The organism is Leucobacter sp. NPDC077196, assembly GCF_040687075.1.
In the GTDB taxonomy this organism is placed as follows: Bacteria; Actinomycetota; Actinomycetes; order Actinomycetales; family Microbacteriaceae; genus Leucobacter.
The window spans coordinates 1-56171 of the sequence record NZ_JBFBML010000012.1 but is presented as its reverse complement, the minus strand read 5'-3'; the positions used below and the strand labels follow the sequence as shown (position 1 = coordinate 56171).

General features: G+C 66.8%; 53 protein-coding genes and 1 tRNA gene (1 of these 54 running past the window's edge). 25 read left to right on the top strand and 29 right to left on the bottom strand.

Going from position 1 to position 56171, the window contains the following annotated elements:
* The 11 genes from AB0O71_RS11845 to AB0O71_RS11795 all read right to left on the bottom strand — a co-directional run.
* On the bottom strand, positions 1-863 hold the 5' portion of the coding sequence (locus tag AB0O71_RS11845) for a tyrosine-type recombinase/integrase (protein ID WP_363745530.1). Its footprint begins 154 nt before the window's first position; 863 of the gene's 1017 nt are visible here — the first part of the coding sequence; the start codon lies at positions 861-863; the stop codon falls past the left edge of the window.
* 169 nt (positions 864-1032) lie between these two features.
* Positions 1033-1260 (bottom strand): helix-turn-helix domain-containing protein, encoded by a 228-nt coding sequence (locus tag AB0O71_RS11840; RefSeq protein WP_363745528.1) that lies wholly within the window; start codon positions 1258-1260, stop codon positions 1033-1035.
* Between the two features lie 179 nt (positions 1261-1439).
* Positions 1440-1513: transfer RNA gene (locus AB0O71_RS11835), tRNA-Pro, on the bottom strand.
* A 224-nt stretch (positions 1514-1737) separates the two neighbouring features.
* On the bottom strand, positions 1738-2373 hold the full coding sequence (locus AB0O71_RS11830) for a hypothetical protein (RefSeq protein WP_363745526.1): 636 nt from the start codon (positions 2371-2373) through the stop codon (positions 1738-1740).
* A 106-nt stretch (positions 2374-2479) separates the two neighbouring features.
* Positions 2480-4384, bottom strand: a complete 1905-nt coding sequence (typA, locus tag AB0O71_RS11825; protein ID WP_363745524.1) for a translational GTPase TypA — start codon at positions 4382-4384, stop codon at positions 2480-2482.
* A gap of 206 nt (positions 4385-4590) precedes the next feature.
* Positions 4591-5826, bottom strand: coding sequence for an amidohydrolase family protein (locus AB0O71_RS11820; RefSeq protein WP_363745522.1), 1236 nt, complete (start codon positions 5824-5826; stop codon positions 4591-4593).
* A 4-nt stretch (positions 5827-5830) separates the two neighbouring features.
* Entirely contained in the window at positions 5831-7528 is a 1698-nt protein-coding gene (gene hutU / locus AB0O71_RS11815) for a urocanate hydratase (protein WP_363745520.1), read from the bottom strand.
* 152 nt (positions 7529-7680) lie between these two features.
* Positions 7681-9396 carry an ABC transporter ATP-binding protein gene (locus AB0O71_RS11810; protein ID WP_363745518.1) on the bottom strand — a complete coding sequence of 572 codons (1716 nt, stop codon included), beginning with the start codon at positions 9394-9396 and terminating at the stop codon, positions 7681-7683.
* 11 nt (positions 9397-9407) lie between these two features.
* On the bottom strand, positions 9408-10391 hold the full coding sequence (locus AB0O71_RS11805; protein WP_363745516.1) for an ABC transporter permease: 984 nt from the start codon (positions 10389-10391) through the stop codon (positions 9408-9410).
* Entirely contained in the window at positions 10384-11310 is a 927-nt protein-coding gene (locus AB0O71_RS11800; RefSeq protein WP_363745514.1) for an ABC transporter permease, read from the bottom strand. Before AB0O71_RS11800 ends, AB0O71_RS11805 begins: the two co-directional genes overlap by 8 nt.
* 178 nt (positions 11311-11488) lie before the next feature.
* Positions 11489-13102, bottom strand: coding sequence for an ABC transporter substrate-binding protein (locus AB0O71_RS11795; protein WP_363745512.1), 1614 nt, complete (start codon positions 13100-13102; stop codon positions 11489-11491).
* Between the two features lie 239 nt (positions 13103-13341).
* Here AB0O71_RS11795 and AB0O71_RS11790 point away from each other — a divergent pair, with 239 nt between their 5' ends.
* Positions 13342-14145: a type II CAAX endopeptidase family protein gene (locus AB0O71_RS11790; protein ID WP_363745510.1), complete on the top strand. Its 804-nt coding sequence runs from the start codon at positions 13342-13344 to the stop codon at positions 14143-14145.
* Positions 14146-14158: 13 nt separating this feature from the next.
* Here the strand turns inward: AB0O71_RS11790 and AB0O71_RS11785 are convergent, their stop codons facing one another.
* From AB0O71_RS11785 to AB0O71_RS11770, 4 genes are read right to left on the bottom strand one after another with little or no spacing between them, the layout of a single operon-like run.
* Complete coding sequence (locus tag AB0O71_RS11785) at positions 14159-14878, bottom strand: hypothetical protein (RefSeq protein ID WP_363745508.1); 720 nt, start codon at positions 14876-14878, stop codon at positions 14159-14161.
* A gap of 9 nt (positions 14879-14887) precedes the next feature.
* Complete coding sequence (locus tag AB0O71_RS11780) at positions 14888-15823, bottom strand: homocysteine S-methyltransferase family protein (protein ID WP_363745506.1); 936 nt, start codon at positions 15821-15823, stop codon at positions 14888-14890.
* Complete coding sequence (locus tag AB0O71_RS11775; protein WP_363745504.1) at positions 15820-16614, bottom strand: phosphotransferase; 795 nt, start codon at positions 16612-16614, stop codon at positions 15820-15822. Before AB0O71_RS11775 ends, AB0O71_RS11780 begins: the two co-directional genes overlap by 4 nt.
* A 5-nt stretch (positions 16615-16619) precedes the next feature.
* Complete coding sequence (locus AB0O71_RS11770) at positions 16620-17111, bottom strand: MarR family transcriptional regulator (protein ID WP_363745502.1); 492 nt, start codon at positions 17109-17111, stop codon at positions 16620-16622.
* Between the two features lie 33 nt (positions 17112-17144).
* Here AB0O71_RS11770 and AB0O71_RS11765 point away from each other — a divergent pair, with 33 nt between their 5' ends.
* Positions 17145-18401: a multidrug effflux MFS transporter gene (locus AB0O71_RS11765; RefSeq protein WP_363745500.1), complete on the top strand. Its 1257-nt coding sequence runs from the start codon at positions 17145-17147 to the stop codon at positions 18399-18401.
* 54 nt (positions 18402-18455) lie between these two features.
* Here the strand turns inward: AB0O71_RS11765 and AB0O71_RS11760 are convergent, their stop codons facing one another.
* Together AB0O71_RS11760 and AB0O71_RS11755 are read right to left on the bottom strand one after the other, a co-directional pair.
* Positions 18456-19208: a GTP pyrophosphokinase family protein gene (locus AB0O71_RS11760; protein WP_363745498.1), complete on the bottom strand. Its 753-nt coding sequence runs from the start codon at positions 19206-19208 to the stop codon at positions 18456-18458.
* Between the two features lie 56 nt (positions 19209-19264).
* Positions 19265-19474, bottom strand: coding sequence for a DUF4287 domain-containing protein (locus AB0O71_RS11755; RefSeq protein ID WP_363745496.1), 210 nt, complete (start codon positions 19472-19474; stop codon positions 19265-19267).
* Between the two features lie 156 nt (positions 19475-19630).
* On the opposite strand from AB0O71_RS11755, the gene AB0O71_RS11750 reads away from it, so the two are divergent.
* Positions 19631-21109: an oligopeptide:H+ symporter gene (locus AB0O71_RS11750; RefSeq protein WP_363745494.1), complete on the top strand. Its 1479-nt coding sequence runs from the start codon at positions 19631-19633 to the stop codon at positions 21107-21109.
* Positions 21110-21171: 62 nt separating this feature from the next.
* Here the strand turns inward: AB0O71_RS11750 and AB0O71_RS11745 are convergent, their stop codons facing one another.
* From AB0O71_RS11745 to AB0O71_RS11735, 3 genes are all read right to left on the bottom strand, one after another.
* On the bottom strand, positions 21172-21369 hold the full coding sequence (locus AB0O71_RS11745) for a PIN domain-containing protein (protein WP_363745492.1): 198 nt from the start codon (positions 21367-21369) through the stop codon (positions 21172-21174).
* Positions 21370-21435: 66 nt separating this feature from the next.
* Positions 21436-22509: a redox-regulated ATPase YchF gene (ychF, locus tag AB0O71_RS11740; protein ID WP_363745489.1), complete on the bottom strand. Its 1074-nt coding sequence runs from the start codon at positions 22507-22509 to the stop codon at positions 21436-21438.
* A 51-nt stretch (positions 22510-22560) separates the two neighbouring features.
* Positions 22561-22920, bottom strand: coding sequence for a DUF2200 domain-containing protein (locus tag AB0O71_RS11735; RefSeq protein WP_363745487.1), 360 nt, complete (start codon positions 22918-22920; stop codon positions 22561-22563).
* Between the two features lie 129 nt (positions 22921-23049).
* On the opposite strand from AB0O71_RS11735, the gene AB0O71_RS11730 reads away from it, so the two are divergent.
* From AB0O71_RS11730 to AB0O71_RS11720, 3 genes are all read left to right on the top strand, one after another.
* Positions 23050-23634: a 3'-5' exonuclease gene (locus AB0O71_RS11730; protein ID WP_363745485.1), complete on the top strand. Its 585-nt coding sequence runs from the start codon at positions 23050-23052 to the stop codon at positions 23632-23634.
* 70 nt (positions 23635-23704) lie between these two features.
* Positions 23705-25129 carry a DNA recombination protein RmuC gene (gene rmuC / locus AB0O71_RS11725; protein WP_363745483.1) on the top strand — a complete coding sequence of 475 codons (1425 nt, stop codon included), beginning with the start codon at positions 23705-23707 and terminating at the stop codon, positions 25127-25129.
* A gap of 49 nt (positions 25130-25178) precedes the next feature.
* On the top strand, positions 25179-26057 hold the full coding sequence (locus tag AB0O71_RS11720; RefSeq protein WP_363745481.1) for an HAD hydrolase family protein: 879 nt from the start codon (positions 25179-25181) through the stop codon (positions 26055-26057).
* A 75-nt stretch (positions 26058-26132) separates the two neighbouring features.
* On the opposite strand, the gene glpX is transcribed toward AB0O71_RS11720, so the two are convergent.
* Positions 26133-27116 (bottom strand): class II fructose-bisphosphatase, encoded by a 984-nt coding sequence (gene glpX, locus AB0O71_RS11715; protein ID WP_363745479.1) that lies wholly within the window; start codon positions 27114-27116, stop codon positions 26133-26135.
* Between the two features lie 64 nt (positions 27117-27180).
* Between glpX and fbaA the strand changes: the two genes are divergently transcribed.
* Positions 27181-28209 carry a class II fructose-bisphosphate aldolase gene (fbaA, locus tag AB0O71_RS11710; RefSeq protein ID WP_363745477.1) on the top strand — a complete coding sequence of 343 codons (1029 nt, stop codon included), beginning with the start codon at positions 27181-27183 and terminating at the stop codon, positions 28207-28209.
* Positions 28209-29000, top strand: coding sequence for a DUF6264 family protein (locus AB0O71_RS11705; protein WP_363745475.1), 792 nt, complete (start codon positions 28209-28211; stop codon positions 28998-29000). The genes fbaA and AB0O71_RS11705 overlap by 1 nt, the downstream gene beginning before the upstream one ends.
* Before the next feature lie 48 nt (positions 29001-29048).
* On the opposite strand, the gene AB0O71_RS11700 is transcribed toward AB0O71_RS11705, so the two are convergent.
* Positions 29049-30080, bottom strand: a complete 1032-nt coding sequence (locus tag AB0O71_RS11700) for a 4-hydroxy-3-methylbut-2-enyl diphosphate reductase (RefSeq protein ID WP_363745577.1) — start codon at positions 30078-30080, stop codon at positions 29049-29051.
* A 116-nt stretch (positions 30081-30196) separates the two neighbouring features.
* On the opposite strand from AB0O71_RS11700, the gene xseA reads away from it, so the two are divergent.
* A complete protein-coding gene (xseA, locus tag AB0O71_RS11695) occupies positions 30197-31432 on the top strand; it encodes an exodeoxyribonuclease VII large subunit (protein WP_363745472.1) in 1236 nt (411 codons plus the stop codon).
* A gap of 42 nt (positions 31433-31474) precedes the next feature.
* Complete coding sequence (locus tag AB0O71_RS11690) at positions 31475-31996, top strand: Lrp/AsnC family transcriptional regulator (protein ID WP_363745470.1); 522 nt, start codon at positions 31475-31477, stop codon at positions 31994-31996.
* Positions 31997-32060: 64 nt separating this feature from the next.
* On the opposite strand, the gene AB0O71_RS11685 is transcribed toward AB0O71_RS11690, so the two are convergent.
* Positions 32061-33194, bottom strand: coding sequence for a class II histone deacetylase (locus AB0O71_RS11685; RefSeq protein WP_363745468.1), 1134 nt, complete (start codon positions 33192-33194; stop codon positions 32061-32063).
* Positions 33195-33445: 251 nt separating this feature from the next.
* On the opposite strand from AB0O71_RS11685, the gene AB0O71_RS11680 reads away from it, so the two are divergent.
* The 8 genes from AB0O71_RS11680 to AB0O71_RS11645 all read left to right on the top strand — a co-directional run bounded on the left by AB0O71_RS11680 (position 33446) and on the right by AB0O71_RS11645 (position 41110).
* On the top strand, positions 33446-34432 hold the full coding sequence (locus AB0O71_RS11680; RefSeq protein WP_363745466.1) for a substrate-binding domain-containing protein: 987 nt from the start codon (positions 33446-33448) through the stop codon (positions 34430-34432).
* Between the two features lie 75 nt (positions 34433-34507).
* On the top strand, positions 34508-35980 hold the full coding sequence (locus AB0O71_RS11675; RefSeq protein WP_363745464.1) for an ATP-binding cassette domain-containing protein: 1473 nt from the start codon (positions 34508-34510) through the stop codon (positions 35978-35980).
* 13 nt (positions 35981-35993) lie between these two features.
* Entirely contained in the window at positions 35994-37028 is a 1035-nt protein-coding gene (locus AB0O71_RS11670) for an ABC transporter permease (protein WP_363745462.1), read from the top strand.
* Between the two features lie 96 nt (positions 37029-37124).
* Positions 37125-37364, top strand: coding sequence for an exodeoxyribonuclease VII small subunit (locus AB0O71_RS11665; RefSeq protein WP_363745460.1), 240 nt, complete (start codon positions 37125-37127; stop codon positions 37362-37364).
* A 3-nt stretch (positions 37365-37367) separates the two neighbouring features.
* A complete protein-coding gene (locus AB0O71_RS11660; protein WP_363745458.1) occupies positions 37368-38048 on the top strand; it encodes a DUF4245 family protein in 681 nt (226 codons plus the stop codon).
* Positions 38045-38728, top strand: a complete 684-nt coding sequence (locus tag AB0O71_RS11655; RefSeq protein WP_363745456.1) for a carbonic anhydrase — start codon at positions 38045-38047, stop codon at positions 38726-38728. Before AB0O71_RS11660 ends, AB0O71_RS11655 begins: the two co-directional genes overlap by 4 nt.
* A 65-nt stretch (positions 38729-38793) precedes the next feature.
* Positions 38794-40221, top strand: a complete 1428-nt coding sequence (locus AB0O71_RS11650) for a class II fumarate hydratase (protein WP_363745454.1) — start codon at positions 38794-38796, stop codon at positions 40219-40221.
* Between the two features lie 130 nt (positions 40222-40351).
* On the top strand, positions 40352-41110 hold the full coding sequence (locus AB0O71_RS11645; RefSeq protein WP_363745452.1) for an SGNH/GDSL hydrolase family protein: 759 nt from the start codon (positions 40352-40354) through the stop codon (positions 41108-41110).
* Between the two features lie 144 nt (positions 41111-41254).
* On the opposite strand, the gene AB0O71_RS11640 is transcribed toward AB0O71_RS11645, so the two are convergent.
* A complete protein-coding gene (locus tag AB0O71_RS11640; RefSeq protein WP_363745575.1) occupies positions 41255-42562 on the bottom strand; it encodes a PhoH family protein in 1308 nt (435 codons plus the stop codon).
* A gap of 474 nt (positions 42563-43036) precedes the next feature.
* Between AB0O71_RS11640 and mtnA the strand changes: the two genes are divergently transcribed.
* From mtnA to AB0O71_RS11610, 6 genes are all read left to right on the top strand, one after another.
* Positions 43037-44080, top strand: coding sequence for an S-methyl-5-thioribose-1-phosphate isomerase (mtnA, locus tag AB0O71_RS11635; RefSeq protein ID WP_363745450.1), 1044 nt, complete (start codon positions 43037-43039; stop codon positions 44078-44080).
* 36 nt (positions 44081-44116) lie between these two features.
* On the top strand, positions 44117-45169 hold the full coding sequence (locus AB0O71_RS11630; RefSeq protein WP_363745448.1) for a BMP family ABC transporter substrate-binding protein: 1053 nt from the start codon (positions 44117-44119) through the stop codon (positions 45167-45169).
* Positions 45170-45292: 123 nt separating this feature from the next.
* Positions 45293-46888: an ABC transporter ATP-binding protein gene (locus AB0O71_RS11625; protein WP_363745445.1), complete on the top strand. Its 1596-nt coding sequence runs from the start codon at positions 45293-45295 to the stop codon at positions 46886-46888.
* Positions 46885-48156: an ABC transporter permease gene (locus AB0O71_RS11620; RefSeq protein WP_363745443.1), complete on the top strand. Its 1272-nt coding sequence runs from the start codon at positions 46885-46887 to the stop codon at positions 48154-48156. The genes AB0O71_RS11625 and AB0O71_RS11620 overlap by 4 nt, the downstream gene beginning before the upstream one ends.
* Entirely contained in the window at positions 48153-49067 is a 915-nt protein-coding gene (locus AB0O71_RS11615) for an ABC transporter permease (RefSeq protein ID WP_363745441.1), read from the top strand. Before AB0O71_RS11620 ends, AB0O71_RS11615 begins: the two co-directional genes overlap by 4 nt.
* On the top strand, positions 49064-49534 hold the full coding sequence (locus AB0O71_RS11610; protein WP_363745439.1) for a cupin domain-containing protein: 471 nt from the start codon (positions 49064-49066) through the stop codon (positions 49532-49534). Before AB0O71_RS11615 ends, AB0O71_RS11610 begins: the two co-directional genes overlap by 4 nt.
* Here AB0O71_RS11610 and AB0O71_RS11605 read toward each other — a convergent pair.
* From AB0O71_RS11605 to AB0O71_RS11595, 3 genes are all read right to left on the bottom strand, one after another.
* Positions 49525-50607 (bottom strand): CPBP family intramembrane glutamic endopeptidase, encoded by a 1083-nt coding sequence (locus tag AB0O71_RS11605; protein WP_363745437.1) that lies wholly within the window; start codon positions 50605-50607, stop codon positions 49525-49527. The genes AB0O71_RS11610 and AB0O71_RS11605 overlap by 10 nt on opposite strands.
* Before the next feature lie 64 nt (positions 50608-50671).
* Positions 50672-51835 (bottom strand): acyl-CoA dehydrogenase family protein, encoded by a 1164-nt coding sequence (locus AB0O71_RS11600; RefSeq protein WP_363745435.1) that lies wholly within the window; start codon positions 51833-51835, stop codon positions 50672-50674.
* Positions 51836-51882: 47 nt separating this feature from the next.
* Positions 51883-53106: a CoA transferase gene (locus AB0O71_RS11595; protein ID WP_363745433.1), complete on the bottom strand. Its 1224-nt coding sequence runs from the start codon at positions 53104-53106 to the stop codon at positions 51883-51885.
* Positions 53107-53268: 162 nt separating this feature from the next.
* Here AB0O71_RS11595 and AB0O71_RS11590 point away from each other — a divergent pair, with 162 nt between their 5' ends.
* The gene (locus AB0O71_RS11590; RefSeq protein ID WP_363745431.1) at positions 53269-54804 is read left to right on the top strand and encodes a PucR family transcriptional regulator; all 1536 of its coding nucleotides are present in this window, start codon (positions 53269-53271) and stop codon (positions 54802-54804) included.
* On the opposite strand, the gene AB0O71_RS11585 is transcribed toward AB0O71_RS11590, so the two are convergent.
* Entirely contained in the window at positions 54798-55439 is a 642-nt protein-coding gene (locus AB0O71_RS11585) for a hypothetical protein (protein WP_363745429.1), read from the bottom strand. The two genes, AB0O71_RS11590 and AB0O71_RS11585, sit on opposite strands and share 7 nt — an antisense overlap.
* 26 nt (positions 55440-55465) lie before the next feature.
* Positions 55466-55984 (bottom strand): amino-acid N-acetyltransferase, encoded by a 519-nt coding sequence (locus AB0O71_RS11580; RefSeq protein WP_363745427.1) that lies wholly within the window; start codon positions 55982-55984, stop codon positions 55466-55468.
* Between the last annotated feature and the right edge of the window lie 187 nt (positions 55985-56171).

The window sequence follows — 56171 nt, the reverse complement described above, 5'->3', positions numbered from 1 at the left end:
GTGGCGACGGTTCGGCGGAACATATGCGGGGTGATGCCCGAGAGTCCTGCCAGCTTCAACGCTTGACGAAGTTGACGGCGCACATTCGCCGGAGACAACGGAGTGCCCTCGCGGGAGCAGAACAGCAGCGCCTCGGGTGATGGATCGGTGAGCTTGCTCAGGCGGCTGCGTACTGCTTCGGCAGTGAACGAAGGGATCGCTGCCGTGCGCTTTGATTTCGAGGTCTTCGGATGATCCTGGCGCTGCACCGGCTCGCCCTTCAGGCAGACGATCGTGCCTGCGATCTCCATCGTCGGCACTGCCGAAGCCACGTCTACATCCATCCGTCGGAATGCGAGGGCTTCACCGATGCGACTGGACGTGCCGAGTAGCACCTCGACGATCTGGCCAAGCTGACCGTCTGGCTTCGGGCCGGATGACGAGAGTCCGGTCTCCCAGTGGGCAATGGCCGCGCGCACCGCGTTTACTTCGACCGGTGTCAGCGCGTCTGGCGTGCGTTGGGGTTTCCGTAGCTTCGCAATTCCGTCCATTGGATTGCGAGGGAGCACCTCGTGCCGGACGGCAAGCCCGAAAGCGAGGCGCATGACATTCCTGGCCTGCTTCGCCCGATTGTAGCTCTGGCGAGCGAGCAGCTTGATATGGCGATCACAGCGCGCAACACCAATCTCTCGCAGGGTGAAGTCCTTGAACGCCGGGAGCACGAGAGTTCGCATGTTTCGCTCGTAGAGCTCCTTTGTCGCCTTTGCGAGATGATCTTCCAGACCGAGATCTTCGAGCCAATAGGTCACCAACTCAGGAAAGGCGCTGTCCGGGGTCAGAATCAGATTCGATGGCTGGAACTGCGTGCGCTCGGAGAGCTTCACTTTCAAAGCTGCCTCGGCAGCCTTCCGCGTAGCTCCCGTTGCTTGCACGGGCCTGGTGACACCATCCCAGTCACGGATGCTGGCGCGTGCCTGTACGCGGTTGTTCGGCTTGGAGACGAACCAGATTTCGCCGAAGGTACCGATGGGGAGACGTGGCCTGCTCATCAGTTCACCCCCGATCCGATTCGAGGGTGTCGGGTTCGCGCTGTGTTTCCATCCAGGTTTGCACATCGGAGAGTGCGAACTTCAGCCGTTTGCCGAACCGGTAGGCGCGTGGGCCGAGGCCGCGCGCCCTCCAGTCGTAGAGCGTCGAGATTGGCACGCCGAGATAGTCGGCTAGTTCGGTGATGTCGAGCAGTGGCTCGAGGGTCTGGTGAGGGGTGTGCTTCGTGTCCATGCCAGCGAGGTGCGCTGAGTAGACAGAAAACAGGATGATCCTGGGTCAACCGTTCTGCGTCAGAGAGCAGAGCCGCAGGATGTGTGTCGGGAGGGGGTTTTACGTGACTTTTTCGTGCCCGGTACATTTTCTAGAGACTCCAAAGGCCCCGGAAATCAGTGATTTCCGGGGCCTTCCGGTCGGGATGACAGGATTTGAACCTGCGACCCCGTCGTCCCGAACGACGTGCGCTACCAAGCTGCGCCACATCCCGATTGCGTGTTTCACGCAAGGAATACTCTAGCGGTTTCCCAGCGAATCACGAAAACGGGGCCGCCCCGGACGTGTCGCCCCCTCCCCTGCCTCTCCCACTCCCCCTCCCCACTGCGAGCGGGGTCACTCTTCGTGGGTGTCGCGACGGCAACACGCACGAAGAGTGACCCCGCTCCGAGAAGTGGGTGGGCGGGCGGGCGGGGCGGGGTGGGTGGGTGGGCGGCGTCAGATGTTGAAGGACGCCAGGAGCGCGCCTACCGCGCCAGGCCACTCGCCCCGCAGACTCAGCGTGCCGGCCGGGTCATCGCCTGCATCGACCACCACGACGCGGTGCACGGCGAGCAGCGCGAACTCCGTTTCGGCGATCGACGCGGTGCCTTCGGCTGACACGCGCACGGCGGCGAGCTCGGGCACCAGTTCGGCCGCCGCACCGGCGCCGCGCACGCGCACCGAGGGTTCGCGCTCGGCGGTGTTCCCCTCCGCGTCCTGCGAGTACTCCCGGCTGCCGGTTTCTCCCCGCGCAATCGCGCCGGCGAGCACCGCGCGGAAGACCGGATCGCCGATGGCGTCGTACGCCCATCGCGTGCCGAGCACCCCGTGCTCCATGGTGCCGACGACGAAGTCGTCACCGTCTTCGAGCGGCGCCCCGCGGTACGACAGCGGCACGTGATAGACGGTGTCGTCACCCGCCGTGAACACGTGCCCCTCGAGGCCGACCTCTCCCTCGGTGTCGTCGAAACGGTAGGCTCCAATCGGCTCGAGCCGACCGGCATCGCCCGTGAACCACGGCTGCGCCGGCAGCCACGCGGCGAGGAGGTCGTACTTCGACGGGCTCAGTGTGGTGCGGTGAATGATCGACATGCTCCGATCCTACGACCGGCCTTCGGAGCCCGTCGAGCATTCCGAACAGCAGGAAGGCCCCGGCCCGCGCACCTGCGCGAGTCGGGGCCCTCCGGACGAACCCGTGCTACTTCTGGTTCTTGAGACGCGACGCCGAGCGTGCGCGCAGGGTCGCTGCGAGCTCGACCTTGCGAATGCGCACGTTCTCGGGCGTGACCTCGACGCACTCGTCCTCGCGAGCGAACTCCAGGCACTCCTCGAGCGTGAGCTTGCGGGGCGGCGTCATCGACTCGAAGGTGTCAGCCGCGGCCGAACGCATGTTCGTCAGCTTCTTCTCCTTGGTGATGTTCACATCCATGTCTTCGGAGCGCGAGTTCTCGCCGATGACCATGCCCTCGTAGACCTCTTCGGTGGGCTGCACGAAGAAGCTCATGCGCTCCTGCAGGTTGATGATCGCGAACGGCGTCACCACACCCGAGCGGTCTGAGACGATCGAGCCGTTGTTGCGCGTCGTGATCGTTCCGGCCCACTCGCCGTAGCCGTGCGAGATGGCGTTGGCGATACCCGTGCCGCGGGTGATGGTCATGAACTCCGAGCGGAAGCCGATGAGACCGCGGGCCGGCACGATGAACTCCATGCGCACCCAACCGGTGCCGTTGTTCACCATGTTCTCCATGCGGCCCTTGCGCGCTGCGAGCAGCTGCGTGATCGCACCGAGGTGCTCTTCGGGCGTATCGATGGTGAGGTGCTCGTACGGCTCGTGCTTCTTGCCGTCGATCTCCTTGGTGACCACCTGGGGCTTGCCGACGGTGAGCTCGAAGCCTTCGCGGCGCATGTTCTCGACGAGGATCGCGAGCGCGAGCTCGCCTCGGCCCTGCACCTCCCACGCGTCGGGACGGCCCACGTCGAGCACGCGCAGCGACACGTTGCCGATGAGCTCGCGGTCGAGGCGATCCTTGATCATGCGGGCGGTGAGCTTGTGGCCCTTCACCTTGCCGACGAGCGGCGAGGTGTTTGCGCCGATGGTCATCGAGATCGCGGGCTCGTCGACGGTGATGACGGGCAGGGGACGCACGTCTTCAGCGTCGGCGATCGTCTCGCCGATGGTGATCTCGGGAATACCCGCAATGGCGACGATATCGCCGGGGCCGGCCTTCTCGGCCGGGTAGCGGGTGAGTGCCTTGGTGAGCATGAGCTCGGTGACGCGCACGTTCTGCACATCGCCGTCGTGGCGCACCCAGGCGACGGTCTCGCCCTTCTTGATCCAGCCGTGGTGCACGCGCAGCAGCGCGATGCGACCGAGGAACGGCGACGAGTCGAGGTTCGTGACGTGCGCCTGGAGCGGGAAGGTGTCGTCGAACTGCGGTGCGGGCACGCGCTCCAGGATCGTCTGGAAGAGGGGCTCGAGATCCGGGTTGTTCGGCAGTTCGCCGTCACCGGGGCGCTCGTGCGATGCCGCACCGGCGCGACCCGAGAGGTACACCGTCGGCACATCGAGCACGGCGTCGACGTCGATATCCGGGTGATCCTCCGAGAGGTCGGATGCGAGACCGAGCAGGAGATCCTGCGCCTCGCCCTCGACCTCTTCGATGCGCGCATCGGGGCGGTCGGTCTTGTTGACCGCGAGGATCACGGGAAGCTTCGACTCGAGCGCCTTGCGCAGCACGAAGCGCGTCTGAGGCAGCGGGCCCTCGGAGGCATCGACGAGCAGCACGACTCCGTCGACCATCGAGAGCGCGCGCTCCACCTCGCCGCCGAAGTCGGCGTGGCCGGGGGTGTCTACGACGTTGATGATGATGGGGCCGCCGCCGGCGTGCGCACCCTCGTACGTGATGGCCGTGTTCTTGGCCAGAATGGTGATGCCCTTCTCGCGCTCGAGGTCGTTCGAGTCCATGACCCGATCGTCGACCTCGGCGTGCGCGTCGAAGGAGTTGGTCTGACGCAGCATGGCGTCGACGAGGGTGGTCTTGCCATGGTCGACGTGTGCGACGATGGCGACGTTGCGGAGGTCATCGCGAGTGGCGAGAGCCATAAGTAGTAGAGTCCTAACGAGACGAGTGAGCGTCGGCGCGGCGGGATGCCGGCCACGGAGCGGGATCGCCCCGCGGTGGCGCCGAAAGACGCCGACGCACTATTCTAGCGGGTCTCTTCGTGAACGGCCCGCGAATAGTGAGTCGAGGCCGGGTGTACGTGCGTGCTGTACGCTCCGGCCCCGCTGACCTTCAGCACGGTGCGCACTCACACCACTCGCTCCCCCGCCCGCCACACTCCCTGCACGAGGGGCATCCCGGGACGATAGGCGAGATGGGTCACCGATGGCGCGTCGAGCAGCTGCAGATCGGCCCGCGCGCCCGGCACGATAAGACCGACCGCGCCCTGCTCGACGCCCTGTGGGTCGCGCCAGCCACCGGCCTCCATGCCGAGCGCGACGGCGCCGCCCAGCGTCGCCGCGCGCACCGCCTCCTGCACGGTCAGCTTCATCTGCAGCACCGCCGTCGCAACACAGAACGCCATGGAGCTGGTGTACGAGGTGCCGGGGTTCGCGTTCGAGGCGATCGCGAGCACCGCACCAGCGTCGAGCAGCGCTCTCGCCGGCGCCAGCGGCATCCGCGTGGAGAGGTCGCACGCGGGCAGCACGGTCGCGACGGTTCCGCGGCGCCCCGCTCCCCCGTCCCAATCGGCCCAGGAATCGCCGAGCGCAGAAATGTCTTCGTCACTGAGAAATCCGAGGTGATCGACGCTCAGCGATCCCGCGCTCACCGCGAGCTGCACACCGGGCCCGTGCCCCAGCTGATTCCCGTGCACGCGGGTAGCGCGACCGGCGCGAGCGGCGGCCTCGAGCACTCGCCTCGACGCCGCTTCATCGAACGCGCCCCGCTCGCAGAAGACGTCGACGGCGCTGATGTGCGGCGCAACGGCTTCGAGCATCGGCCCGGTCACGAGGTCGAGGTACCTTTCGGGATCGGTGCCCGAAGGCACCACGTGCGCACCGAGGAAGGTGACCGCGTCGACGTGCCTCCCGGCGAGCACCGCCGCGCGCTGCTCGTCGTGCACGGTGAGACCGTACCCCGTCTTCGTCTCGATCGTCGTGGTGCCGCCGCGTCGCGCCTCGGCCACCAATCGCTCGAGGTTCGCCTCGAGCGCGGCGTCCGTCGCGGCGCGCGTCGCCTCGACCGTGACGTTGATGCCCCCGGCGGCGTAGGCCTCGCCCGCCATGCGGGCCTCGAACTCGGCGGTGCGGTCACCGGCGAAGACGAGGTGCGTGTGCGAGTCGACCCACCCCGGCAGCACCGCGCACCCAGCGGCGTCGACTCGCTCGTCGGCGCTCGGAGCATCGGTCGCCGCACCGACCCACGCGATGCGATCCCGCTCGATCACCACGGCGGCGTCGTGCAGCCTTCCGCCGCCGGCTTCGTCGTTCGTGGTGAGTTCGCCGATGTTGTCGATGAGCAGGCTCAGCCGTGCGCGGGTCATCGCCTCACCAGGCCTGATCGGTGTTGCGGATCACGGGCGTCACCGGGATGCGCACGCCGCGCTCCCCCGCCACGTCGACCGCGCGCTGGTAGCCGGCGTCGACGTGACGGATCACGCCCATGCCGGGGTCATTCGTCAGCAACCGCTGCAGCTTCTCGGCTGCGAGCGGCGTACCGTCGGCGACGGAGACCTGCCCCGAATGCTGCGAGCGGCCGATGCCCACTCCGCCGCCGTGATGCAGCGACACCCAGGTCGCCCCCGACGAGGCGGCCGTCAGGGCGTTGAGCAGCGGCCAATCGGAGATGGCGTCGGAGCCGTCGGCCATCGACTCGGTCTCGCGATAGGGCGACGCAACCGAACCCGAGTCGAGGTGATCGCGCCCGATCACGATCGGCGCCGACAGCCTGCCCTCGGCGACGAGCTCGTTGAAGCGCACGGCCGCCTTCGCGCGGTCGCCGTAGCCGAGCCAGCAGATGCGCGCGGGCAGGCCCTCGAACTCCACGCGATCCTGCGCCGCCCTGATCCAGCGATGCAGATGCGCGTTCTCGGGGAAGAGTTCGAGCATCGCCTCGTCGGTCACGCGGATGTCTTCGGGATCACCCGAGAGCGCTGCCCACCGGAACGGCCCGAGACCCTCGCAGAAGAGCGGTCGGATGTACGCCGGCACGAAGCCGGGAAACTCGAACGCACGATCGTAGCCGCCCGTGCGCGCCTCGTCTCGGATCGAGTTGCCGTAGTCGAAGACCTCGGCGCCGGCGTCCTGAAACTCGACCATGGCCCGCACCTGCGCCGCCATCGCGGCCTGGGCATCGCGCGTGAACTGCTCGGGATCCGCCTCTGCGCGCTCCAACCGCTCGCCCACCTCGTACCCGATCGGCAGGTAGCTCAGCGGATCGTGCGCGCTCGTCTGATCAGTGACGACATCGATCGTGATCTCGCCCGCCCGATGCCGGCGCAGGATCTCGGGGAACACCTCGGCCGCGTTGCCGACGAGCCCGACGGACCAGCCGCGCTGCTCCTCCTTCGCCCGCTGCACCTTTGCAAGCGCTTCGTCGAGGCTGGTGACGACCTCGTCGAGGTAGCGCTTGCTGACGCGCCGTTCGAGTCGGCTCCGGTCGACATCGACGATGAGGCACGCGCCGTCGTTCAGGGTGACGGCGAGTGGCTGCGCCCCACCCATGCCCCCGCAGCCGCCGGTCAGGGTGATCGTACCGGCGAGCGTGCCCCCGAAGCGCTTGCGAGCGACCGCAGCGAACGTCTCGAACGTACCCTGCAGAATGCCCTGCGTGCCGATATAGATCCAGGAGCCCGCGGTCATCTGGCCGTACATCGTGAGACCTTCGGCCTCGAGCCGGCGAAACTCCGGCCAGTTCGCCCAGTCACCCACCAGGTTCGAGTTGGCGATGAGCACGCGCGGCGCCCAGACGTTCGTGCGGAAGACGCCGACGGGTTTGCCCGACTGCACGAGCAGCGTCTCGTCCTCCTCCAGGTCGCGCAGGGTATCGACGATGGCGTCGAACGCCTCCCAACTCCGCGCGGCCCGACCCGTGCCCCCGTAGACCACGAGATCATCGGGCCGCTCGGCCACCTCGGGATCGAGGTTGTTCATCAGCATGCGCAGGGGCGCCTCCGTCTGCCAGCTCTTCGCGGAGAGCTCGGTGCCTCGGGGGGAACGGACGGGGCGTGCGCCGGGAAGTGCCATCATTGGACCTTTCGCTGAAGTGCAGGATCGCGGGAACTCACCCGCCACCCCTATCCCAGCGGTTCGCGCCCGTTCCGACAACGCAGCGACGCCCGGGCCTGTCCGGAGTGCCAGACTGGCTCGGGCGTCGCGTCGTATCGCGGCTTGGGAGGCTACCGCTCCTGACCGAGCTCGATGTGGGCGCCCGGAATCGCGGCCAGCAGGTTCTTCGTGTACTCCTCCTGCGGATTCTCGAAGACCTCGTCGGTCGTCGCCTGCTCAACGATGCGCCCCTGCTGCATCACGCATACCCGGTCGGCGATCAGACGCACGACCGCGAGGTCGTGCGTGATGAAGAGGTACGTAAGACCCAGCTCCCGCTGCAGCTCCGCGAGGAGATCGAGAATCTGCGCCTGCACCAGTACGTCGAGCGCCGACACCGCCTCGTCGAGCACGAGGATGTCGGGCTTGAGCGCCAGACCGCGGGCGACCGCGACGCGCTGCCGCTGGCCGCCCGAGAGTTCGTTCGGATAGCGCGTCGCGAGTTCGCGGGGCAGCGACACCTGATCGAGCAGCTCGAGCACGCGAGCCCTACGGCTCGCCGTGTCGCCCACGTTATGGATCTTGAGCGGCTCGAGGATGGTGTTGCCGATGTTGTTGAGCGGGTCGAGGGACCCGTACGGATCCTGGAATACCGGCTGCAGCGTGCGGCGCAGATCGAAGAGATTGCGCCCTGACAGGTTCGCGGTCTCCCGCCCCCCGATTCGAATCGATCCCGACGACGGCTTCTCGAGCTGCAGCACCATCTTCGCGATGGTGGACTTGCCCGAACCCGATTCGCCCACAAGCGCCAGGGTCTCGCCGCGATTGACCGAGAACGTGGCGCCCGCAACCGCGTGGAACTCCTCTGATCCGAAGTTTCCCTTGCGAATCTTGTAGATCTTGCCGAGGTCCGACACCTCGATCATCGGCTCGCCGTGCTTCACTGTCGGCTTCGGCTCGTCGGCGAGAGCCGACAGGTCGAACGACTGCGTCGGCGCCGTGGGGAGCTCGGCATCCGCACCGATTCGCCGCGATGCCAGGCTCGGCGCGGCAGAGACGAGACGCTTGGTGTACGGGTGCTGCGGGCGTTCGAGGATCTCGCGACTCGGGCCGGATTCCACGATGTTGCCCTTGTACATCACGATGAGCTTCTCGGCGCGCTCGGCCGCGAGACCGAGGTCGTGGGTGATGAAGACGACGGCGGTTCCCAGCTTCTGCGTCAGGCTCTGCAGATGGTCGAGCACGACGCGCTGCACCGTCACATCGAGCGCAGACGTCGGTTCGTCGGCGATGAGCAGCTGCGGGTTGGCCGCGAGCCCGATGCCGATGAGCGCGCGCTGCTTCATGCCACCCGAGAACTGATGCGGGAACTGCTTCATGCGCTGAGCAGCGTTCTGCAGCCCGGCCTGCTCGAGCACCTCGACGGCGCGCTCGCGCACCTCCTTCTTGCCCTTTGCAAGCCCGTTCGCCCGCACCGCCTCTTCGACCTGGAAGCCGACGGACCACACCGGGTTCAGGTTCGACATCGGGTCCTGCGGCACGAGACCGATCTCCCGCCCGCGGATGCGCTCCATGTCGCGGCGACCGAGCCCGACGAGTTCCTTCCCGCCCCACGTCACCGATCCCTCGGTCACTCGGCCGGTGCCCGGCAGCAGATTGATGACCGCGTGCATGGTCGTCGACTTGCCGGAACCCGACTCGCCGACGATCGCCACGGTTTCACCGGGATACACGTCGAAGTTGATGCCGTGCAGCACCTCGTTCACCTGCCGGTCGACGGTGAACCCGACCTTGAGATCGCGCACGCTCAGCAGCGGCTGCATGAATTCCTGGGTTTCGTCTGTCATGTTCGCTTCGTTCATCGTCGTGCTCTCGCCTTCGGATCGAGGGCATCCCGCACGGATTCACCGAGCAGGATGAAGCCGAGAACGGTGATGGTGAGTGCCAGGGATGGGTAGATCAGCGGCATGGGGTCGGTGCGCAGCGAGAGCTGAGCGGCACTGATGTCGTTGCCCCAGCTGATGAACTCGCCCGCAGGCAGGCCCACGCCGAGGAACGAGAGCGTCGCTTCGGCCACGATTGCCGAGGCGAGGGAGAGCGTGGTGACCACGATCGCGGGAGCGATCGCGTTCGGCAGCACGTGGCGCACCAGCGTGCTGAACCGCGACAGACCCAGGGATTCCGACGCCATCACGAAGTCGGCATTCTTCACGCGAAGAATCTCACTGCGCACGATGCGCGCCGTGATCGGCCAGGAGAACCCGCCGATGGCGAGCGCGATGACCAACGGATTGCGGTGATCGGAGAGCACGCTCATCACGACGACTGCCGCGAGGATGTAGGGAATCGAGAAGAAGATGTCGCCCAGACGCGAGAGCACCGTGTCGAGCATCCCCCCGAAGAAGCCCGCAAGCGCTCCCATCACCGTTCCGACCACGAAGGTCAGAGCGATGACCAGCAGACCGACGGACACGGAGGTCGACGTGCCGAAGATGATCCGCGAATACACGTCGCATCCCTGCTTGTTGTACCCGAGCGGATGCCCGGTCGACGGGCCGGCGTTCGAGAACGACAGCGCGCAGGCTCGCGGATCCGCCTGGGTGAACAGGCCCGGGAAGAGCGAGATCAGCGTCACCGCGAGAATGATGACCGCTGAGATCCAGAACATCGGGCGCCGGCGCATATCCCGCCACGCGTCGAGCCAGAGCGTCGACTTCTTCTCGGCGATGCGCACGGCGTCGACTGCGACGACGGGCGTCTCGTCGATCGGCGCGACGAAGTGCTCGATGGGAGGCCGCACGCGCCGAGGCGTGCCGGGTGAGGACTGAGGGGTATCAGGCATAACGGATCCTCGGATCGAGTACGGCGTACAGCAGGTCGACGGCGAGGTTGACGCCGAGATAGATCAGCACCATCACGGTGACGAACGACACCACGGTCGTGTTCTCGCCCTTGAGAATGGCGTTGAACAGCACGTTGCCGACGCCGGGCACGTTGAAGATTCCCTCGGTCACGGTCGCGCCCACCATCAGCGTTCCGAAATCGGTCGCGGTGTTGGTGATCGTCGGAATCAGCGAGTTGCGGAGCACGTGCACCGGGATGACGCGGCCGCGGCTGAGCCCCTTGGCGTACGCCGTGCGCACGAAGTCCTGATTCAGCGTGTCGATCACCGAGGCTCGGGTGAGGCGCATGCTCGTCGCGTACAGAGAGACGCCCAGCACGATCGCCGGCAGCAGCAGATCCTGCAGCGGCGCTCCCGCTCCCACGGTCGGTTTGAACCACCCGAGTTTGAGCCCGAGCCCGTACTGCCCGATGAAGGCGACGACGAAGATCGGGATGCTCAGGAACAACAGACCGATGATGAGGTTGATGTTGTCGAAGAACCGGCCCTTGCGCAGACCTGAGAAGAGTCCGATCACGATGGCAAGTACCAGCGAGATCACGATGGCCATGAGCGCGAGCTTGATGGTCACGGGGAACGTGCGCGCCAGGATCTCGGAGACGGGTTCCCCCGAGAAGCTGATGCCGAAGTCGCCCACGAACAGGCCCTGCAAGTACAGCAGGTACTGAATGAAGAACGGCTTGTCGAGGTTGTACTGCTCGCGCAGGCGCTCAAGTACGGCATCGCTCGGCACCTTGTCGCCGAACATCGCCGCGACGGGGTCTCCCGGCATGGCGAACACCATGAAGTAGATGAGGAATGTGGTGCCCAGGAGCACTGGGATCACCTGGAGGATCCGGAAGAGGATGTATCTCAGCATGCGCCGCCCCTCCGTTCACTGGTCGTTGACATGGTGCGTTTTCTCTCGCAATCGTGGCGCGAAACGTAGTCGGGACGCCGGTGTCCCTGCCGCGTCGGAAATGGTCTCGCCCGAACCCAACGGGGCCCGGACGAGGTTCAGGCCCCGAACAGCGCGTTCGGGGCCTGAGAGAACTGAATCAGTTCTTGGTGATCTCGTTGAACAGCGGCACTGAGTTCCAGCCGAAGGCGACGTTGTCGACGCCCTCGCTGTATCCACCGGTCGTGCCCTGGTACCACAGCGGAATCGACGGCATGTCTTCGAGCAGCATCTCCTGCGCGTCGTTCAGCATCTCGATGCGTGCATCGTGATCGCTCTCCGAAGCGGCATCGTCGAGCAGTGCGTCGAACTCGGAGTTCGCGTAGAACCCGTGATTCGAGCTCGCACCGGTGTAGTAGAGGGGCTGCAGGTAGTTGTACGCGCCGGGGTAATCGCCCTGCCAGCCGGCGCGGAAGGGTCCGCCCACGACATCGGCTTCGCGATCATCCAGGAAGGCCTGGAAGGTCGGGTACAGCTTCGGGGCAGCTTCGATCTCCAGGTTGTTCGCCCACTGGTTGGCGACAGCCTCGACCCACACCTGGTGCGGGCCGTCGGAGTTGGTCGCCACCTCGAGCGTGCCCTCGAACGGGCTCATGGCGTCGGCCTCGGCCCAGAGCTTCTTCGCCTCATCGGCGTTGAACTCGAGCTTCTCGGCACCCTCGAGGTCGTCGGCGTAGCCGTCGACCACCGGGGAGGTGAAGTCCTTCGCGGGCACGTTCGTGCCCTCGAAGATGACGTCGATGATCTCGTCGCGGTCGAGCGCCATGGAGAGCGCCGCGCGGCGCAGCTTGCCCTCTTCGCCCGAGAAGTGCTCGAGGTTCTCCGAGATCGCGAGCGTCGTCGTGAGCGCGCCGGCCTGGTTGATCGCACGATCGCCGAGCTCATCCTGGAACACGGCGAACGACGTGTCGGGGATCTGGTCGAGCACATCGAGGTTGTTGCCGAGCAGGTCGGTGTATGCCGCATCGAGCGACGCGTAGATCTTGAAGTCCACGCCATCGTTCGCGACCTCGCGAGGCCCGACGTAGCTGTCGTTCTTCACCAGGCTGATGGACTCGTTGTGCTTCCACGCACCTTCGCCGTCCATCATGTAGAGGCCGTTGCCGATCGGGTTCTGGCCGAAAGCCTCCATGTCGTCGAACGCGACATCGGGAAGCGGGTAGTAGGCCGAGTAGCCCAGGCGATCCGGGAAGTCGGGAGTCGCTGCCACGGTGAAGGTGTAGTCGTCGACGATCTTGAGACCCGACATCTCCTCGACCGGATCGGTCTCGCTGAAGCCTTCGATGGTGCTGAAGAAGTACTGGTTGCCCATCGCGTTGTCGACGTTGGCAGCGTAGTTCCAGGCGTCCACAAAGTTCTTCGCCATGACCGGGGTGCCGTCCGAGAACACCGCGTCTTCGCGGAGCTTGATGGTCCAGGTGATGTTGTCTTCCGACTCGATCGATTCCGCGACGCCCATCTGGGTCATGCCGTCGATGTCGTAGTAGACGAGGCCTTCCCAGAGCGCGTCGACGACCTTGCCGCCGCCGACCTCCGTGGTGTCAGCGGGAACGAGCCCCTTCTGCGGCTCGGTGTTGTTGACGGTAATGATGCCGCCGCCTGAGCCTGCGTCCCCGCCACCGGCCTCGCCGCCGTTCGACGAGCAGCCCGACAGCGCGAGCGCGCCTGCAGCGGCCAGGGCGATGAACGTGTAGCCGATCCGTGATCGCTTCACTGGTTTCCTCCTTGAAATGTCCCCCGGCATGCCGATAGAACTCTCGTTCGATTGCACCCGACAGATTCGATAGTACGAAAACAGCCTACAGACCTGTCAGACCGGATGCGGACAATTCGGCCGAGCGTAACTCCTTCGTAACAGAGATCTGTAGTTCTCCATGAAAGTTTCGACCCCGTATTTCTCTCACGCTGTGGGCTCCCGACATCTTCCTGAGAGTCCGGCGATACGCTGGCGCCATGACTTCAGTCGCGTCCCGCACCCGCATTCGCTGGGAGATCGCCATCGTGCTCGCGCTCTCCTTCGGGGCGTCGGCCGTGTACGCGATCGTCGCGATCATCGATCGGGTCACCCGAGACACCGCACTGTCGCAGCAGACGGCCACCATCAACCGCGCGCTCTCAGAGCGGCCGGTATTCGATCTCGTCTACCAGCTCCTGGCGTTCGGCTTCGGTCTCGCCCCGGTCGCACTGGTGATCTATGTGCTCTGGTCGAGCTCGCGGCCGCACCTCGGCAGACTGGGGCTCGGCCGACCGGTGCGCTCCACGGGACGAGGAGCGGGACCCTGGTGGGCGCGCGAAACGGGAGGGGGCGTGCTGCTCGCCGCCGCGATCGGCATACCCGGCATCGCGTTCTACCTCTTCGCCAAAGCCATCGGCATCAACACGACCGTGGTGCCCACCGCTCTCGACGCCGCGTGGTGGACGGTCCCGGTACTGGTGCTGCAGGCACTCCGCGCCGCCCTCGGCGAAGAGCTCATCGTCGTCGCCTACCTCTTCGAACGGTTCAAGCGTCTCGGCGTCGGCCCCTGGGCCACCATCGTCTCGAGCGCACTGCTGCGCGGTAGCTACCACCTGTACCAGGGATTCGGCGGATTCGTCGGCAACGTCATCATGGGCGTCGTCTTCGGGTGGGTCTACCACCGGTGGGGTCGCGCGCTCCCCCTCGTGGTCGCCCACTGGATTCTCGATATCGCGAGCTTCGCGGGCTACCCGCTCGCACTGGCTCTGTGGCCCGCGCTCTTCGGCGCTCCAGCCGGGTAGCCCTCGAGGAGCATCACCCGACGGGGGTCACACTCTTCGCGAAGGCGTCGGTCAGGCCCCAGAGCTCGTCGTAGAGTTCGGGGGCGGCCTCGCAGGTCTCCGCGGGCTTCAGCACAGAGTAGGTGCCGTCGGCGCCCTGCGTGATTCCCCACTGGGTGCGCATGGCCGCGCACTCCTCCGGCAGCGAATTGATCAACGGACTGCTCAGCTGCAGATTCACGTTGTCGGGAATTGAGTAGCTCGTCATCCCGAACTTCAGGCTGAGCTCAGACGTCGCGCCCCAGGTGGGAATGTCGAGAGGGGTCGTGGGCCCGACCTCGACCGAGGGAACCTCGTTCGGATCCTCTTCGTCGCCATCGTCTGCTGCATCGGCATCGGCCGCGTCGTCGGAATCCGCCGAAGCCGAGGGCGTGGGGGTCTCGCTCGGGGCGGATGTCGTTGCCGGGGCCTCGTTCGACGCGTTGTCGCCGTCGGTCGCGCCCCCGCGTGCCAGGTTCACGAGCACGATGCACACGATGATCGCGATCACGGCTACCGCTCCGACGACGATCCAGGGCAGCGCTTTCGGCGCTCTGCGTGTGTTCTCACTCCGCGGCTCGGTCGACAGCTGCGCCGTGCGCACGCGCTCTGCCTGCTCGTACGACAGTCGTTCGCGTGCGGGAACGGGTCGCGGCTCCGCCGGCGGTTCGGCGTCTGCGGGCCCGAAGAGTTCCTCGAATGGGTCTTTACTCACGTCGACAGCCTATCCGCGTCTGGTGGGAGCCTCGTTCGCACCGCTCACGGCGGCCTCCGGAGCGCCCAGCTCGGCCAGCGCGGCGATGTGCGGAGCATCGGTGCCACAGCAGCCTCCGAACACGTTCGCCAACGGCGCCAGCTTGCGCAGCTCGAGCTCGGCTTCGGCGAAGGCGCGCGGCTCGTCCCCCGCACCGGTGTCGCCCGTCGCCGCCGCGTTGAGTCGGAATCCGACGATGCGGTCGAGCTCGACCGCTCCGGCGCTTCGGGCGATCCCGGTGGCGACCTCGCTCGGATGCGCGCAGTTGATCAAGAACCCCTCCGGCGCAGCGTCGGTCTCGCGATCGACGGCTGCGATTGCATCGGCGATCGAGCTGCCGTCGGCGAGACTCCCGTCGGCGCCCACGATGAACGAGACGAAGACCGGAATGCGCGACGCAACGGCAGCGCGCACCACGCCGATGCCCTCCGCAGCATCGAAGGTGGTGACGGAGGTCACGCGGTCGGCGCCCGCTTCGGCGAGCGCGCGCACCTGGTCCGAGTGGTACGCTTCGGCATTCTCCGCGCTCATGCGCTGGTCAGCGACATAGTCATCGAAGCGCGGGCCGATGCAGCCGTTGACGATCACCTCGGGCGTCGGCTGCTGCGCGTCCTCGTCGAGCTCGCGCACGAACGCAACAGCATCGGCATTGACCCCGGCGAGCGCTGCAGCGTCGTATCCGAGCCGGTCTCCCCAGTCCGCATTCGCCCGCCAGGTCGGGGTGTCGAGCACGAGCACCATGTCGTGCTCACGCGCCACCGCCCAGAACGGCAGGTAATACTCGCGCAGGGCGATCCTGCCCTCTGCAGAATCGAGCAGCACGAACGCTGCGAACTCGGGCAGTTGCTGCCCGAGGCGATCGGTCAGCGCCGTCTCGATGCCGCCGTCTGTCACGAAGATCGTCATAATGCTTCCTCCGAATCGGGTGGTACTGCCGCTGTCGACAGCGCTGCCATGATCGCGGCACGGCGCCGAGAGAACCCCTCCACACGGCGGTGATGGCGATCCATGATGCCCGCGTCGCGCAGTGCGAGCGTACCGGGATCGCCGCGCTCGATGCCATCGCGCCACCGTGCCGCGATGAGCGACATGCGCGCTTCGACCGCCGACAGCAGCTCGGCCGGGGTCACATCACCGTAGGATTGTGCAGCGATCGCGAGCCGCCGCGCCGCATCTGCAGGCGGGATCTCGCGCAGCAGCGGCACACTCGACCAGCACATGAAGGCGAGATCGTCGAGCGGGTACCCGGGGCCGGCGCGATCCCAATCGATCATTCCGGCGAAATCGTCGTCGACGACCACCCAGTTGTAGAGCCCCGGGTCGTTGTGGCAGATGACCTGACCGGCCTCGAGGCGCTGCACCCCCTGCCGCCATTCGAGTGCACCTGGGGCGAACCCCCGCACCGCATCGTGGAAGCGCCGCAACCACGACGCGGCCTCCGCGAGCGCCGCATCGCCGACGCCGGCGCGCTCTGGGTCGATCGTGCGGCCGGGAAGATAATCGAGGATCTCCCAGCCGTCGGCGTCCACGCCGTGCACGCGCGGAATGCCGTCGAGCCCCTGCGCGTCGAGATGCGCCAGCAACGCGTGGACCGCGGGCGTCCACGGGCCTGTGGGACGGTGCACCCGGGTGACGCCGCTCGTCTCCTGCACCAGCCACACGCCGCCCGAACCGCCGGGAAGATGCTCGCGCTCCATGACTCTCACCGTACCCGGATGCGTCGCTGCTCGACGAGTGCGTTGCTCATCTGCTGCAGCGTCGCCGCCAGGTCGACGGTGTCGGGTGCGTCGGAGGCAACGGAGGCGTCGGGAGCGACCGTTTCGAGCACCTCCGCCCAGCGGGCACGCAGACGGGAGAGATTCTCGGCGGCGAGGGGCGTGGATCGCACGAGCACACCCCGACCATCGGGGCTCGAACGGCGCCGGGCCACAAGCCCTTTCGTTTCGAGCCCGCGCAAAGCTGTGCTCAGGTTCGAACGCTGCAGCCCCAGTCGCTCGGCGAGCTCACTCGGTGCGGTTTCTCCGTGACGATCGAGCGTTCCCAGCACGAGACGTTCGGTCTGCGTCAATGGAACGTAGTCGGGGTGCGCGTTCCGAGATTCGATCTCACGGGCCAGTGAAACGACTGCGCTGGCAAGATCTGCGAGCGCATCGCGATCGATCGAGACGTCGGGCATGACATCATCGTAGGCCATGCAGTGCAGATATTTATAGTAAGATAACTATTTATGTCCGAATCCCGCTCTCCTTCCCCCCTGGCCCCTTCTGCCCAGACGCAGACGCCTGCGACTCCACGGACCGCGGCGCTCGGCCCCGCACTCCTCCTCGTACTCGGGCTGCTTTCAGCAGTCGGCCCGTTCGGCATCGACCTGTACCTACCGGCATTTCCCGCCATCGCGGCCGATCTGACCACCACCGCGACGGGTGTGCAGCTCACGCTCACGGGGTTCCTCGTCGGAATCATGATCGGGCAGCTCATCTTCGGGCCGCTTTCGGACCGCTTCGGACGGCGCATTCCGCTGCTCATCGGCGCCGCAGTGCTGATCCTGTCGAGCGCAGCCGCGGTGTTCGCACCGAACCTGGGAATCCTCGTCGCCGCGCGCGTACTGCAGGGAATCTCGGGCGCCGCGGGCATGGTGCTCGGACGCGCGATCATCTCCGACCTCGCGACGGGCGCCGTCGCTGCACGCGCCATGAGCCTGATGATGATCGTGAGCGGAGTCGCGCCCGTCGTCGCTCCGCTGATCGGCGGCGTACTTGCAGAACCGCTCGGCTGGCGCGGAGTACTCGCGGTCCTGCTCGGGATCGCCGTCGTGATGCTCATCGCCGTGATCTGGGGCGTGCGCGAGACGCTCCCCGCCGATCGCCGCGCACAGCTCGCCGAGCACCGTCGAGCTCAGGGCTCACCCGTGCGCCGGCTCGCCTCCCGCCAGTACATCGGCCACACCATCGCATTCGCCGCGGCATTCACCGTGATGATGGCGTACATCTCGGCGTCGCCCTTCCTCTACCAGTCGATGCTCGGCGCGAGCGAGCTGCAGTACGGGCTGCTCTTCGGCGTGAACGCGCTCGCGCTCATGGTGACGAGCGCAGTCTCCGCTCGCCTCGTCACGCGTCTCGGCCCTCGCACGCTCGCCGCGATCGGGCTCGGCGGGGTGACCGTCGGTTCGCTCGTCATGCTCGGCGCCGCGCTCCTGGCCGCGTCTCCGTGGGTGCTCGCAGCAGCGGTGTTCGTAGTCGTCGGCTCGCTCGGCTTCGTCATGGGCAATGTCACGGCGCTCGCGCTCTCGGCCGTGCCCGGTGCGGCCGGCACCGCATCGGCCCTGCTCGGCGCCCTGCAGTTCGGTTTCGCCGCCGCGGTGTCGCCGTTCGTCAGCATCGGCGGCGAGCAGACCGCGCTTCCGCTGGCCGTCATCATGGTCGCGGCTGCGGCGGTCGCGATCATCGCGTTCGTCTTCGGGCGCGCTCGGCGAGTCACCGCGTAACCCTGGCGAGGTCGCGGGCGGCGCACTCGCCAGCGACCGCCTCACGCACGACCGCTACACGCGGTGGATGCGGTCGCGCACCGCGCGAAGCTCGAGCGGTGCGGTGTGCAGCGGCGGCTCGCCGTGCATCTGCACGTGCAGGCGCTCCATACGAGTATCGAGTTCGGCCGCCGTCTCCGCAGCGTGCTTGAGCTCGCGAATCAGGGTGTCGGGAACCTGACGCTCGTACTTGTAATAGATCTTGTGCTCGAGGCTCGCCCAGAAGTCCATGGCGATTGTTCGAAACTGCACTTCAACGGGCACGTCCACGCGCCCCGTAGACAAGTACACGGGCACCGAGATGATCGTGTGCAGGCTCTTGTACCCGTTCGATTTGGGTGTCTCGATGTAGTCCTCGACCTCGAGTACCGTGATGTCGTCCTGCTGGGTGAGCAGATCGAACAGCTGGTACACGTCGCGGATGAACGCGCAGGTCACGCGTACGCCGGCGATGTCGTAGATCTCGGTGCGAATCACATCGAAATCGGTACCGATGCCGCGCCGTTCGAGCTTCGCAACAAGACTCTCGACCGATTTCACCCGACTCGAGACGTGCTCGATCGGATTGTACTCGTGCATGTGCAAGAACTCTTCTCGCAGAATCGCGAGCTTCGTCTCGACTTCTTCCATCGCGAATCGATACTCGAGCATGAACCGCTGCATCTGATCGCCGAGCGTTCGCAGCGCACTCGGCGAGATCGTGATCTGGTCGTCGGCTGGATCTTCGAGCGCGCCATCGTTCTGCGCAGAAGCCGTCGGATTACTCATGCGTTCAGGCTACCTCTCCGGCACCAGCTCGACCTGAGATCGACGTCGAGATTCGGTCAGGCACCGTTGTGCTCCGCGCGAAACACGTGCACGAGCGCATTGGCGTGTCCGTGCCCCATGCCCTGCTCCTTCAAGAACGCCACCTGCTCCATGTGCTTCTGCCCGGCGAGTGGGCGCAGGCGCTCCAGCCACTCGTCGATGCCAAGCCCGTACTTCTGCTCGATCGACGGAAAGTAGGATTTCGGGCCGGTGACCTGCTCCGTCACGGTTGCCTCCTCTGTGAGTACCGATGCGCGGGGTGAACTGCCGTGCGCCCACGCTAGCACGAGCCCCAGCGCTGCTGAGGAGGCGGACTATGCTTATGCCTCGGCTGCACAACGACGACATCCGCGGGAGAATCGACGGAAGAGCAGGGGCTGACTATGACCGAGCAAGGGCACGCCGGAAACACGACCGCAGTGAAGCAGGATCGCGGGTTCTTCGGGCATCCGTGGGGCCTCGCGAATCTCGCGGGCGTTGAGATGTGGGAGCGCTTCAGCTTCTACGGCATGCAGGGGCTCCTCGCCTTCTACATCTACTACTCGCTCTCCGAGGGCGGCTTGGGTATGTCGGAGGCCGCGGCGACGTCCATCGTCGGCGCATACGGCGGGCTCGTCTACCTCTCGTCGGTGCTCGGCGGCTGGATCGCCGACCGAGTGCTCGGTGCCGAAAAGACCCTGGTCGCGTCCGCGGTCATCATCATGTTCGGGCACATCGCCCTCGCCGTCTTCCCTGGCGTCGTCGGCCTCGGCATCGGGCTCGTCAGCGTGGCACTCGGGGCCGGGTCGCTCAAGACGACCACCTCGACCGTGCTCGGAGACCTGTACAGCCCGAGCGACGTGCGGCGCGATGCCGCGTTCTCGATCTACTACATGGGCGTGAACATCGGCGGATTCATCGGCCCGCTTCTCACCAGCCTGGTCTGGGGCTGGCAGGGCTTCCACTGGGGATTCGGGCTCGCTGCGATCGGAATGGCCCTCGGACTCCTGCAGTATCTGCTGCTGCGTCGCCACACCGTCACCGAGTCGGGCTCGCGCCCCACGAATCCCCTCACGCGGCCCGAACGGGTGCGGTGGATCCTGATCCTCTCCGCGGCGATCGTCATCATCGCAATCGCGTCCCTGCTCGGGCTGCTGCGCGCTGAGAACCTCTCGGTCATCGTCGTTGCGCTCACGATCGTCTCCGCGATCGCACTCTTCTCAGTCATCGGTTCGAGCTCGCGCGTCACCTCCGAAGAGCGCAGTCGGGTGTTCTCGTACATCCCGCTGTTCGTCGCCTCGGCCGTGTTCTGGACGCTGTTCCAGCAGCAGTTCACCGTGCTCGCGATCTACTCTGACCGGCGCCTCGATCGCAATCTGTTCGGCTTCGAACTCCCCCCGAGCGTCATCACCTCGATCAATCCCGTGTTCATCATCTTCTTCGCCGGCGTGTTCGCCGCGATCTGGACGAAGCTCGGCGAGCGTCAGCCGAGCACGCCCATCAAGTTCTCGCTCGGCACGGTGATCATGGGGCTCGCCTTCCTCGCCTTCATCCCGTTCTCGGGCGGAGCGAACGGCTCGGTGCCCTTCTACGCGATCGTGCTCATCCTCCTGCTGTTCACCTTCGCCGAGCTCTGCATCTCCCCCGTCGGCCAATCGCTCGCGACGAAGCTCTCGCCCCACGCGTTCCACTCGCAGATGGTGGCGCTCCACTTCCTCTCGATCGCACTCGGGTCGGCTGCCGCCGGGGCCCTGTCGGGCCTCTACTCGACCGACAACGAGGTGCCCTACTTCTTGACGATCGGACTGGCATCGATCGCGGTCGGCATCGTGCTCGCGACGGTGAAGGCGCCGATCCTGCGCTTGATGCGAGGGATTCGCTGAGCAGCGAGTCGAAGTCGTTCCCGCTCTGAGCGGTCAGTCACGTGCGCTCAATCCCGTGCGCATCAGAATCCCCACGGATCGACGAGCGGGACTCCCGTGCTCGCGAGATCCTCGGTGTTCCGCGTGGCGCACACGGCATCATGCGCCAGGCAAATGGCCGCGATCTGCGCATCGGCCATCGAGATGGGCAGCCCCGCTCGTTCTCGCTCGCACAAGAGGTCAGCGTAGGCCTCGGCGCACGTCTCGTCGAACGGCAACACCGCGTTCCCTCCACGGTAGGAGCGATCTGTGGAGAACTCGCCTTGCTAGCGAGCTGTGCAGGACCGTTAGACGTTGAAGCGCCACTCGCAGACGTCGCCGTCCTGCATGACGTAGTCCTTGCCCTCCATGCGAGCCTTGCCCTTGGCCCGGGCCTCTGCGACCGAACCGGTCTCGACGAGGTCCTCGAACGAGATGATCTCGCCCTTGATGAAGCCCTTCTCGAAGTCGGTGTGGATCGCGCCGGCCGCCTGCGGCGCCGTGGCGCCTCGCTTGATCGTCCAGGCGCGGGCTTCCTTCGGCCCAGCCGTCAGGTAGGTCTGCAACCCCAGAGTCTCAAAGCCGACGCGCGCGAGCTGATCGAGACCGCTCTCCTCCTGACCGATCGACGCGAGCAGCTCGGCCGCGTCTTCAGCATCCAGTTCAATGAGTTCGCTCTCGATCTTCGCGTCGAGGAAGATGGCGTGCGCCGGCGCGACGAGGGATGCCAGCTGGTCGAGCTGCGCCTGATCCTGCAGCACGGTCTCGTCGACATTGAAGACGTAGAGGAACGGCTTCGCGGTGAGAAGGCCGAGCTCTTTGATCGGCTCGAGATCGAGGCCTGCCTGCGACAGCACCTTGCCCTCGTTCAGCGCGGCCTGAGCCGCCTTCGCCGTCTCGACGACCGAGGGGTCGATCTTCTTGTTCTTCAGCTCTTTCTCGAAGCGCACGAGCGCCTTCTCGACGGTCTGAAGATCGGCGATGATGAGTTCGGTGTTGATCGTCTCCATGTCGCTCGCAGGGTTCACCGCGCCGTCGACGTGGATCACGTCGGGGTCCGAGAAGCCGCGCACGACCTGGGCGATCGCATCGGCTTCGCGAATGTTCGCGAGGAACTGATTGCCGAGCCCTTCGCCCTCGCTCGCGCCGCGCACGATGCCGGCGATGTCCACGAAGCTGACCGGAGCGGGGAGGATGCGCTCCGAGCCGAAGATCTCGGCCAGCACATCGAGCCGACGATCGGGCAGGTTCACGACGCCGATGTTCGGCTCGATCGTCGCGAACGGATAGTTCGCAGCGAGAGCGTCGTTCTGCGTCAACGCGTTGAACAGGGTCGATTTGCCGACGTTGGGAAGACCTACGATGCCGATAGTTAGAGCCACGGGAGACGAGTCTACGCGGCTCGGGCCACGCTGAGCGACGGCGCGAAACCCTCAGGCGGGGGTGCCGCGCAGAATGGAGGTCATCTTCTTGCCGCGAGCGACTTCGTCGACGAGCTTGTCCATGTACCGAATCTGCTGCATCAGCGGATCCTCGATCTCCTCGACGCGGATGCCGCAGATCAGACCGGTGATCAGACTCGCGTTCGGATTCATGCGCGGCGCCTCGGCGAAGAACGTGCGGAAGTCCGTCTCGTCGGCGACGATGCGTTCGAGGTCACCGGCGTCGTAGCCCGTGAGCCAGCTGATGACCTGATCGACCTCGCCGCGCGTGTGCCCCTTGCGCTCAGCTTTGGCGACGTAGTGCACATAGACGCTCGCGAAACTCGTCGAGTAGATGCGGTGCTCGGCCATGTGATGCCTCCGGTTCGACTGTCGGCTCGTACGCACCCATTGTCGCACTGAGCGCCGCACCTCGCGGATCCGGCCTGGCCCCGCCGGGCCGCGCCCGAGAGTGTCAGGGGCGTGTGACAGAGTTGAACCGTGCCCGTCGACTTCACCGCCATCGATTTTGAGACCGCGAACAGCCACCCGTCTTCCGCGTGCTCAGTGGGCATGGTGCGGGTGCGCGCAGGCGCGGTGGTGGATCGCGTGCACTGGTTGATCCGACCCCCATCTGGGCACGCGACCTTTCTCCCCTTCAACATCAAGATCCACGGAATCACGCCTGCGATGGTGGCAGATTCGCGCGATTGGGCCGGTCAACTCGCTGAGCTGCGGGACTTCATCGGCAGCGATGTAGCAGTCGCGCACAACGCGAGCTTCGACATGGGCGTGATCCGCGCCGCGTGCGCCGAGACCGTAACTCCCACGCCACGGCTCCGATACCTCTGCAGCGTGCAGGTATCGCGCAAAACATACGAGATCCCGTCGCACCGACTGCCGCTCTCCGCAGCCGCTGCGGGCTACGGAGATTTCGCGCACCACGACGCACTCGCGGATGCCGAGGCGTGCGCCGCGATCATCACTGATGCCGCCCGACGGCACGATGTCGACACGGTCGCGGCGCTCGCGAAGCAGACCGGAGTGCGCATTCAGCAGCTGAAAGCGATTCCGCTGAAGCTCTGACGCGCTCGAATGTCGGTGGCATGCGGCAGCGTGAGGGCAACGCCCGTTCGATCCAGAAACCCGGGAGAACATGAACACTCTGACTGTCGCGCTCCTCAGCGCAAATCTTCTGCTGCTCATCGCAGTACTCGTCATCGTGCTCATACGCACCGGGCGGAGAGGGAGCACCGCGGCTCCCGGCGTCGATCTCAGAGGCGTCTCAGGCGAGATTCGGCAGGACCTTTCCGCGCAGCGCAATGAGATCGGCCTGACGCTCTCTGGCATGAACGACCGGCTGCACACCAGTGCGCAGGCGACTCTCTCCTCGCAGAACGCGCTGCGGTCGAGCGTCGAAGCCCGCTTCGACGATCTTCGTGCAGCCAATGACGCGAAGCTCGAACAAGTGCGCGTCGCCGTCGGCGAGCAGTTGCAGCAGCGCCTGAAGGTGTCGCTCGACGAGAACGCTCAACGTGTGCAGACGCTCGGGGAGGTGCACGTCGCCAAACAGGCCGAACTGCAGCAGGTACTGCGCGAGGAAATCGAGAAGCTGCGCCAGGGGAACGAGGCAAAGCTCGAGAAGATGCGGGAGACCGTCGACGAGAAGCTGCAGGGAACGCTGGAGCGCCGGCTCGGCGAGTCGTTCAAGCTCGTGAGCGATCGGCTCGAGCAGGTGCAGAAGGGGCTCGGCGAGATGCAGACGCTCGCCTCAGATGTCGGCGGGTTGAAACGCGTACTGACGAACGTGAAGAATCGCGGCAGTTGGGGCGAGGTACAGCTCGCGCGTCAACTCGAAGACATGCTCTCCCCAGAGCAGTACGCAGAGAACGTTGCCGTGCGCCCGAGCTCTGCTGAGCGCGTGGAGTTCGCAGTGAAGCTGCCCGGTCGCGGCGATGATCATGAAACCGTGTGGTTGCCGATCGACTCCAAGTTTCCGCAGGAAGACTACGAGCGTCTCCTCGAGGCGCAGGAGCGCGGCGACCGCGGCGAGGTCGAGGCGGCGAGCAAGTTGGTCGAGCGCGTAATTATCACCCAGGCGAAACTCATTCGCGATAAGTATCTGGAGCCACCCCACACCACCGACTTCGGCATCATGTATCTGCCGACCGAGGGGCTGTTCGCCGAGGTGATTCGCCGCCCGGGCCTCACCAGCAAGCTCCAGTCGGAGTTTCACGTCACTGTTGCCGGACCGACTGTGCTCATGTCGCTGCTCAATAGCCTGCAACTGGGGTTCCGCACGCTCGCCATCGAGCGCCGCAGCTCCGAGGTCTGGCAGGTGCTCAGCGCAGCGAAGGGCGAATTCCAGAAGTACGGCCAGGTGTGGGAGAAGCTCGGCAAACAGCTCGCCACAGCGCAGAACACGGTGAGTGAGGCGGGACGCCGCACGCGCGCCGTCGAAAAACGGTTGCGCGCAGTGGAGACACTGGAGCCCGCCGGAAGTGCGGCTGAAGCGATCGACGATCTCGTACCGAGCGCGGAGCCCGAATCAGCCACGCGCAGCCTGTGGGACGACGAGTGAGCATTCCAGTGCGCCAGATGCAGACGGGCGGTTGCGTTAGCGTATGACCATGGCATCCGACGCACACCCGCGCACCCCGTTTCCCAGCCCGCCGCGCGCTGATGCCTCGGTGACTCCCCGTTTGCTCGCCATCGACATCGATGGCACGCTCACGAACAGCGCGAAGCAGATCACGCCGTTCACACGGGACGAGATCGCGCGAGTGGTCGCGACCGGGGCGCAGCTCGTGATCGTCACGGCGCGCGCCATCGCCGCCTCCATGATCATCGAGCGCAAGCTCGGGGTGCCGGCGTCGCACATCGCGTTCGGCGGGGGCACGATACGAGTGCGTGAAGGCGAGCGGCTCGTCGTGCTCGAAGAGCATCCGTTCGAGCGTCAAGATGTCGCGCGCATGCTCGAAGCGGCCGCCGGAGCCGACGTTCATGTCGGGCTCTACACCGCGGCGGAGTGGCACGTCAGCGACATGGGATTCTGGGGGCTGCGCGAAGCGCGCAACACTTCGATCTGGCCGAATACGATCGGAGACGGCACGCCCCCGGCCATCCCAGTGGACCCGGTCTTCAAAGTCATGTTCCGTGGCGACCCCGACGCCCTCGCACCGATCAAGGCGGCGATCGACCGCGAACTGCCGGGCGCATTCGCGCACTTCTCCGCCCGCGTGCTCGAAGTCACCGCATCGCGCAAGCACACCGCACTGACATCACTGACCGCCCACCTCGGCATCGACCTGCACGAGGTGATCGCCTTCGGCGACACCGAGGCCGACGTGCCCATGCTCGACGCCGCCGGCATCGGCGTGCTCATGGGCAACGCAGACTCGACGCTGACCGTCGCACCGCACGTCGAACGCACACTCTCGAACGATGAGGAGGGCGTGGGACTCAGTCTGCGCAAGCACTTCCCCACCGACGCGCCGTTCGAGATCTGACTCCGCACGCAGGCGCCGTGGTGAAACGTCGAAGGGTCCGGGCGCGCTGCACCCGGACCCTTCGACATCACCCGATCACGACCAGCGGTTGGGATCCATATCGCTCGTGACGTGGCGGATGGTGCCGGAGTGCGCACGCATGACGATGCTCTCGGCGCGCACGAACGGGCCGTTGCGCTTGACCCCGTCGACGAACTCGGCGTCCGTGATGCCGGTTGCGACGAAGTAGCAATTGTCGCTCGCGACGAGGTCGTTCGCCTCGAGCACGCGGTCGAGGTCGTGGCCCGCATCGATCGCGCGCTGGCGTTCTTCGTCATCCTTCGGCCAGAGTCGTCCCTGAATCACGCCGCCCAGAGCCTTCACCGCACACGCCGTGATGATTCCCTCTGGCGTGCCGCCGATGCCGACGCAGAGATCGATGTTCGAATCCCAGCGAGCAGCGTTGACGCCACCGGCGACATCGCCATCCATGAGCAGGCGGGTGCCGGCACCGGCCGCACGGATGTCGGCAATGAGCTGCTCGTGGCGCGGCCGATCCAGCACCGCGACGCGAATGTCGGACACGTCTACGCGCTTCGCGCGGGCGAGGGCGCGGATGTTCTCGCCGATGGGACGCCGGATGTCGACGACGCCGACGCCGACGGGGCCGCACACCAGCTTGTCCATGTAGAAGACCGCCGACGGGTCGTACATGCTGCCGCGATCGGCAACCGCGATCACCGAGAGCGCGCCCGGGCGGCCTTCCGCGGTGAGACGGGTGCCGTCGATCGGGTCAACCGCCACGTCGCACTCGGCGCCTTCGCCGTTGCCCACGACCTCGCCGTTGTACAGCCAGGGCGCGTCGTCCTTCTCGCCTTCGCCGATCACCACGGTGCCGCGCATGTTCACCGTCGACAGGAAACGGCGCATCGCGTCGACCGCCGCACCATCCGCCGCGAGCTTGTCGCCGCGTCCGATCCACGGTGTCGAGCGCATCGCTGCCGCCTCCGTAGCGCGCACGAGCTCCATTGCGAGGTTGCGATCGGGCTGCCATTCGCCCAGCGAAACAGGTTCAGTCATAGCTGCAACCCTACCGCGTAGACTGGTGCGACGAAGCGGAACCCTACGAAGTCAAGGAGCGCACATGCCCGTTGCAACACCGGAACAGTACGCCGCTATGCTCGACGCCGCGAAGGCCGGATCCTTCGCGTTCCCCGCGGTCAACGTCTCGAGCTCGCAGACCCTCAACGCCGCCCTGCAGGGCTTCGCGGAGTCGGGGTCGGATGGAATCATCCAGGTGACCACGGGCGGTTCCGACTATCTCGCCGGGCACACGGTGAAGAACCGCGCGGGCGGCGCCATCGCGTTCGCCAAGTACGCGGAAGAGGTCGCGAAGGCGTACGACGTCACCGTTGCACTGCACACGGATCACTGCCCGAAGAACGCGCTCGACGACTTCCTCCTGCCGCTCGTCGCCGCGAGCGAGGCGCGCGTCGCGGAGGGCGGCCTGCCCTACTTCCAGTCGCACATGTGGGACGGCTCGGCCGTTCCGCTGCCCGAGAACCTCGAGATCGCACGCGAACTGCTCCCCCGCCTCTCCGCGATGAACGTGGTGCTCGAGGTGGAGATCGGCGTCGTCGGCGGTGAAGAAGACGGCGTCAGCCACGAGATCAACGACCAGCTCTACACGACACTCGACGATGCAGTCGCGACGGTCGAGGCGCTCGGCCTCGGCGACCAGGGTCGCTACCTGACGGCGCTCACGTTCGGCAACGTCCACGGCGTCTACAAGCCCGGCGGCGTCTCGTTGCGGCCGGAGCTGCTCGCCGAGATCCAGCAGGGTCTGCAGGCGAAGTACGGTGTTGGCGAGAAGCCGCTCGACCTGGTCTTCCACGGCGGTTCCGGCTCTTCTGCCGAGGAGATCGCTGAGGCCGTGCGCAATGGCGTGATCAAGATGAACATCGACACGGACACGCAGTACGCATTCACACGCGCGCTCGCCGACTACATCTTCAAGAACTACGACGGCGTGCTCAAGATCGACGGCGAGGTCGGCAATAAGAAGCAGTACGACCCGCGCGCCTGGGGCAAGGTCACCGAGACGGCAATGGCAGCACGCATCGCAGTCGCGGCCGAACAGCTCGGCTCCGCAGGGAAGTCGGTGAGCGCGTAGTGACACTCCCCCACGACGAATCCCCGCAGACGCAGCGCCCGACCGATCGTCCGCTGCCCGCCTACGGCGAGCTCGCCCCCGAAGGGTGGGAGTGGAAGCCAGAGACGGAAGACGGCCAGCGCCCGAACGAGGCCTCGTCGACGCCCTCATCCGGTTCGCCGCTGACCGGGGTGCCCCATAACCTCGGAGCGCGCGATGCGGGCGCGAACGCCGTCGCACCATCAGCGCCGACGACCTCGCCCACGTCGAACTCCCGCGATCCCGAACCGTACCGCGCTGCTGCCCCGCAGAGTACGCGCGACTCGGCACCGCAGCAGCAGGCTCCCCAGCAGCAGGCGCCGCAGCACACGCACGGCACACCCGAGGTTCCGCAGCAGAAGCCCCGCATGGCGGATCGTGTCATCACCATCATCCTGCTCGTGCTCGGCATGTTCGGCTCGCTGAACTTCGCCGCCTCGATGATGAACCTGCCGGCGAGCCTTTCCGTCATGGGATCGATCCTCGAGGTCGAGGACTTCACCGTCCCGTCGTGGGTCGGCACCGTCGGCACGGTGACGGCGATCGCGATCTTCGCGGTGTTCGCGGTGAGCCTCATCTTCTCGATTCAGCGCATGCGCGCGCGCAAGCTCGCCTTCTGGGTGCCGCTCACCGCCGGCGCGATCGTCGTCCTCGGCACGATCATCGTCACTACCGTCGTAATGCTGAACGTCCCGGAACTGCTGAGCGCGGCCTCGGCCCCGGATGCGATGCAGAAGATGCTCGACTCGGTGACGGAGATGAGCCAGCCGTAGCGTGACCTGGAGTGCCCGATCACTGATCGGGCACTCCTGCAGTCTGGCTCAGCGCACGCGTCCGCCGAGCGCGCGAGCGTCGCGGTTTCCCGCCGCGTCCTGCCGCAGCTCTTTGGGGAGCGAGAACACGAGATCCTCTTCAGCGGTGACCGCGGCTTCGACGTCGCCGTACCCCGCATCCGCGAGGTCGTCGAGCAGTTCTTGCACGAGCACCTCTGGAACTGACGCTCCGCTCGTGACGCCGACGGTGCGCACCCCCTCGAGCCACTCCTGGCGCACTTCGCTCGCGAAGTCCACTCGATATGCGGCACGCGCGCCGTACTCGAGCGCCACCTCCTTGAGGCGCACTGAATTCGAGGAGTTCGCCGATCCGACGACGATCACGAGGTCAGCCTGGGGCGCGATCTGCTTGACGGCCACCTGCCGATTCTGCGTCGCGTAGCAAATATCGTCGCTCGGCGGATCCTGCAGATTCGGAAACCGCTCACGCAACCGGCGTACGGTCTCCATCGTCTCGTCGACCGAGAGCGTCGTCTGCGAGAGCCACACCAGGCGATCCGGATCCCGCACCTCGAGGCCGTCGACGTCATCGGGAGAATTCACGATGGTGATGCGGTCGGGCGCCTCCCCTGCGGTTCCCTCGACCTCTTCATGACCGGTATGGCCGATGAGGAGGATCTCGAGATCCTGCTTGGCGAAGCGCACGGCTTCGCGGTGCACCTTCGTCACCAGCGGGCAGGTCGCATCGATGGCGTGCAGACCGCGATCCGCGGCCTCCGCGACGACCGCGGGCGAGACGCCGTGGGCAGAGAAGACCACGTGAGCCCCCTCGGGCACCTCGTCCACCTCTTCGACGAAGATCGCTCCCATTTTCTCGAGCGTGTTCACCACGTGCACGTTGTGCACGATCTGCTTACGCACGTACACGGGCGCTCCGTAGCGCACGAGAGCTTTCTCCACGGCGACGACCGCGCGATCCACTCCGGCGCAGTAACCGCGAGGGGCGGCGAGAATGACCTTCTTGTCGCCGACGACCGGCTGGTCGCGCAGTCGTCCCGATTGACGGCGCATGCGAGGCATCGCGAGCGTCACCACGGGTGCCCCGATCGTGCGCTGGTCTCGCACCTGGGTGTCGTTCATGCGGCCGATTCTACCGCCGCCGCCTGCATGTCGGCCCCGCCAACTAGGCTGATGACATGGCAGACGCAGCATCGACCGGTCCCGCGACTCGTGACGCCCCGTGGCCCGTAGCGGAGATGAGCGAGAAGATCGCAGCGTGGATCGACCGGCTCGGCCAGGTATGGATCGAGGGCGAGATCACGCAGTGGCAGCTGCGCGGCGGGCACGTGTACGGCAAGCTCCGCGACCTGCAGCAAGACGCGACCATCAGCTGCACGGTGTGGCGCTCCGTCGCGCAACGCCTGACCAGCGAGTTCTCACCCGGCGACCGTGTGGTCGCGCTCGTGAAGCCGAATTTCTGGGTGAAGGGCGGCTCGCTCACGGTGCAGGTGCTCGACATCTCGCACGTCGGCATCGGTGAGCTGCTGGAACGCCTCGAGCGCCTTCGTCGACAACTGCAGTCGGAGGGGCTCTTCGACGCCGAGCGCAAGCGCCGCCTCCCGTTCCTCCCCGGCCGCATCGGGCTGGTGACCGGGCGCGATTCCGACGCGGAGAAAGACGTCATCCGCAACGCGACGCTGCGCTGGCCGGGGGTGCAGTTCACGATGCACTACGCCGCCGTTCAGGGCGACCGCGCCGCCGCAGAAGTGGCTGCGGGCATCGAGGCCCTCGACCGCGACCCCGAGATCGAGGTGATCGTCATCGCACGCGGAGGCGGCGACTTCCAGAACCTGCTGCCGTTCAGCGACGAACGGGTGGTGCGTGCAGCGAGCGCCGCCACCACCCCGATCGTGAGCGCGATCGGCCACGAGGCGGATCGTCCCTTGCTCGACGAAGTCGCCGACCTGCGCGCTTCGACGCCGACGGACGCCGCGAAGCGCATCGTGCCCGACGTCGGGGAAGAACTCGCCGGGCTCGATCAAGCACGCGCCAGGCTCACGACGCGCCTCGGGCAGTTGCTCGCCCACGAAACGGATCGCGTCGCGCAGTTGCGCGGGCGTCCGGTGCTCGCGGCTCCGGACCGCCTCATCGACGAGCGCGCCGAGGAGCTCGTGCGCTGGATCGCCCGCGGCACCGAACTCGCCGACCGCGCAATTGAGGATCGATCGCGATCGCTCGCCGATGTGCGCGGAAGACTCGCCGCGCTCTCCCCTCGGGCGACCCTGGAGCGCGGCTACGCGATCGCGCAGATCACCGACGACTCCGGTTCGGCCGGCGCGGTACTGCGCGACCCGGCCGACGCACCGGCAGGCACCGCGATCCGGCTCTCGCTCGCCGGTGGCGTGCTCGGCGCCGAAGCGACGCAACGCTGAGCCCACCCGGGCGTGGCACCGGCCCATGCAATACTGCATGTCATGGCGAAAGCGCGTAAGTCGGGGCCCGAAGACGGAGTCCACTCGGTCGAGGCTCCCGAGCCGTTCGGAGTGCTCGACGAGCTCGACGAACAGCTCATCGTGCTGCTCGAGCGCGACGGTCGCATGAGCTATTCCGAACTCGGCAACGAGGTCGGGCTCACCCCGGGCGGCGCTCGCGCCCGGGTGAAGCGACTGCAAGAGCGCGGTGTCGTGCGCGTGATCGGCGTGACCAGCCCGAACGCCGTGGGTCTCAGCAGTATTGCGAGTCTGCAGATCGAGGTGTCCGGAGACATCGACGCGGTCGCCGATCGGATCGCGGCCTTCGAAGGCGTGCGCTACGTCGTCCTGGGGTCGGGCCGGTTCAGCATTCTGGTCGAGGTGTACGCGACGTCGCCCGGCGAGCTGTTCACGCTCATCAATCGGCAGATCCGAGAGATTCGCGGCGTCTCGCACATCGAGACCTTCCTCTACGATTCGGTCCACACGCATCGTCCTATTTTTCCGCTGTTGAACGGACGATGACGTTCGTCGCAGGCCGCTGCGCGCCCGGACGCGACCGCAGCCGCCTGCGACTGGAGCGAATCGCTCAGGCCGTTCGCTCGTCGACGATCAGGCCCAGCGCACGAGCGAGTGCTGCGGATTCGTCGATCACCGCGGTCTGCCAATCCGTGAGCGCACGGGTCGGCGAGTCTCCCACCGAGAGGGTGAACGGATCCTCCACACCCGTGCGAACACCGCTCAGCGCTTCGAGCACGGCGACGCCGCAGAACGGGACGTGCACGGCCGAATAGCCGCCCTCGTGAGAGAAGACGATCTTGCCATCGCACACCTCGTCCGCGATCGCGAGCAATCGCTCCGCGATACCGCGGAAACCTTCAGAGGTCACGCTCATGCGCCCGAGCGGATCGAGTGCAGATGGGTCGAATCCGCTCGACACCAGAATGAGGTCGGGCTCGAAGGCGGTGATGGCCGGGCGGGCGACCGAGTCGACGACGGACCAGTACGCCCCGTCACCGGAGCCGGCGGGAAGCGGCACATTGATGTTCGTGCCGGCACCGTCGCCGGTACCCTGCTCGGCCACCAAGCCGCTGTCAACGGGGAACAGTCGATCCTGGTGCACGGAGATCGTGAGCACGTTCGGGTCATCCCAATAGATCTTCTGCGCGCCGTTGCCGTGATGCACGTCGTAGTCGAAGATCGCCACCCGCTGCACCTTGCCCGCGGCGCGCAGCGCTTCGATGGCCACCGGCACGTTCGCGAACAGGCAGTAGCCGCGTCCCTGATCTGGCTCCGCATGATGCCCGGGAGGGCGCACCAGTGCGTAGGCGTTGTCGACGACGCCGTCGAGCACCGCCTCCGCCGCAGCCAGGGTGCCGCCGGCTGCGAGCCGGGCGAGGTCGTAACCGCCGCGGCCGAACGGGGAGAAGCCGTCGCCCGCGTCGCCCCCGGCGTGCTCCGATTGCGTGCGAATCCGTTCAACGTGCTCCGCCGTGTGCACGCGCAGCAGGTCCTCTGCGTCGACCTCGCGCGCTCGTATGCGCACCAGCGAGTCGAGCAGGCCCGAAACCTCGACCAGGCCCGCGAATCGAGCCTTCGACTCCGGGCTCTCGAAGTTGTGGTACGGCTGCACGAATCCACCTGAGGGGTAAATACCTGCGTGCGTGCCCGTGTCGTGCCAGGCGTACCGCTCGTGCCAGACGTATCCGGTTCTGCGCTCCATTGCGTGTGTCCTTCCAGCTGCTCAGACGATGCGCGGCCTCACTGCGCCGCGTACCGGTGGCACCACCATAGCTCCCAAAATTCACGATCCACAAACAAATGTCTCATTTCAATGTCGAAACATAAATGAAACACTCTTCCCGTTGACTGTAGCGAGCTAATCGTGGTCTGATAGTGACGCTACGGGCCAGGGTCGGCTCGACAACGGAGGGCGCTGGTGCCCGCCGAGCATCCCGACGAAGGAGTCACCTCATGAAACGCACCCGTGCACTATCCGGCGGCGTCGCACTCGCGGCAGCCGCAGCGCTCGCATTGAGCGGATGCACCTCCGACAGCACTGCCGGCGGCGCATCGTCCGATTCAGAAGCCAAGGGCGCGGTCGCCATGAGCTTCGCCGGGCTCGATATTCAGATCTGGAACGACATGCTCCCCTTCATGGAGACGATCGTGACCGATGCCGGATACGAGTTCGTCACCGATGATCCGAAGTGGAACGCGCAGACGCAGGTTCAAGACTGGGAGTCGTGGCTCGTGCGTGGCGATATCAAAGCGATCATGGGGTACCCCGTGCAGTCGGACGCGATGGTCGCTGTGACGACGCAGGCGACAGATGCCGGAATCCCGATCCTCGGGTACGGCAGCACCTGGGATGGCGTGGCCGCGGCGGTCACCCTCGATCACGAGGCCGACGGAAAGCGGGCCGGCGAGAAGGCGGCCGAGTGGATCGCCGAGACCTACGGAGACGAAGAAGTCGATGTCGCCTTCCTCGGATGGCCCGACACCGATCTCGGCCGGCTCCGCGGCCAGGGGATGCTCGACGCCCTCGATGCGGCCGACCTCAATCTCGACATCACCGAGCACAAGGTGTTGAGCCTCGACGACGGGTATGCCGCGGTGCAGAACCAGCTCAACGCTGCACCCGACACGAAGGTGTGGCTCGCGATTGCCAACGACCCCGCGCTCGGGGCCTACCAAGCGCTCACCGACTCGGGCGTATCTCCCACCGACGACAGCATGCTGCTGCTCAACCTCGACGCGACGGACGCAGAACTCGAGGTGATCATGGAACCGGATTCGTTCTGGCGCTACGCCTACATCGCCCCCGCACGCCAGCTGGCCGAGGCGAACGCGCAAATGCTCGTCGATGCAGCAGAAGGCAACCCCGTCGAGGATCAGTCCGTTCCCGTCACCGAGGTCACCAGCGAGAACGCCGAAGACTTCCTGCTCGCGAACCAGTAGACCTCACCGCGGGGCGCTCGGCAACCGTCGGGTGCCCCGGTGGAATTCGTACGTCGTGATGAGAGGAATCCCCGTATGGCCGATAGTCGATTTCGGCTCGAGTACACCGGCGTCACCGTCGATTTCGGCGCGACCCGAGCGCTCGAAGACATCACGTTCGCGGTCGCTCCCGGCGAGATCGTCGGCCTGCTCGGCCACAACGGAGCCGGCAAGAGCACGCTCTTCAACGTGACCACCGGCGTGATCGCTGCGAGCAGCGGAGGGTTCAGCATCGATGGAGCGCCTGTCGACAAGCGGCTGACACCGCGCGAAGCCTCCCAGCGCGGGGTGACCGTGATTCACCAGGAACCCGCGCTCGCGCCCAACATGACCGTGCTCGAGAACCTCTTCCTCGCCCGCCAGGCTCCGCGAGCCGCGGATCGGCGCGCACAGGCGCGCGAGGCTCTCGCGGCAGTCGGTGCAGAGATTCCGCTCGAGATTCCCGTCGAGGCACTCGGTCTCGGCGAACGGCAGCTCGTCGACATCGCGCGCGGCATGCTCTCGGGAGAGATGAAGGTGCTCCTGCTCGACGAGCCGACCGCTGCGCTCGGCCGCGCTGAGACCGATGCGCTGCACGACCTCATTCGCGGCTTCGCCGAGCGCGGTATCGCGGTCGTCTACGTCTCGCACCGCCTGCCAGACATCATGGAGGCGTGCACGCGCATCGTCGTGCTGCGCGGTGGGCGCGTCGTCGTCGACGGGCCTTCGAGCGATTTCACCCCGGCGAAGCTCGCAGACGCCCTCGTGCCCGATTTGCGATCGCTCGACTTCACCCACGTCGAGCCAGGCGCTGAGGTCGTCGCGATCGACACTCCGGGCGGCACCGTTCATGCCCGAGCCGGTGAGGTGGTCGGCCTGTTCGGCATGGCGGGAGGCGAGCAGTTCGAGATCGCTGCCCAGCTCGCGGGCGCGGCGAAGAGTCCTCAGCCCTACACACTGAACGGGGAGACGGTGCGCTTCGCCTCACCGGGCCGCGCTATCAGAAAGGGCGTGTTCTTCGTTCCGCCGGACCGTGATACCGAGGGACTCATCGCCTCGGAAACCGCCCTCGATAACGTCATGCTCCCCTGGTACTCCTCTGGCGGTGCTCGCGGATGGTGGGTATCGGCGAAGTCGGGCTCGGTCGTGTACGAGCGCGCCCGCACTGCACTCGACATCCGGGGGCCGTCGGCCGACGCCGAGGTATCGCAGTTCTCGGGCGGCAATCGACAGAAGCACCTGCTCGCTCGCTGGCTCTACCCCGCGCAGCCCACGCTGCTGATCCTGGCTCAGCCCACACAGGGCGTCGACGTCGGCGCGAAGCTCGACATCGTCGAAGCGACCCGCGCAGCCGCCGCCCGGGGGGCCGCCGTACTGGTGGCGTCGAGCGAGTCGGACGAGATCGCGAGCCTCTGCGATCGTGCCTACACGACGCTCGGCGATCGTCTCGTCCCGGTTCCCCGCTCCAACACCTTCAACGAAGACCTCCTGACCTCGCTCCTCGCCATCGCCGAGCCGACCCGCGCCTGAACGGAACCTCCCCATGAACGCAGAACGCCTCAAGATCTTCGCTGCGAAGAACGGCATCTTCCTCGCACTCATCGTGCTCGTCGCCGTCTTCTCGATCCTCCGCCCCAACTTCTTCACCTTCGCGAACGGGCAGAGCATTCTGCTGCAGGCCGCCGAACTCGGATTGATCGCGATCCCCGCCGCTTTTCTCATCATGTCTGGAACCATCGACCTGTCTGTCGGCTCCGTGGCCTCGGCCTCGGCCATCACCGGCGGGCTCGCGATGAGTGCGACCGGGTCGACGCTGCTCGGGTTCGCCGCGGCCATCGCCACCGGCATCGCCGCCGGCGCACTCAACGGATTCCTGATCGCCTACCTGCGGCTCAACTCCTTCGTCGTCACGCTCGGCGCCCTGAGCGTCTGGGGCGGGCTCGCGCTCCTGCTCTCCGACGGGCGTACGATTCCCCGCGCAGAGCTGCCCGAGGCGTTTCGCAGCATCGGCACGTTGAAAGTCGGCCCGATTCCCATTCAGATCATCGCGCTCGTCGCGGTGATCGCCCTGGGTTGGTACGTGCTCAATCACACGACGTTCGGCAAGTCGGTCAAGGCGATCGGCGGCAACGAACGAGCCGCTCGCCTCATGGGGGTGAACGTGCAGCGTTCGCGCTTCCTCCTCTTCGTCGCTACGGGTGCATTCGCAGCTCTCGCCGGCCTGTTCCTCTCGGCCAAAGTGCAGTCCGCAAATCCGAACATCGGATCGGGCCTCGAGCTCGAAGTGCTGACGGTCGTGCTGCTCGGCGGCGTCGCGTTCGAGGGCGGGGTGGGCCGTATCAGCGGCGTCGTCGCCGGTCTCCTCTTCTTCCGCGTGCTGCGCGCCGGCCTGGTGTTCATGCAGGCCTCGCCGTTTCTCCAGACGATTCTGGTCGGCGCGACCCTCATCATCGCGGTCGCTCTCGACAGCTCGATCCAGCGCATGATCCGGTCCTCCTGGGCGAAACTCGGCAAGCGCGCCGTCGCTGCAGAGCAGACCGATGATGCCGAACGAGCGGAGTCGACAGCGCGGCCCTGATGCAGCGGCCGGCCGCCGGTTCGGCTGCTGCATGCGCGGTTCGGGTCCCCGCCGCCCTCGGCATCCGTGTCGGCGGCGGCGGGTAGACTGAGCGGCATGGCAGATACGGTGGTTCGGGATCCCGCCTCCCTCTCCTATGAGGAAGCGCGCGACGAGCTCATCCAGGTGGTCAGCCGCCTCGAACAGGGCGGAGCGACCCTCGAAGAGTCGCTGCAGCTCTGGGAGCGAGGCGAGACCCTGGCGTCGCGCTGCGAGGAGTGGCTGCTCGGCGCGCGTCAGCGACTGGAGGCGGCCCGCAAGAACGTCGGCGACGGTTCAGTCGGGGGTGACGCGTAGGCGATGGCGAAGCAGCACAAAGCGCCGGCGGTCGTCGCCGAGCTCGGCAGGCCCGAGACGCCATCGGAGACCGCGACGCGCAAGGCCCGCGACAGTCGGCTCTACCGCGAGCGCAAGACCGTCAACAATCTCGTCTTCTCATTGCTCGTGAGCCTCGGCCTGGTGCTCGTCATCTTCCTCATGGTGCCGCGGGGAACGGGTGGGTTCGCCGATCACGAGGTGAATGTCGCCTCGCTCGCGACCGAGGCGACGCCGAGTGCCGGCCGCGAGCTCGTGGCACCCGAGGTGCCCGATGAGTGGAAAGCGAAGCAGGCCGATCTGCGCGGCAGCGACGGGGTGACCGCGTGGCAGATCAATTACACGACGGTCGATGCCGAGGGTCTCGAGGCCTACGCCGGGGTGACGCAGGCATTCACGGCAGACAGTGCACCCGTCGAAGACGTCTGGATCGCGCAGCAGCTCGAACAGCAGGCCCCGACCGGCAACGAATCCTTGGGCGGCCTCGACTGGATCACGTACGATCACAGCGACCGCGACCCCGACAACTCGAACGTGCTCTTCGCGCTGCAGGCGCAGTGGGAAGATGACACGATTCTCGTCTACGGCACTGCTGCACCGGCCACGCTCCGCGACCTCGCTGCGGACGTCGCCGCATCACTCTCCGATTCGAAGGGAACTGCATGACCGCCCCCAGAGTCACGCCTCAGCAGGCGTGGGACGCACTCGTAGCCGGAAACCAGCGATTCATCGCCGGCGGCCCGCAGCACCCACGGCAGGATGTGGAGCGCCGAAACGAGCTCACCACTGGGCAGGTTCCCGACGCAGCGCTCTTCGGCTGCTCAGATTCCCGACTTGCCGCTGAGATCATCTTCGACGCGGGCCTCGGCGATCTCTTCATCGCCCGCAACATGGGGCACGTCGTGGCCGAATCGATCACGGCCTCCATGGAGTACGCCGTCGCCAACCTCGGCGTCGCCGTGATCGTCGTGCTCGCCCATGACTCGTGCGGCGCCGTCGCGGCAGCGATCGGGCAGATGCAGCAGCACCCCGACCCCGTTCCCAGCGCGGTCGAGAACACGCTCGCGCCGATCCTGCCCTCGGTGCAAGAGCTCTGGCTGCGCGAGCACCGCGACACCCCGTACGTCGATGTCTCTGCCATCGACGCCGATGCCGTCGGTCGCGTCCACCTCGCGGCGACCGTCAACCAGCTGCTGCGCAGCTCCCGCATCATCAGCGATGCCGTCGCCGCTGGCCAGCTCGGCATCGTCGGCTGCCAGTACCGGTTGTCCGAGGGTCGCGCCGTTGCGGTGAGCGCCGTCGGCCATCTCGATATCGCGGAAGCCGAGCCCGCCGTCGCCGCGTAACGTAGCGGACGATCGACCCCGAACTTCTCCAACCCCGAGCTGTATTCACGAAACGAAGGATGATTGTGACCGAAGATCGCAGCGCCGCCGGCGCCGAGACCGAGTACCGCATCGAGCACGACACCATGGGTGAGGTGCGGGTTCCCAAGAACGCACTGTACGCCGCTCAGACGCAGCGCGCCGTCGACAACTTCCCGATCTCGGGCAAGGGTCTCGAACCCGCGCAGATCGTCGCACTCGCCCGCATCAAGCGCGCGGCCGCTATCGCCAACGGCGACCTCGGCATTCTCGACACCCCGGTGGCGCAGGCCATCGTGGCTGCGGCCGACGAGATCATCTCCGGCGATCACCATGACATGTTCCCCGTCGACACGTACCAGACCGGCTCGGGCACCTCATCGAACATGAACATGAACGAGGTGCTCGCCACGCTCGCGACCCGACACCTCGGCGCACCCGTGCACCCCAACGATCACGTCAACGCCTCGCAGTCGTCGAACGACGTCTTCCCGACGTCGGTGCACATCGCCGTCACCGGCGCCCTCATCGAGCAGTTGAAGCCTGCGCTCGCGCATCTCGCCGAGGCGTTCGAGGCCAAGGCCGAGCTGTGGAAGACGGCCGTAAAGTCGGGTCGCACCCATCTCATGGACGCGACACCAGTGACCCTCGGACAGGAGTTCGGCGGATTCGCCGCCCAGATCCGCTACGGCATCGAGCGCGTCGACGCAGCGCTCCCACGCGTCGCGGAGGTGCCCCAGGGCGGCACCGCCGTCGGCACCGGCATCAACACGCCGCTCGGGTTCCCCGAGAAGGTCATCGCCGAGATCGCGCAGTCGAGCGGCTTGCCCATCACGGAGGCGCGCAACCACTTCGAAGCTCAGGCCAACCGCGACGGGCTCGTCGAGGCGTCGGGGGCGCTGCGCACCATCGCCGTGTCGCTGACGAAGATCAACAACGACATTCGCTGGATGGGCTCGGGCCCGAACACCGGCCTCGCCGAACTGCACATTCCCGACCTGCAGCCCGGATCGTCGATTATGCCTGGCAAGGTCAACCCCGTCATTCCCGAGGCCGTGCTCATGGTGTGCGCGCGCGTCATCGGCAACGACGCGACGATCGCCTGGGCGGGTGCGTCGGGCTCCTTCGAGCTCAACGTGCAGATCCCCGTGATGGGCACCGCGCTGCTCGAGTCGATTCGTCTGCTCTCCAACGCGTCAACCGTGCTGGCCGACAAGACCGTCGCGGGCCTGGAAGCGAATCTCGAGCGCGCCGCAGCCCTCGCCGGCATGAGCCCGTCGACTGTCACGCCACTCAACCGCCTCATCGGGTACGAAGCTGCAGCGAAGATCGCGAAGCACTCGGTGAAGAAGGGCATCACCGTTCGCGAGGCGGTCGTCGACCTCGGGTACGTGGAGCGCGGCGAGGTCACCGAAGAAGCCCTCGACCAGGCGCTCGACCTGCTGTCGATGACCCACCCCGGCGTCGCCAAGTAGGACGTCGGAACAGGCAGGCGCCGGGCCCCGGATCGCATCGCGTCGACCTCGGGCCCGCCGCCGTTCGCCGGCCGGCTCCGCCGACCAGATGCAGATGCGGTGCGTCGGCCCGTCTCGCTACGCTGATTCCATGATGCCTGCAGGAGTACCACGCGACGGGGCACGTGCTCTCGTGCTCTCCGCTGCCGCCGCGGTGGCGCGCGTGCTCGGTTGGCGCACACTGTACGACCGTGTGAACCGGCCGCTCATGGAACTCGCGGAGATGCAGCCGGTCACCGCCCAGTGGTGGCGGGAACGACGCAAGCAGCAGGGCACCTTCAGATACCTCGCGCTCGGCGATTCGACCGCACAGGGCATCGGGGCGTCAGTGCCCGGGCGCAGCTATGTGGGGCAGCTGATCGACCGCATCGAAGCGCGCACCGGTGAGCCGGTGAAGGTCGTCAACCTCGCCGTATCGGGGGCGACGACGACCCTGTGCCTGCGTGACCAGCTGCCGAAAGCGCAGAAGGTGCTCGCGTACGAGCCCGACCTGGTGACAATCGCGATCGGCGCGAACGACATCGCCGAGTGGGATCCGGTGCGCTTTCACCGGAACCTGACGCTGATCCTGTCGGCGCTGCCGACGCACACCATTGTGAGTGAGCTCCCCTGCTTCCATCTTCCCTGGAACGAGCGGAAGGTGCGGGTGGCGAACCGCATCCTCCACACGATCGCCGCAGAACGCGGGTTGAGGGTCGTGCCGTTGCACCGGACGACGCAGGAGCGCGGCGTGCGCGGCGTGCTCACCGAGTTCGCAGCGGATGCGTTCCATCCGAACGATCGCGGCTACGAGGTCTGGGCCGATGCGTTCTGGCCGTTCGTCGAGCAGCGCATCGCCGCCGTCTCGTAGCCCCTGGCCGTACCCGACCCGCCGAGCCCCTCTGTCGCCGCCGACCCCCCCTGCGCGGACGGCGTGATTCTGGCAGGGACTCGGCGGGCGGGCGGGGACTCGGCGGGCGAGCAGGGACTCGGCGGGCCGGTACGGTACCGGCGTCTACGGAGTGTCGAGCAGATCGGTGACGAGGGCTGCGATCTCGCTGCGCTCGGAGCGCGTCAGTGTGACGTGGCCGAACAGTCGGTGCCCCTTCAGCTTCTCGATCACCGCCGCGATTCCGTCGTACCGACCGACGCGCAGGTTGTCGCGCTGCGCCACATCGTGCGTGAGCACGACGCGCGAGTTCTGACCGATGCGGCTCAGCATCGTCAGCAGCACGCCACGCTCGAGCGACTGCGCCTCGTCGACGATCACGAACGCGTCGTGCAACGAGCGTCCGCGAATGTGGGTGAGCGGCAGCACCTCCACGAGATCCCGCGCCACCACCTCGTCGAGCACGTTCTGCGACACGATCGAGCCGAGCGTGTCGAACACCGCCTGCGCCCAGGGGTTCATCTTCTCCTGGTGGTCGCCCGGCAGGTACCCGAGATCTTGACCGCCGACCGCGTAGAGCGGGCGGAACACCATCACCTTGCGGTGCTGGCGCCGCTCGAGCACGGCTTCGAGCCCGGCCGCGAGCGCGAGCGCCGACTTGCCCGTGCCCGCGCTGCCGCCGAGCGAGACGATACCGATCTTCGGGTCCATCAGCAGGTCGATCGCGAGTCGCTGCTCGGCGCTGCGCCCCGTCACCCCGAACACCTCGCGGTCGCCGCGCACCACGTGCAACGACCGATCACCGTCGATGCGCCCCAGCGCCGAGCCGCGCGTCGAGATGAGCACGAGTCCCGTGCCGAACGGCAGGTCAGCCGCAGCTTCGACATCGTCGAGACGCTCGTCCTCCCACAGTTCCCGCATCTGCTCCTCGTCGAGCGCGACCGACGCGATGCCCGTGTAGGCGTCATCGCGAGCAAGCTCGGCGCGATACTCCTCGGATCCGAGCCCAAGGGCCGCCGCTTTCAACCGCATCGGCAGATCCTTCGAGATCACCGTGACGTCGAGCCCCTCTGATGCGAGGTTCTGCGCAACTGCAAGGATCCTGGTGTCGTTGTCACCCAGGCGCATGCCGCTCGGCAGTCCGTCGAGACTCGTGTGGTTGAGTTCGACGCGCACCGTTCCCCCGGCGTCGCCGACGGGCACCGGAATGTCGAGTCGCAGGTGCTTGCTCCGCAGTTCGTCGAGAAGGCGCAGTGCTCTTCGCGCAAAGTAGCCGAGCTCGGGATCATGGCGCTTCTTCTCGAGCTCCATGACCACGACGACGGGAAGCACGACCGAGTGCTCGGCAAACTTGAAGAGCGCTGCCGGGTCGCTCAGCAGTACCGAGGTATCGAGCACGTAGGTGCGCAACGCCTGCAGGGTGTCGCCGAACAACTCGGGCGAACTCGGCGTCTGAGGTACGGACGAGTGTCCGATCGCCGACGAGGGAGCATCCGGTTCGGTGACGACCGGAGAGGGTGTTGCGGAGTGATGGATCTCAGCCACGATGGCTCCTCTGCACCGGGGCAGGGCCCCGACTCAGCGAGTTGGCCAGTAGCTCCGAGGTGGTGACCGACCGGCCTCCTCGATCGGGCACCCTGCCCGATGCGTCACACGCTACGCCGCCCGAGCGGCAACTCGCGAGAAGACACGCATATCGATCGGTGAACGATGCGTGACGGGATCGGCAACGGGTCGCGTCGCCTCGCTGAACCGGGAGCAGTTGTGGAACTCCCACAGCGGGCTCGTCGGAGCCTCAGCGTCGGGTATTCTGATAGCTGCGATACTGCAGCCCGGGGTGGGGGCGTCAGCACTCCCGAACGATTATCGATTCCCGTGGCGATACCGTGACAGATAAAGGAGCACCGCTTGCGCACGATCGACTGGGTCGACGGAGCCATCGAACTCATCGATCAGACCCTGCTTCCCCAGAGGGTCGAGGTGCGCCGCATCACGGAGCTGCCCGAGCTGATCGACGATATCCAACGACTCGCGGTGCGAGGCGCTCCGGCACTCGGCGTGGCCGGTGCCTTCGGCGTTGCACTCATCGCAGCGTCGGTGCAGGCGGAGCACGGTGACGACGAGCTCGACCGCAAGGAGGTGCGTCGGCAGGCCGCCATTCTGCGCGAGGCCCGCCCCACCGCCGTGAACCTCTCGTGGGGTGTCGACCGCGCGCTGACGAAGCTCGACGCGGGTGCCGACGCGATCCTCGACGAAGCGCTGCTCATTCGCGACGAGGACATCGCGGCCTGCATCTCGATGGGCCTGCGCGGCGCCGACCTCACCCGCGAGCTTGCGGCGAAGGATCGCGTGAGCGTGATGACCATCTGCAATACCGGCAGCCTCGCTACCGTCGAGCGCGGCACGGCCCTCGGCGTGATTCAGACGCTCTTCGAGCAGGGCTCGCTCGAGGAGGCACTGCCGCTCGAGACGCGTCCGCTGCTGCAGGGCGCTCGGCTCACCGCGTGGGAGCTCGACCGCATGGAGGCGCCCTTCCGTCTGCTGATCGATTCCGCCGGGCCGTTCCTACTCTCGCGCGGCATCGCCGACGCCGTGTTCATCGGCGCCGACCGCATTGCCGCGAATGGCGACACTGCCAACAAGGTCGGGTCGTTCTCGCTCGCACTCGCCGCACAGCACGCCGGCGTACCGTTCATCGTCGTCGCACCCGAATCCACGATCGATATGCGCACCGCGAGCGGGGCCGACATCGAGATCGAGGATCGCGGCGTCGGCGAAGTCGTGGGCTTCGGCGGCACGCGCACCGCGCCCGAAGGCATCGACGCGGTGAACCCGGCGTTCGACGTCACCCCGCAGAGCCTGATCACGGCGATCGTGACCGAGCGCCGGGTGATCATGCTCAGCCGAGGCGAGACACTCGAAGACGTGTCGCTCGAGTCGCTCCGCTCGTAAGCTCTACTCCATCCCCTCCGTTCGAAAGGAACACCCATGTTCTTCACCAAGCGCCGCGTTCGCGCGGCACTCGTCGCAGGTGCAGCATCAGCCGCACTGCTGCTCACCTCGTGCTCCGGCGGCGGCAGCGGTGAGGATGAGGCGGCCACCGACGGCCCCAGCTTCATCTACATCACCAGCGACCCGATCGGCCAGAACGAGTTTCTGAAGTCGGGCAAGGTCGGCATCGAATCGGTCGCCGAGACCTTCGAGGGCACCTCGAAGACCTTCGAGTCGAAGGACGACGCGACGCGCCGATCCAATCTCGAGGCAGCGATCGCCGAGGCACCCGAGGTCGTCGTGATGCTCGGCTTCCAGTTCGGCGACGTAGCGAAGGAGCTCGCCGAGCAGAACCCGCAGCAGAACTTCATGCTCATCGACACGTTCGTGGACGGCGCGCCTGACAACCTGTACCAGGCGACGTTCCGCGAGCAGGAGCCGTCGTACCTGCTCGGCCTCGAGGCCGGTCTGCTCACCGAGGCAGACAAGGTCGGTTCGGTCATCTCGGTCGACAATGAGCTGCTGCAGAAGTACTCCGACGGCTTCGCCGAGGGCGCCAAGAGCGTGAACCCCGAGGTCGACACCGTGGCCCCGCAGGTCATCGGCGGCGACAACCCGTTCGCCGACCCCGCGCGCGGCAAGGAGCAGGCCCTCGCGTTCGCTGCGAGTGGCGTCGATCAGGTCTTCGCCGTAGGTGCAGCCTCGAACGGCGGCATCATCGAGGCCGCGGCCGAGAAGGGCTTCTCGACCTACGGCGTCGATGCGAACCAGTGCCCGATCGCGCCCGGGTCGGTCGTCGACGGAACCGTGAAGTCGGTCAACCGCGTCATCGAGACCGTCGTCGGCGAGATCATGGACGGCACGAGCTCGAAGGATGCAACCAGTTCCTTCGGTCTCAAGGAGGAGGGCATGACCATCGTCAGCCTCACCGAAGACGCCGCCGATTCGCAGTGCACGATCATGGAGAACCAGGACGTGCTCGATCAGGTGACGCAGGCTCGCGATGACATCGTCTCGGGCAAGATCAAGGTCACCGACCCGCTCGCGTAATCCCCCGCTCGCCGGTTGAGCCGGGCGCATGGAGACAACACCCGTTTCGCAGTACTCTGGGGCTCGTCTCACAGCGCTCGCTCAACCGGCGAGTTTCATGCACCACCAAGAAAAGGAATGCGGATGGTCGCCGAAGTCTCGATGCGCGGGATCACCAAGCGCTTCCCCGGCGTGCTCGCCGACGACAACGTCGACTTCGAGGTCGAAGCCGGTGAGATCCACGCACTCATGGGTGAGAACGGCGCCGGCAAATCCATTCTGATGTCGCAACTCGCGGGCGTGTACCAGCCCGACGAGGGCGAGATCTTCATTCGGGGCGAGCGGCGCACGTTCAGTTCGCCCCTTGAGGCCATCGATGCAGGTATCGGCATGGTCTTCCAGTCGTTCAAGCTCTTTCCGTCGCTCACCATCGCGGAGAACGTGGTCTTCCGCAGCGAGCCGACCACACGCGGTCTGATCGACCGCAAGGAGGCCATTCGAGCCGTGGCCGAGATCGCCGAGCGGTACGGGCTCTCGCTCGATCCGGCGGCCCGCGTCGATTCCGTACCCGTGGGTGTGCTGCAGCGCGTCGAGATCGTGAAGGCCTTGTACCGCGAAGCGCGGGTGCTCGTGCTCGACGAGCCCACCGCCGTGCTCACTCCGCAGGAGACGGAGCGTCTCTTCGACGTGCTCCGCGCGCTCAAAGCCGACGGGCGCACCATCATCCTCATCACGCACAAGCTGGGCGAGGTCATGGCGATCTCAGACCGTGTCACCGTGCTCCGCGACGGGCGCAATGTCGCGCAATTGGTTACCGCCGACAGCTCGCCCGACGAGATCACGCGTCATATGACCGGCCGAGACGTCGATCTCACTACCCCCGCACCGGCGCATCAGCCCGGCGAGGTGGTGCTCGATGTGCACGGACTCACCGTGCCGGGCTCGGGCAGCCGCGACGCTGTCGCCGACGCGAGTCTCTTCGTGCGCCGCAATGAAGTCGTGGGCATCGCGGGCGTCGCCGGCAACGGCCAGGTCGAGCTCGCCGAAGCCGTGATCGGTATGCGCAAGTCGAGCGCGGGGGCGGTCGCGGTCGCGGGTCGTGATCTCAGCGCGTCGTCCATCGCGCAGCGTCGCGACGGCGGCATCGCCTACATCCCCGAGGATCGTCATGCCGTGGGCAGTGCGGGTGGTGCCGACGCGATCGACAACCTCGCACTCGGCCATCACCGCAGCGCCCCGCTCCTGCAGCGCGGCCTGCTCTCTCGGTCGGCCATGCTCGAGCACGCCAGACGCTTGATCAGCAGGTTCGGCGTGAAGATCGCCGGTCCATCGACCCGAGTCGGCACGCTCTCGGGCGGCAACCTGCAGAAAGTGGTCGTCGCACGCGAGCTCGACTACGGCGCCCCGCTGCTCATCGCCGAGCAGCCCACGCGCGGCGTCGACGTCGGTGCGATCGAGTCGATTCACCGAGAACTGTGCGAGTACCGCGACAACGGCGGCGCCCTGCTCCTGATCTCGGCAGAACTCAGCGAAATCATGTCGCTCTCCTCGCGCATCGTCGTCATGTTCGAGGGACGCATCGTCGCCGAAGTGCCGAAGGCCGACGCGAGCGAAGCCCTGCTCGGGCTGTACATGGCGGGACACGAGCCTGAAGAGCGCCACCGGCCGGGCGCGTTCGACGCTCTCCGGCACGATGCCGTCGGAAGCCACCACGCACCCGAGAAGGGGTCAGCACGATGAATGCCGCACGAAGAGCAGGCCGCTGGCTTTCGGGCCCGATCCCGGTCTCCATCGTTCTCGCGCTGCTCATCGGCGCCTGCTTCATGCTCATCGCGGGCGTCGATCCACTCAGCGGGTACGTCGCGATGCTCCAGGGCTCATTCGGCAGTGGCGCGGGTCTCGCGAACACGCTGCAACGCGCGGTTCCGATCATCGGCATCGGCATCGCCATCGCCGTCGCTTTCCGAGCCGGTGTGCTGAACCTCGGCACGGAGGGGCAGGCGGGCCTCGGTGCGCTGACCGGCGGTATCGTGGCCGTCTACGTGCCCGGTCCCGCGATCCTCGTCGTGCCGCTCGCGTTCGTCGTCGCGATCGCCACCGGGGCCGCGTGGGGCCTCATCTCGGCGCTCCTGCAGAACCTGCTCGGGGTGCCGATCCTGCTCTCGACGCTGCTGCTCAACTACCCGGCGCGGTATTTCTCCTCCTGGATCATCCGCTTCCAGCTGAACGACCCCAGTACCGACCTTGTGGCGACGCAGCAGCTGCGGCCGGAGGTGCAGCTCGGCATGATCGTTCCGAAGGATGCCGCTTTCGCCGACACGCTGCGCTCCACGTTCGGCCCGACGAGCCCCATCACCGCCGTGCTCACCGGAGTCAACTGGTCCATCGTCGTGCTCATCATCGTCATCGCCGGCGCCGTTTTCGTGAACCGCCGCACGCGGTTCGGCTTTGAATCGGGTCTCAGCGGGCAGAACGCAGAGTTCGTGCGCTACGGGGGCGTGAAGCCCGGGCCGCTCGTCACCCGTACCATGGCGCTTTCCGGCGGTCTCGCCGGGCTCTTCGGCGTCATGCTGATCATCGGCGCCCCCAGCACTCGACTCATCGAGGGGTACTTCGTGCAGACGAACTACGCCTTCACCGCGCTGCTCGTCACGCTGCTGGCGCTGTACCGCCCAATCGGCACCGCGATCGCCGGCCTCTTCTTCGCGGCGATCATGGTCGGCAGTGACGCGATGGGGCGGGAGCTCGGGCTCTCACCGCAGATCGCCGCCGTGATCCAGGCACTCGTCATCGTGCTGCTCGCATTCCGCGTAGCGCTGCCCCGGTTCCGCAGGCGCGGCGCCGCAGGCGATGCCGCGGCGAGCCCACCGACCGACGATCCCCCGCTCAGCGAAGCAGCGCTCGCAGAGCCGCACGCTCCGATTCCCGGTGCCGCTGCCGGCGGCGCCGCTCCGACCGCGACGGGCGCCGGTACGACCGGCGCCGAGACGAAGGAGTCGGATCGATGAACTTCCTCGAACTCTTCGACCAAGACCTCATCGGGTCCGTGCTCCGTTCGCTCATCCCGATACTCCTCGCCGCTCTCGGCGGCATGATCGCCGAACGCGCCGGCATCTTCAACATCGGCCTCGAGGGAATGATCCTCGTCGGCGCATTCGCCGGCGTCGCGGCCTCCTTCTTCACGCACAGCTGGCTGCTCGGCGTCATCGTCGCGATGATCGCCGGTGCGCTGTTCTCGCTGATACTGGGCTACGGGGCGGTGTACCGCAAGGGCGATCCGATCGTGCTCGCCGTCGCCATGAACATTCTCGCCGTCGGCATGACGAGCTTCCTGCTCGTCGCGATCTTCGACGTGCAAGGCGTCTTCCAGGATCCCGGCATCGTCGGCATTCCCGTGTGGCGCATCCCGGTGCTCGCCGACATCCCCTGGATCGGCCAGCTCTTCGCGCTGACGCCCCTCGGATACCTCGCACTGCTGCTCGTGCCGACCCTCTGGATCGTGCTCTTCCGCACCCCGCTGGGATTGCGCCTGCGCGGTGTCGGAGAGCGGCCCCTCGCGGCGGCCACCATGGGCGTCAATCCGCAGCGCTACCAGCTCGGCGCCGTCATCGCCTCTGGTGCGCTCGCCGGGCTGGGCGGGGCACAGCTGGCGCTCGGCAACGTCGTGCAGTTCACGGAGAACATGTCGGCCGGTCGCGGCTGGATCGCCGTTGTGGCGGTCATGCTCGCCCGCGCCCACCCGGTCGGCGTGCTCGGGGCGGCACTGCTCTTCGGGTTCGCCGACGCCATCGGGTTCCGTCTGCAGTCGTTCGGCCTGCCGCAGCAACTGACCGATGCCGGGCCCTACGTCGTGACGCTCATCGTGCTCGTGCTGCTCAGCAAGCGGTTTCGCAAGACTCGCGAAGCAGCTCTCGCGTGAGTCTGGCGCCTGAGGCCGCCCGCTGGGTCGAACGCCTCGCGCTCGAGCCGCTCGAGCACGAGGGCGGGCTCTTCCGCCGGATGCACCTCGATGCGCATTCGAGCGCGATTTACTATCTGCTGGCCGACCCAGATTTCTCAGCGCTGCACGCGCTCTCGTCGGTCGAGGTGTACCACTGGTACGCAGGCGATCCGCTGCGACTGCTGCTGCTGCACCCCGACGGACGCTCCGAGGAGCGCTTGCTCGGGCCCGATGCCGAAGCGGGCCAGCTGCCCCAACTCGTGGTCCCCGCGGGCGTCATGCAGGGCTCGTCGTCGCTCGGTTCGTGGAGTCTGGTCGGCACCACGATGTCACCGCCGTTCAATTGGAACGGGTTCGCACTCGGCGAGCGAGACGCTTTGTGCGCGCAGTACCCCGACTTCGCAGACCGAATCGTCGCGCTGACCCGACACGCTCCTCAGGAGTAGGTGGTAGGCGGCACCCCGCCGGCAGCGAACCCGTGGTCGACGCGCGGGGCGAGCTGCGGCTGGTGATCCTCGCGGAACTGGCCGGTCGCTACGAGCACGACGAGCACCGCCGCGATGACGATCCACCCCGATGCACCCAGTGGCATGGCCAGGGCCGGGTCGAGCGGCGCGTCCGCTGCTGCGAGCACGACGATCACGCCGGCTGACGCGTTCAGCGCCCCGTGTCCGAATACGGCGGGCCACACTGACCCGGTGCGCAAGCGCGACCAGCCGAGCAGCGCGCCCCACGTGATGCAGCCGATGGTCATGAGCGCGACGCCGCGCCAGTCGGTGAGACCGAAGTTGTAGCCCAGCAGAATGATGGGCGAGTGCCAGAGCCCCCAGATGACGCCGCTGATGAGGATCGCGGGCCAAGTGCCCAGCGGGAGGAGCGCGGGCAGCAGCCACCCGCGCCAGCCGATCTCCTCGCCGAACGCGAGCAGGCTGTTGGCGAGCGCGCCGATGGGCACCAGCAGCAGTTGCAGGGCGACGAGCACTCCGAGCGGTGGCATGGTCGCCCGCGCAAGATCTGCGGTCTCGTCGTCGAGGGCTGCGTACTGAGCATCGAGCGTCGCCTGGAACCCCGAGAAGTTCACCAGGTCGAGACGCGTCCACCCGAAGAGCACCGAGACGGCTACGGTGGCGAGCACGATGACGAGCGGGGCGAAGAGCGCGGCTACGGTGAACCAGACGACGCGTCGTGCAGGGCGCAGCGGCCACATGCCGAGAAAGCGAAGTCGCTCACGGCTCGGCGCACGCGTCACGAACACGGCCGCCATCGTTGCGATCGCCGGCGTGAACATCATCGCGGCGGCCAGCAGGCCGAACCAGAGGGGATACTCGGGGGCATCCGTTCCCATGCGCCAGAGCGGCAGGGCGACGAGCCAGGCGAGCCCGAACGCCAGCGCGACAAAGAGGCCGACTGCGCCCCACGGTACCCGCGCCACCCGGTCAGGCCGGCTCACCCGCGGTGCGTCACTGCTCCCCGTGCGCGCTGCACTCTGCTCGGTCGCCTGCGCACGTTCTGCTCGCACAGGGCACTCCCTTCGTCCGCCAGCCACCCTAGCGGAGCGCGAACGCCCGGTGCCAGCCTGCCGATCAGAACGCGGCGATGCCCGTGAGCTCACGCCCGATCACGAGCTGGTGCACCTCGTCGGTGCCCTCGTACGTGCGCACCGATTCGAGGTTGGCCATGTGACGCATCACCGGGAAATCGGAGGTGATTCCGTCGCCGCCCAGAATCGAACGCGCGTTGCCGGCGATCTTGATCGCCTCGCGCACGTTGTTGAGCTTGCCCACTGAGATCTGGCCGTAGGTGAGGTTGCCCGCATCCTTCAACCGTCCCAGATGCAGCGCGAGCAGCAGGCCCTTCTGGTACTCGAGGAACATATCGGCGAGCTGAGCCTGAATGATCTGCTTGCCGCCGATCGGAGCCCCGAAGACCTGGCGGGTCTGGGAGCGCTCGACGGCGACCTCGAGGCACGACCGAGCTGCGCCCATGACGCCCCAGACGATGCCGTACCGAGCCTCGTTCAGGCACTTGAACGGCGATGAGAGCCCCTTCGACTTGGGCAGAATCGCGTCAGCCGGAATGCGCACGTCTTCGAGCACGATCTCCGTCTGCAGCGACGCCCGCATCGAGAGCTTGTTGTCGATGGCGGTGGCGGTGAAGCCCGGCGTATCGGTCTCGACGATGAAGCCGCGCACGATACCCTCGTCGTCCTTCGCCCAGATGACGCCGACCTGCGCAACGGTGGCGAGGCCGATCCACCGCTTCTTGCCGTTCAGCACCCACTGGTCGCCCTCACGTCGCGCCGTCGTCAGCATCGTGTTCGGGTCCGATCCGCCCTGCGGCTCGGTGAGCCCGAAGAACCCGATCGCCTCTCCCCGTCCCATCGCCGGCAACCAGCGCTGCTTCTGCTCCTCGGAGCCGAACTTGTAGATCGCGCCCATCGCGAGCGATCCCTGCACGGAGAGCGCGGTGCGGAAGCCGGAGTCGACCGCCTCGAATTCCATCGCGACGAGCCCGTACGCAACCGACGAAGCGCCGCGCAACCCGTACCCGTCGAGGTACATCCCGAATGCGCCGAACTCGCCGACCTCGGGCAGCAGTTCGACGGGCAGGCGACGCTCTTCGAATGCCTGATCGATGATCGGGCGGATGCGCGTCTGCGCGAACTCCCGCGCCTTCAGCTGCCATTCGCGCTCCTCTTCGGTGACGAAGTCGGCGACGTCGAACAGCTGGTCGATGGTGGTGGTCATGGTGCTCCTCGGGAAAAGTAGTGGGAAAGGGTAAGAAATCGGTGCGATTAACGGGGCCGCCAGGTGGCGCCCTGGTGCTCGCCGATACCGGGCGGCGGCACTTCGTAGCGAGCCGGGGTCTCTGACAGAGAAATCGGCGTTGCGACGGAGCGGAGCGTTCGTTGCGTGCCGTCGGAGTCGGTCGCGGAGGTCGATGCGACCGGCTCGAGACCGAGCGAATCCGCGAGCTCCAACGCCTGCGAGATCGAGTTGACCCGGCCGGCCGGGATGTTCGCGGCCGTGAACGCGGCGATCCAATCGGCGGCGGATCGCCTGCGAAGTGCGGTCTCGAGCTCCGCGCGCAGCTCGACGCGATGCGCCACGCGCTGCGGATTCGTGGCGAAGCGCTCGTCGGCGGCGAGTTCGCCGATGCCGAGCACATCGCACAGCCGAGCGAACTGGCCGTCGGTGCCGACCGCGAGCGCGATCGCTTGATCGGCTGCCGCGAAGGTCTCGTAGGGCGCGATCGAGGGGTGGGCGTTCCCCATGCGACCGGGCGCGACCCCCGTTTCGAGCGTCGACGATGCCTGATTCGCAAGAGCCGAGAGCAGCGATCCGAGCAGCGTCACCTTCACGTGCTGGCCCCGGCCGGAAGTGGGAGACCCGGCGGTGTCGCGCGCACGAAGCGCGGCCTGAATGCCGATGACCGAGTTCAGCCCGGTGAGAATGTCGACGAGCGCTACGCCGACCTTCGTGGGCTCTCCCCCGGTCTCATCGGCGTGACCGGTGATGCTCATGAGGCCGCCGACGGCCTGCACGAGGAGGTCGTAGCCGGGAAGGTCGCGCCCTTCGGTGTCGCCGAAGCCGGAGATCGAGCAGAACACCACGCCGGGGTTCTCTGCCGCAACGGCGTCGTAGCCGAGGCCGAACTTCTCCATCGTTCCGGGCTTGAAGTTCTCAATGACCACATCGGCACCGAGCGCGAGTTCGCGTGCGCGGGCGATGCCTTCGGGATCGCGCAGATCGCAGACCACCGAGCGCTTGCCGCGGTTGACCCCGGCGAAGTAGGTGCTCTGCCCGACCGCGTTGACCGGAGGGCTCCACTGCCGCGTGCCGTCACCCTCGGGACTCTCGATCTTGATGACGTCAGCGCCGAGATCGGCGAGGATCATGGTGGCGTGGGGCCCCGCGAGCACGCGGGAGAAGTCGGCGACGCGGATGCCGTGGAGCGCACCCAGGGGCGCACCGCCGTTCGGCTCGGTGTCGTGCTGCGGCTGCCCGGTGCCCGTCATCGGAGCGCTCCTCATCGTCGGTGGTCATGCGGGTGCTGGGCGCCAGGCCGTGAACCGGTCTCGCGCGCACTGCCCCGTGCCGCCAGTGTATGCGGAATGCGGAGCCGACCCACGGTCACCCTTGCATAGGAGTACTGCGCCCACCTGTGCAAGAATCGCATCATGGTCGCCTTCTCCCAGCTCCTCGCGATCCCCCATCTGCAGCTGCGTCTCGTGCAATCCGGCGCGGGCGATCCCACGATCACGTGGGTCTCGAACACGGAGCTGCTCGACCTCGGTGCGTACCTCGAAGGCGGCGAGATCGTGCTGACGACGGGTCTCGCCCTCGCACCCGATGACCGCCGCTGGCGCGATTTCGTCGCCGGTCTGAACCGAGCGCGGGTCGCGGCCATCGGCTTCGGAATCGGAGTCAATCACGAGCGGATCCCGCAGCCCCTCGTGCAGGCTGCGAGCGCCTACCAGGTAGCACTCTTCGAGGTTCCGCTCCCGGTGCCGTTCATCGCGGTGAGCAAGGCCGTCGCCGAGCTGTTGCGCGCCGATGATCTCGGCGCGGCACGCGGCGCGCTGCGGGCGCAGCAGCGGCTGCTCGAGGGAGCACGCGGCGGCCAGGAACCCGCCGAGGTGCTCGCGGGCCTGGCGCAGGCCACGGGCAAGCATCTCGCCCTGCTCGGCTCGGATAGCGGCACGCTCGCGTCGACCGCCGGCTTCACGGCGGCCGCCGAAGCTGCCGAAGCGGAAGTGATCGACCTCGATGCGGGCGGCCGATTCCGGCTGGCGATCGCAGGAGGGACACCGCTGTCTCCCGAGGGCCGTTCCATCATTGCGGCCGGAGCCATGGTGCTCGGACTGTCGCTCGGCGAGAACCATGCTGAGAACGCTCGCGAACGAGAGCGTTGGGAGCGATTGACCGTCGCCCTCATCACGAAGGGTGCTGCCGCCGACGGCATCGGGATCCTCGCCCCGGGTCTCGCCCCTCCAGGTCGCGTACGCGTGCTCGCTCTGCAGGGCACGGCGGAAGATGTGGCCTCGTGGCGCCGGAAGCCCCGCTCGGGTCTCGATCGGCTCGTCGCGGCGAATGATGCCCCGGGCACTGCCCCGGGAGTCGTTCGCGCCTGGCAGGTTGTCGACGAGCACCCGGACAGTGTGGAGACGGCGCTCGCGACCGCCGCGTCGTACAACCTCGATGTCGTCGTGGGACGACCGTCGCCGCTCGACGAAGCCGCGCTGAGTCGGCGGTCCGCCTCTGGTCGCTTGCGGTCGCTCTCGCCCACCGCACCGCTCTACACGGCTCCACGGGTACCGGCTGTGATCTGGGCGGATCGCGATACCCCGATTCTTGAAGCCCTGCTCGAGCTCGATACCGACGAGGGCGGGAACACTCGGGCGGCAGGGGGGACGGCGCCGATGTCGCGGCGCATACTCGGGCCCCTCTCCGAGTCGTACGCCGCGCCCGGCGCTGTCTCGGTGAACGCGGAGGATCGGGACCTGCTGCGCGAGACCTTGCGTGCCCTCTTCACCGCGAACGGACAGCGCGGCCCTGCTGCCGCCGCACTCGGCATTCATCGCAACACGCTCCGCGATCGAATCTCACGCATCGAGCGACTGACCGCGCGCTCCGTCGCCGACCCCGATGACCGTGCGGAACTCTGGATCGCCCTGCGGCTCGAGGAGGCGGCGGCGTCAGCGGGGAGTCAGTAGAGGAGGAACTGCGCGGTGCCCGTTCCTTGCACCCCAGCCGCCGTCGTGCGCAGGTGATACGACGCTCCTCCCGCGGCCACGGGATCCCGCGAGATGTCGCAGGTCTCCGCGCTCGACCTGGTGCGATCCCAGGAGATCGCCTCGGTCTCGAGCGGAGTGCCCGGTTCGAGAATCACCGCGAGATGCTCGGCGTTCTCCTGGCAGTCGGCCGAACGCCACACCTCGTCGTCACCGCTCGCGATCACGAATTGCAGGTTCGCGCTGCCGAGGTCTGCAGAACACGCCGCCTCGCCCGTGTTCTCCACAGCGAGTGAGAGCTGCGGCGACTCACCCGCAGCGTAGTCGCCCTTGTCGGTGGCCGGCGTCACTTCAAGCTGACCCGCCGCGCATGCTGCAATCTCGTCGTCGCCTTCGCCGTCGTCGCCTCCGCCGCCACCATCCGGCGCCGGGGATTCGACGAGGTCCTTCGGCACTTCGACCTGGTTCGCGTCGGCCACGCCTCCGCTCGATCCGGGCCGAACGATGATCAGCACGACGACCGCGATGACCGCCAGCAGCACCAGCAGCACCAGCAGTCGACGGCGCACGTACACCTTGCGGTCTTTCGGTCCCACCGGATCCTTCAGGGTCGACATGGCGTCAGCGTAGCCCCGTTTGCCCTCTAGAGCCGCTTCAGCATGCGCGTGTTGCCGAGCGTGTTGGGTTTGACGCGGGCCAGGTCCAAGAACTCCGCAACGCCCTCATCGCTCGAACGCAGCAGCTCGGCGTAGACCTCGGCGGCGATCAGCTCCGTATCCTCGCTCATCTGCTCGAAACCGTGTTTGCCGAAGAACTCAGTTTCGAAGGTGAGGCAGAAGAGCTGCCGCAGGCCCAGCGCGCGAGCGCGTTCTTCGAGTGCGGTGAGCAGCAGGTGCCCCACGCCGTGCCCGAGCATCGTCTCGGCGACCCCCAGAGTGCGCACTTCGCCGAGCTGCTCCCACATGACGTGCACGGCTCCGTAGCCGACCACGGCATCGTCGGCGTCGACCGCGACAAGAAACTCGGGCACGGCGGCGTAGAGATCGACCAGGTCTTTGCCGAGCAGAATGCGTCTCGCAACGAGCGGCTCCATGAGTGCGACCATGTGCGGCACGTCTCCCGTGCGCGCGCTGCGGATGCTGATCTCGGGTGCGGCGCTCATCGTTCCAGTCTAGGCCCGGCCGACTGCAGCGCTTTCGCGTACGACGCCGCATTCCGGGAAGCCGCGCACGCAGCGAAAAGGCCCGCTGCCTGGGCGGATTCAAGGGGTGGTCGCAACACCGATTGAACTAGACAAGTTCTAGCAGACGCTCGGCTGGAGTTTTCCAGCCGAGCGTTTTGCGTGGGCG

Excerpts from the sequence above, each read along its gene's own strand:
- AB0O71_RS11840 (WP_363745528.1), bottom strand. The coding sequence starts at position 1,260 with ATGGACACGAAGCACACCCCTCACCAGACCCTCGAGCCACTGCTCGAC.
- AB0O71_RS11680 (WP_363745466.1), top strand. The coding sequence starts at position 33,446 with ATGAAACGCACCCGTGCACTATCCGGCGGCGTCGCACTCGCGGCAGCC.
- typA (WP_363745524.1), bottom strand. The coding sequence starts at position 4,384 with ATGGCTCTCGCCACTCGCGATGACCTCCGCAACGTCGCCATCGTCGCA.
- AB0O71_RS11590 (WP_363745431.1), top strand. The coding sequence starts at position 53,269 with ATGGTCGCCTTCTCCCAGCTCCTCGCGATCCCCCATCTGCAGCTGCGT.
- AB0O71_RS11620 (WP_363745443.1), top strand. The coding sequence starts at position 46,885 with ATGAATGCCGCACGAAGAGCAGGCCGCTGGCTTTCGGGCCCGATCCCG.
- AB0O71_RS11700 (WP_363745577.1), bottom strand. The coding sequence starts at position 30,080 with ATGCCTCGCATGCGCCGTCAATCGGGACGACTGCGCGACCAGCCGGTC.
- rmuC (WP_363745483.1), top strand. The coding sequence starts at position 23,705 with ATGAACACTCTGACTGTCGCGCTCCTCAGCGCAAATCTTCTGCTGCTC.
- xseA (WP_363745472.1), top strand. The coding sequence starts at position 30,197 with ATGGCAGACGCAGCATCGACCGGTCCCGCGACTCGTGACGCCCCGTGG.
- AB0O71_RS11655 (WP_363745456.1), top strand. The coding sequence starts at position 38,045 with ATGACCGCCCCCAGAGTCACGCCTCAGCAGGCGTGGGACGCACTCGTA.
- AB0O71_RS11780 (WP_363745506.1), bottom strand. The coding sequence starts at position 15,823 with ATGACGATCTTCGTGACAGACGGCGGCATCGAGACGGCGCTGACCGAT.
- AB0O71_RS11765 (WP_363745500.1), top strand. The coding sequence starts at position 17,145 with ATGTCCGAATCCCGCTCTCCTTCCCCCCTGGCCCCTTCTGCCCAGACG.
- AB0O71_RS11810 (WP_363745518.1), bottom strand. The coding sequence starts at position 9,396 with ATGACAGACGAAACCCAGGAATTCATGCAGCCGCTGCTGAGCGTGCGC.
- AB0O71_RS11750 (WP_363745494.1), top strand. The coding sequence starts at position 19,631 with ATGACCGAGCAAGGGCACGCCGGAAACACGACCGCAGTGAAGCAGGAT.
- AB0O71_RS11830 (WP_363745526.1), bottom strand. The coding sequence starts at position 2,373 with ATGTCGATCATTCACCGCACCACACTGAGCCCGTCGAAGTACGACCTC.
- AB0O71_RS11595 (WP_363745433.1), bottom strand. The coding sequence starts at position 53,106 with ATGACGGGCACCGGGCAGCCGCAGCACGACACCGAGCCGAACGGCGGT.
- AB0O71_RS11685 (WP_363745468.1), bottom strand. The coding sequence starts at position 33,194 with ATGGAGCGCAGAACCGGATACGTCTGGCACGAGCGGTACGCCTGGCAC.
- AB0O71_RS11675 (WP_363745464.1), top strand. The coding sequence starts at position 34,508 with ATGGCCGATAGTCGATTTCGGCTCGAGTACACCGGCGTCACCGTCGAT.
- AB0O71_RS11805 (WP_363745516.1), bottom strand. The coding sequence starts at position 10,391 with ATGCCTGATACCCCTCAGTCCTCACCCGGCACGCCTCGGCGCGTGCGG.
- fbaA (WP_363745477.1), top strand. The coding sequence starts at position 27,181 with ATGCCCGTTGCAACACCGGAACAGTACGCCGCTATGCTCGACGCCGCG.
- AB0O71_RS11615 (WP_363745441.1), top strand. The coding sequence starts at position 48,153 with ATGAACTTCCTCGAACTCTTCGACCAAGACCTCATCGGGTCCGTGCTC.
- AB0O71_RS11800 (WP_363745514.1), bottom strand. The coding sequence starts at position 11,310 with ATGCTGAGATACATCCTCTTCCGGATCCTCCAGGTGATCCCAGTGCTC.
- AB0O71_RS11690 (WP_363745470.1), top strand. The coding sequence starts at position 31,475 with ATGGCGAAAGCGCGTAAGTCGGGGCCCGAAGACGGAGTCCACTCGGTC.
- AB0O71_RS11775 (WP_363745504.1), bottom strand. The coding sequence starts at position 16,614 with ATGGAGCGCGAGCATCTTCCCGGCGGTTCGGGCGGCGTGTGGCTGGTG.
- AB0O71_RS11820 (WP_363745522.1), bottom strand. The coding sequence starts at position 5,826 with ATGACCCGCGCACGGCTGAGCCTGCTCATCGACAACATCGGCGAACTC.
- AB0O71_RS11665 (WP_363745460.1), top strand. The coding sequence starts at position 37,125 with ATGGCAGATACGGTGGTTCGGGATCCCGCCTCCCTCTCCTATGAGGAA.
- AB0O71_RS11645 (WP_363745452.1), top strand. The coding sequence starts at position 40,352 with ATGATGCCTGCAGGAGTACCACGCGACGGGGCACGTGCTCTCGTGCTC.
- AB0O71_RS11580 (WP_363745427.1), bottom strand. The coding sequence starts at position 55,984 with ATGAGCGCCGCACCCGAGATCAGCATCCGCAGCGCGCGCACGGGAGAC.
- AB0O71_RS11735 (WP_363745487.1), bottom strand. The coding sequence starts at position 22,920 with ATGGCCGAGCACCGCATCTACTCGACGAGTTTCGCGAGCGTCTATGTG.
- AB0O71_RS11760 (WP_363745498.1), bottom strand. The coding sequence starts at position 19,208 with ATGAGTAATCCGACGGCTTCTGCGCAGAACGATGGCGCGCTCGAAGAT.
- AB0O71_RS11670 (WP_363745462.1), top strand. The coding sequence starts at position 35,994 with ATGAACGCAGAACGCCTCAAGATCTTCGCTGCGAAGAACGGCATCTTC.
- hutU (WP_363745520.1), bottom strand. The coding sequence starts at position 7,528 with ATGGCACTTCCCGGCGCACGCCCCGTCCGTTCCCCCCGAGGCACCGAG.
- AB0O71_RS11770 (WP_363745502.1), bottom strand. The coding sequence starts at position 17,111 with ATGGCCTACGATGATGTCATGCCCGACGTCTCGATCGATCGCGATGCG.
- glpX (WP_363745479.1), bottom strand. The coding sequence starts at position 27,116 with ATGACTGAACCTGTTTCGCTGGGCGAATGGCAGCCCGATCGCAACCTC.
- AB0O71_RS11790 (WP_363745510.1), top strand. The coding sequence starts at position 13,342 with ATGACTTCAGTCGCGTCCCGCACCCGCATTCGCTGGGAGATCGCCATC.
- AB0O71_RS11585 (WP_363745429.1), bottom strand. The coding sequence starts at position 55,439 with ATGTCGACCCTGAAGGATCCGGTGGGACCGAAAGACCGCAAGGTGTAC.
- AB0O71_RS11720 (WP_363745481.1), top strand. The coding sequence starts at position 25,179 with ATGGCATCCGACGCACACCCGCGCACCCCGTTTCCCAGCCCGCCGCGC.
- AB0O71_RS11630 (WP_363745448.1), top strand. The coding sequence starts at position 44,117 with ATGTTCTTCACCAAGCGCCGCGTTCGCGCGGCACTCGTCGCAGGTGCA.
- AB0O71_RS11660 (WP_363745458.1), top strand. The coding sequence starts at position 37,368 with ATGGCGAAGCAGCACAAAGCGCCGGCGGTCGTCGCCGAGCTCGGCAGG.
- AB0O71_RS11600 (WP_363745435.1), bottom strand. The coding sequence starts at position 51,835 with ATGACCACCACCATCGACCAGCTGTTCGACGTCGCCGACTTCGTCACC.
- AB0O71_RS11625 (WP_363745445.1), top strand. The coding sequence starts at position 45,293 with ATGGTCGCCGAAGTCTCGATGCGCGGGATCACCAAGCGCTTCCCCGGC.